Origin of the sequence: Mesorhizobium sp. WSM4310 (assembly GCF_007003935.1) — a bacterium.
Taxonomy (GTDB): Bacteria; Pseudomonadota; Alphaproteobacteria; order Rhizobiales; family Rhizobiaceae; genus Mesorhizobium.
The window spans coordinates 570,029-624,875 of record NZ_VFTA01000001.1; the positions used below are offsets into that span (position 1 = coordinate 570,029).

The following is a 54,847-nucleotide window of genomic DNA, read 5'->3' on the forward strand; positions in this document are numbered from 1 at the left end:
TGGCGGCGATCGTCGCCGATTCCATGTCGAGCGCGATGGCGCGCGACTGCGACAGGCGCTGCACCGGTCCACGCTGGTCACGCAGTTCCCAGTTGCGGTTGTCGATGGTGGCGACCGTGCCGGTGCGCATGATGCGCTTCAGATCGTAGCCGGACAGGCCGGTGACTTCGGCGACCGCTTCCTGCAGGGCAACCTGGATTTCCGCCAACGGCGGAATCGGCACCCAGACCGGAAGGTCGTCGTCCAGCACGTGATCTTCGCGCACATAGGCATGCGCCAGCACATAGTCGCCGAGCGCCTGGGTGTTGCGCAGCCCGGCGCAATGGCCAAGCATCACCCAGGCATGCGGCCGCAGCACGGCGATATGGTCGGTGATCGTCTTGGCATTGGAAGGGCCGACGCCGATGTTGACCATTGTGATGCCGCCATGGTTCGGCTTTTTCAGGTGATAGGCCGGCATTTGCGGCAGGCGCTGCGGCCCAACGCCTTCGCTGGGCGCGTTCTGCCCGGCTTTGGTCACGACATTGCCCGGCTCGACGAATTCCGCGTAACCGCCGCCGCCCTTCTCCATCAGGTCGCGGGCGCGGGCGACGAACTCGTCGATGTAGAACTGGTAGTTGGTGAACAGCACGAAGTTCTGGAAATGCTGCGGGCTGGTGGCCGTATAGTGGGTCATGCGGTGCAGCGAATAGTCGATGCGCTGCGCCGTGAACGGCGCCAGCGGCCTTGGTTCGCCGAAGGCCACTTCGAACGTGCCGTTGGCGATCTGGTCGTCGGTGCCGTCGAGATCCGGCACGTCGAACAGGTCGCGGATCGGCCGCTCGATGCGCTCCGCGGCGGCTCCGTCGACGTAAGTTCCCTCCAGGAAGGCGAAATGCAGCGGAATGGGCGTGGTCGATTCCGAGACCGTGACCGAGACACCGTGGTTGCGCATGATCAGGCGCAGCTGTTCGACCAGATAGCTCTCGAACAGGTGCGGCTGCGTGATCGTGGTGGCGAAATGGCCGGGTGTCGGCATATGGCCGTAGGCTTGGCGCGAGTCGACCTGGGTAAAGGAACTCGTGGTGACGCCGATCTCGGGATAGAAGGCGCGGTAGCGCTTGCTGCTGTCGCCGCCGGCGGCCGCCAGGGCCGCGAAGGCGTCGCGCAGGAACTTGGTGTTGCGGTCGTAAAGCAGCTGCAGTGCGGCAACTGCTTTTTCGGCGCTGTCGAAGCTTTGCCGGCCAAAAGGCTCCGGCATGACGACAGATTCGATGGCTTGGGGGTAGATTCGCTTTTCCATGGCTCAATATAGAGACTTGGACGAGCGGTTGGGAGGGGTGTCGCTGCCGAAGGCGCTCAAAGCGGAATTTTTCTTTATCCCCGCTGCAGGCTGACCAGCAGAACGAAACCCACGCCGGACTTCCTCAGGGCCGGCGCCTCGATCGTCGAGCCGGTGCCGCTACGCATCATCGGCACCGCCAGGACCGGCGCGGCCAGGAGCACCAGGATAAGCGCCGCCCGCGGCAGGAGCCGAAGGGTCTTGAGAGTGTTGGCGGCGATGCGGGTCATGATGTCTGAGCTTTCGAGGTCCGGGTTTCTTTGTTTCAGTGGCGAAGGTTGGTCGGGCAGGCGAGGCGGCATAGTCTGGTGGCTTCATCCCAGGAGCGGGGCGAACGGCCCGCTTCGGCGACGAGGATGGCGAAGAACATTCCAAACAGGCTCATCAGCAGGCAGACGATGGCGAAGCGGCGAGCAAGCATTGGGTCGTGTCTCCTTCAACGCGCTGGAGAATGCCCCAATGCCTCTGAACCGGCTCTGATGCCGGTGTTCATCTGCGGTTCAAATTGATTGACGGGATCTGGGCGGGTCGCCGGCGTGCGCGGCTACCGGCAGCGGGGGGCAAGAGCCCCAGGGCTTGACGTGCCGATGAAACGAAAACGGGGCCCGTCGGGCCCCGTCAGGATGTCACAAGGATAGGCTGATCAGAGCCTGTGCCAGGTCTGGCTCTTGCAGATCAGTCCGCCAAGCACGCAGCCGCTCATCTTGAGCGCGGTGCCCGACAATGTCGCCTTGCCCGAATAGGTCTTGTCGTTTGCAGGATCGGTGATGCTGCCGGCATATTTGTTGTCGCCCGCCGCCTTGAGCGAGCCGATCGTCTTGCCGGCATATTTGCCCGATTTGAGCGTGATGGAAAACGAGTCGCTGCCTGAAATGGCAGCGGTATCCCCGGCTTGCGTTTTCCAATTGCCCTCGATCGGATCGGCCGACGCCGCACCCGCCATGATCAATGTGGCTGCAAGAGCCAGGCTCACTTTTCGAAACATATCTTGCTCCCTTTGGATAGCCGGCCGAATTCTCCGCCTCGCCGGTCTGCCGCTTACGCAAACGTAAGCTAATCCAGCTCCTGGCAAAACAAAAGCGGTGCCGCTGCGGAAGATCTTGGCATTTCAAAGCCCCCTGAATTGACGCCGTCGGCGAGGAAATGAAAACGACCGGCGCGTCCTGTTTGTTTCCCGTGGTTAGCGGAGTGTTGATCGAGGCTCGGAAAATTTTCGTCGAATTTGACGAAAATCGGCTGAATTGCTGGCTTCGTATCCTTAACGAATTTCCACGTTTACCTATTGTTTTAGCTTTGTTTTCCTCAAATTAAGCACGCCATTTAACGGCGGATTCAAGCCTGATCGGCATTCTCGAAAGCATCGAAAGAGCGGCCCGGACAAGACGAACGGAGGCAGCTCTCGGGAGCCAGACAGGGGACTAAAATGGCACGTTTTGAAATGCTTGAAGCAGGTTTCGGCGCCATGGGAGCAACTGCCCAGGCCGACATTCTTTTCGAACTGGGCATGATGTATGCGACCGGTCGCGATTGCGAAACCGACGTCGTTGCCGCCCACAAATGGTTCAACATCGCCGCCATCAAGGGCTCGGCCCGTGCCGCGGAACTGCGCTCGGAACTGTCGGCCGCCATGTCGAAGGTCGAGATCGCCAAGGCGCTGCGCGAAGCCCGCGAATGGATGACCATGCACTAGATTTCCGGCAGGCGGGGACGCTCCGGCCAAGACCGCTCCAAGACGGTCGGGCCAAAACAGGGACAAGGCTGCGCAGACAGCCAGGCCACAGGCCATGAACGACAAGAATGCGGCAGCCGGACAGGCCCAAGCCGTGCGACGGACCATGATCCCGAAAAGAATCCGTTTCTTCGGATCATGGCAGGGACGACAGGGAAGGCCACGTTGGGGTTCGCGGCGCGGGGGCGCTGGGGAAACAGCCCGATAGGCAAACAGCCACGACCAGCCGGAACAAGGCTGGCGTGGCTTTTTGCGTCGATGAGGGTCCGCAGGCCCAATCGAGTGGCGCCAATGCGCCTAGACAGGCCCAATGAAGGATGAAATTGTCCCGCCTCTCTGGAAGAAGCGCGGCCGGGGCGGCCGCGCGTGAGTGGAGGAGTTCTATTGCCATGAAAAAAATGAGTATTTTGAGCGCGGCCATTTTCGGCCTGATGATGAGTGCGCCGGTGGCATTCGCCGACGACATCACCGTTTCGGTGGTCGGCCCGATGACCGGACAGCTCGCCACCATCGGCGACCAGTTCAAGCAGGGCGCACAGGCCGCCGCCGACGCCATCAACGCCGCCGGCGGCGTCAACGGCTCGATGATCAAGCTCGACATCGAGGACGACCAGTGCGATCCCAAGCAGGCCGTGTCGGTCGCCAACCGCATCGTCGCCAACGGCGTCAAGTTCATCGACGGCCATGCCTGCTCGGGCTCGAGCATTCCCGCTTCGGCCGTCTATGCCGAGGCCGGTGCGCTGATGATGAGCCCGGCTTCCTCGAACCCGGTGCTGACCGACGCGGCCGCCAAGGCCGGCTGGCCGACCATCATGCGCCTCTATACGCGTGACGATGCACAGGGCGCCTTCATCGGCCCGTGGATCGCCAAGAAATATGCCGGCAAGAATGTCGTCATCCTGCACGACAAGAGCGCTTACGGTCAGGGCGTGGCCGATGCCGTCAGGGCGACCATGAACACTGGCGGCCTCAAGGAAGTCTATTATGACGCCATCAATCCCGGCGAGAAGGACTATTCGGCGCTCGTCACCAAGCTGAAGGATCTCAAGGCCGACGTCGTCTATTTCGGCGGCTACCATCCTGAAGCCGGCCTGATCCTGCGTCAGTCGGCCGAACAAAACCTGAAGTTCCAGCTGATCATGCCGGACTCCATCGCCTCGCCGGAATTCTGGCAGGTTGCCGGCCCGGCTGGCGAAGGCACCATGTTCGTCTTCCCGTCGGACCCGCAGGCAAAGCCGGAAGCCAAGGCCGCTGTCGAAAAGATCAAGGCCGGCGGCTTCGTGCCGGAAGGCTTCACGCTGTTCTCCTACGCCGTGGTCCAGGCTTTCGCCGAAGGCATCAAGCGCGCCGGCAGCGACGATCCGGCCAAGGTTGCCGAAGCGTTGAAGAACGGCACGCCGATCAGCACCGTTGTCGGCGACGTCACCTTCGACGAGAAGGGCGACCTCAAGAACGCCAGCTACGACATCAACCAGTGGCATGACGGCAAGTACGCGCCGATCGCGCAGTAATCTCGGGTAGTGATGTAATTCAAGGAAATGGCCGGGATTTCACCCCGGCCATTTTGTTTGCCGTTCGCGAAGCGTTCCGCTCATCGGCCCGCGGCAGCGGTCTGGGCGCTCTGTTCCTCTACGAACCGCACCAGCACAGTCCCGTCGGTGACCTGCGCCCCTTCCGCGGCGATCTCGGCAACCACCGCGTCATGCGGGGCGGCAATGGTGTGCTCCATCTTCATCGCCTCGAGGATCAGCAACGGTTGCCCCTTGATCACCGCGTCGCCCTTAGCCACGCGCACCAGCTTGACCAGCCCGGGCATCGGCGCGCGCAGGCTGCCGGAAGCGGCGGCCGCGTCATCGCTCCGTGCCAACGGGTCCGTCACCGCGAATGTGTAGCCGACGGCGCCTTCGAACACCGTGATGTGGCCAGGCCAGCGGGCAAGGCGCGGAGCGGCGCGAAAATCATGCGAATTGGTGCTGTCATAGGGCGCATCGAGCGCCACCTGGAAGCGCCCGTCCGGCCGCACTGAAACCTTTGCCAGTATATCGGCCTCGCCGAACTTCAGCCGCGTGCGCCGCGCCACGCCGTGGAAATGCGCGTAGCCGGAAAGCGACGACCATGGGTCGTTCGATGGCGGCAAGGCTGCTGCGCCGGAGGCGGCAAGGGCTGCTGCCGAGACGATTTCGCCGGTCGGCGGCGCGACGCCGGTCAGTGCGGCCTGATGTCTGCCGATCAGGCCGGTGTCGACGTCACCAGCACAAAAGTCGGGATCGGCGGCAAGGGCGGCAAGGAAGCCGGTGTTGACGGTGGAACCGGCGATTTCGGTCCGCGACAGCGCCGCGCCGAGCGCTTCCAACGCTGCTTGCCTGTCCTTTGCATGAACCACCAGCTTGGCGATCATCGGATCGTAATAGGGGGAGATGGCATCGCCGGCCCGCACGCCGGTTTCGACGCGCATCGTGGCGCCCTCGCAGGCCGCCTCAGGGAACTTCAGATGATGCAGCGTGCCCGTTGCGGGCAGGAACCCCTTTGCCGCATCCTCGGCATAGATGCGCGCCTCCAGGGCATGGCCGGTCAGCGCGATCTCGCTCTGCGTCTTCGGCAGCTTTTCGCCGCTGGCAACCCGCAGCTGCCACTCGACCAGATCGGTGCCGGTGACCATTTCGGTGACGGGATGCTCGACCTGCAGGCGGGTGTTCATCTCCATGAACCAGAAGCGGTCGGGCTTGAGGCCTTGCGAGGCATCGACGATGAACTCGATGGTGCCGGCGCCTGAGTAGCCGATCGCCTTGGCGGCCTTCACGGCGGCTTCCGTCATCGCCTTGCGCAGCGCCGGCGTCATGCCGGGGGCAGGGGCTTCCTCGATCACCTTCTGATGGCGGCGCTGCGCCGAGCAGTCGCGTTCGTAGAGATGCACCGCGTTGCCGAAATTGTCGCCGAACACCTGGACTTCTATGTGCCGTGGCTTGTCGACATATTTTTCGACAAGCACGCGGTCGTCGCCGAAAGCAGCCTTTGCCTCGCGCCGGGCGCTGGACAGCGCCTCGGAGAAATCATCGGGATGTTCGACGCGCCGCATGCCCTTGCCGCCGCCGCCGGCGCGCGCCTTGATCAGCACGGGATAGCCGATCTCGCGTGCCTTGGAGGCGAGCAGCACGATCTCCTGCGCTTCGCCATGATAGCCTGGAACGACGGGAACGCCGGCTTTCTCCATCAGCCGCTTGGCGGCGTCCTTCAGCCCCATGGCGCGGATCGAGGCCGACGATGGGCCGATGAAGGTGAGCCCCGCCGCCACCACCTGGTCGACGAAATCAGGATTTTCCGACAGGAAGCCGTAACCGGGATGGATGGCTTGCGTCCCCGTCGAAAGCGCCGCCGCGACAATCCGGTCCCCCCGCAAGTAACTCTCACCGACCGGCGAGGGGCCGATGTGAACGGCCTCGTCGGCCATCTCGACATGCAGGGATTTCGCGTCGGCGTCAGAATAGACGGCGACGGTGTGCACGCCCATCTTGCGGGCCGTGCGGATGACACGGCAGGCGATCTCGCCCCGATTGGCGATCAGGATCTTGCTGAACATGGAGCCTCCGTAGCCAGGCCTTGCTGAAAGCGACGCAGGCGTTCCTTCGCGCCCCCTCTGGGTCGCAAACCTATATGGATAGGCTTTCCGTTTGCCGGATGCTGCCTTGCAGTTCGGCACTTGATATAGAGCGCCCCCTTACCAAGGGAGCGCTCTACGAGCGAAGCGCATGTGCCTATTTCGATGCCGAGATCGCGCAGCCGCCACTTGCGGTCTTTAGCTTCCAACGCGTCAATCCAGCCTGGCAGTTGCGCAGCGCCATCTCCTCCGCGGCCTTCTGGGAAGGTGCGTTGAGCTTCGTCCCGCAGATGATGTAGAGGTCGACGACTCGCGAATAAAAGGTCGTGGCGTAGGCCGAATGACCGCTCGCCGCAACGTAGCCCTTGTAGGCAACGTTGCATTCGCCCGAGCCCACGGTCGGCGGAAAATGCACGTCTCCCTTGCTTCCTGCGAGTGATCCGGCCTGGCCGGCGCCAGCTGTGGTGAATATTAGTATGGATGCAAGTATCGAGGCAGCCATCCCCCGGCAATATTTCAGTTCCATTCCCACCCTGTCCCCATTGCATTGCACGGGACAAGCAGTAGCGAATATTTTGTCTCGACGCCAGTTCGCCAGCGGAGATTCGACGCTGCCTATGCTGATGAATCGATTGGTCCATACAGTTCAACCCTTCCGGAGCGCAGCAACGGTTCGCCGGTATAGTTCCGCCGTATGCTCGTCGAAGCAGCAGAAGATGACGGTTTCGGGCATGGGTTTCTCTTCAATGATCATGCTGACAGTGCCGACGGCGATTTCGGTCGCCTCAGCCCTGGGGTAGCGGTAAACACCGGTCGAGATCGCGGGAAACGCCACCGAACGGCAATCATTGGCAGTCGCGAGTTCCAGCGACCTGCGATAGCAAGAGGCCAGCAGTTCGGCTTCGCCCTTGCCGCCGCCCTGCCAGATCGGCCCGACAGTGTGGATGATATGTCGAGCCGGCAGCTTGTAACCCTTGGTGATCTTGGCGTCGCCGACCCTGCATCCGTTCAACATCCGGCATTCGACCTCGAGCTCACGACCCGCCGCGCGGTGGATGGCGCCATCGACTCCACCGCCGCCGAGAAGCGAGGTGTTGGCGGCATTGACGATGGCGTCGACATCCAGCTTCGTGATGTCCCCGGTGTGAATGCGGATCCTGTTCAACGCCTTGCTCATCTCACATCCTGAACACGCCGAAACGCGTGTCCTCGATCTCGGCGTTGAGCGACGCGGAAAGGCTGAGCGCCAGCACGTCGCGCGTCTTCGCCGGATCGATGATGCCGTCGTCCCAGAGGCGGGCCGACGAGTAGAGCGGATGGCCCTCATGCTCGTATTTCATCAGGATCGGCTTCTTGAATTTCGCTTCCTCCTCGGCGCTCCACTCGCCGCCCTTGCGCTCGATGCCTTCGCGCTTGACCATGGCGAGCACGGTTGCCGCCTGTTCGCCGCCCATCACCGAGATGCGCGCATTCGGCCACATCCACAGGAAGCGCGGCGAGTAAGCGCGGCCGCACATGCCGTAATTGCCGGCGCCGAACGAGCCGCCGATGATCACGGTCACCTTCGGCACCCTGGCGGTGGCAACCGCCATCACCAGCTTGGCGCCATCCTTGGCAATGCCGCCGGCCTCGTATTTCCGGCCGACCATGAAGCCGGTGATGTTCTGCAGAAAGACCAGCGGGATCCCGCGCTGGCAGCACAGCTCGATGAAATGCGCGCCCTTCAGCGCGCTTTCGGAAAACAGCACGCCATTGTTGGCGATGATGCCGACCGGCATGCCGTGGAGATGGGCAAAACCGGTGATCAGCGTCGTGCCGTAATTCTGCTTGAACTCGTCGAACTCGGACCCGTCGACGAGGCGCGCGATCACCTCGCGCACGTCATAGGGCTGGCGCAAATCGGTCGGCACGACGCCGTAGAGTTCATCCGCCGGATGAAGCGGCGGAATCGATCTCTGTAAGTTTAGGCTTACGGTCTTGTTCCGATTCAGGTTTTTGACTATGCGCCGGCAGATGGCGAGCGCATGTTCGTCGTCCATCGCATAGTGGTCGGCAACGCCAGAGAGCCGCGTATGCACATCCGCGCCCCCCAGATCCTCGGCGCTGACGTCCTCGCCGGTGGCCGCCTTCACCAGTGGTGGGCCGCCGAGAAAAATGGTTGCCTGGTTGCGCACCATGATCGTCTCGTCCGACATCGCCGGCACATAGGCGCCTCCGGCCGTGCAGGACCCCATGACACAGGCGATCTGCGGTATGCCGGCAGCCGACATGTTGGCCTGGTTGTAGAAGATGCGGCCGAAATGCTCGCGGTCGGGAAACACCTCGTCCTGGTTGGGCAGATTGGCGCCGCCGCTGTCGACCAGATAGATGCAGGGCAGATTGTTCTGCAGCGCGATTTCCTGCGCGCGCAGATGCTTTTTCACCGTCAATGGATAGTAGGTGCCGCCCTTCACCGTGGCATCGTTGACGACGACCATCACCTCGGTGCCCTCGACCCGGCCGACGCCGGCGATCATGCCGGCCGAGGAAATCTCCTCGCCATACATCGACCACGCCGCGAACTGGCCGATCTCGAGGAAGGGCGAACCAGTGTCGAGCAATTGTGCCAGGCGTTCGCGCGGCAGCAGCTTTCCACGCGAAATATGGCGCTCGCGCGCCTCCTCCGAGCCGCCGCGCTCGACGGTCGCGGCCTTTTCGGCGATGTCGGCGACCAGCGCGCGCATGCGATCGGCATTGGCGCGGAAGATGTCGGAGGAGGGGGAGATCTGAGTCTGCAGGACGGCCATGCTCACACCCCCTCCGCCATGATCTCGCGGCCGATGAGCCAGCGCCGGATTTCGCTGGTGCCGGCGCCGATCTCGTAAAGCTTGGCGTCGCGCAGCAGCCGGCCGGTCGGATAATCGTTGATGTAGCCGTTGCCGCCCAGCAGCTGGATGGCGTCCAACGCCATCTGCGTCGCCTTTTCGGCGGCGAACAAAACACAGCCGGCGGCGTCCTTGCGGGTGGTCTGGCCGCGGTCGCAGGCGGCCGCGACGGCGTAGACGTAGGCGCGCGCGGCGTTCATCACCGTGTACATGTCGGCAAGCTTGCCTTGCACCAGCTGAAACTCGCCGATCGGCTGGCCGAACTGCTTGCGTTCGTGCACATAGGGAATCACCACGTCGAGGCAGGCTGCCATCAGGCCGATCGGGCCGCCGGCGAGCACCGTGCGCTCATAGTCTAGGCCCGACATCAGCACCTCGACGCCGCGTCCTTCCTCATGCAGCAAATTGTCGAACGGTACCTCGACATTTTCAAACACCAGTTCGCCGGTGCTGGAGCCGCGCATGCCGAGTTTGTCGAGTTTCTGCGCCACGGAGAATCCCGTCATGGCCTTCTCGACGATGAAGGCGGTGATGCCGCGCGATTTCCGCTCCGGGTCGGTCTTGGCATAGACGACAAGCGTATCGGCGTCCGGGCCGTTGGTGATCCACATCTTGGTGCCGTTGAGCACATAGCGGTCATTGCGCTTTTCGGCGCGCAGCTTGAGCGAGACGACGTCCGAGCCGGCGCCGGATTCAGACATCGCCAGCGCGCCGACACGCTCGCCCGAACACAGCGGCGGCAGGAACTTTTCCTTCTGCGCCGGCGTCGCCCAGCGGTTGATCTGGTTGACGCAGAGGTTGGAGTGGGCGCCGTAGGAAAGACCGACCGAAGCCGACGCGCGGGAGATTTCCTCCACCGCAATCACATGGGCGAGATAACCCATGCCGCTGCCGCCGAACTCGGGATCGGCGGTGATGCCGAGCAGGCCGAGTTCGCCGAGCTCGCGCCACAGATGCGCCGGAAATTCGTTCTGGCGGTCGATATCGCCGGCGATCGGGGCGATCCTGTCCTGGGCGAAGCGCCGCACCATATCGCGCAGCGCCTCGATGTCCTCGTCATACCCGAAGCTGAGCGTGTTGGTGTACATGGCGTTCCTCCCGCCGCATGACCCCGAAAATCGACTTCGATTTTCGGAAAGGATCATGCGCAAAATTCAAGTGCTACAGCGTCCTTTGCACGTCCGAGGGACGTGCGGCGCTGCAGGTATCCATCCTCGCGCCAACCAGGCGCATTGTCATCGAAAGATATGTCGCCGTCACTTCAGAGACCGACAGCCGCTCGCCCGGGCGAAACCAGACGATGACGCCGGTCATCATCTGGATCAGCGCCATGGCCGTCAGACCGGTGTCCTCGATGCTGAAGTCGCCGGCCTCGGCGCCTTCGCGCAAGATGCTGCGCAGTTCCTTTTCGTAGGCTGTGCGCATGCGCAGGATCTGTGTCAGCCTGTCGGGCGACAGGCTGCGCAGTTCCATGTTCGACACATGCGTGGCATGCCGGCGCTCGATGTGGAAAGCGATGTGGTTGCGCACATAGGCCGCAAGCTGCTCCGCCGGATCTGCATCGGTTGGCCTCGCGTGTTCCCAGGCCTGGCGAAGCCCCTCCATGTGCTCGCGCATCAGCGTGAACAGCAGGTCTTCCTTGGTCGGGAAATAGCGGTAGAGCGCGGCCGCCTGCACGCCGACCTCGGCCGCCAGCCGCCGCATCGACATCGCCTCGTAGCCATGGCGTGCGATCAGGTTGACCGCCGCTTCGCGGACTGCCGCCTCGGTTCGCTCGCCGTCGGATCCCGTGGTGCGCGCCATGATCGCCTCATCAAGCTGGCAATAATAAAACGAACGTTCAATTAATTCAAGAGTGTCGGACTAGTCAAGTAATGCGCATGCGCCTATGCGACGATTTTGAAATCTCCAGGCGCGGTCCAGGTCTCGATCTCCTCGACATCGACCCGCGAGACTGAAGCGCCCGCCGGGCCCTGCCAAAGCCGTTCGATCATGGACGAAACCGCCGTTTCGGCGCCAGCGAGCCATGCCGTTACCGTGCCGTCTCTTTCGTTGCGCACCCAGCCCACTAGCCCAAGCCCTGCCGCTTCGCCTCTCGCCCAGATCCTGTAGCCGACGCCTTGCACCCTGCCGTGTACGCGGGCCTGCACGGCCCTTTTCCGATCGTTCATCGTGCGCTCCCTTGCATAGAGTCTGGCGCAGGATCGAGCGAAGGCAACTGGCTTGAGGGGGACTATCGAACAGAAGCCGAGGCTTGCTCGTAAGATGGATGACTTGATCCAATAAAAAGTTGACTTGATCAACTTTTACGCAATGATCCACCGATGTGGAATCTCAGGGAAGGCGCATGACATGCCAGCCGATCGGAGTGCCTTGGTCCGCGATCTCAGATGCTTCAACCGGTTCTATACCGGCCTGGTCGGGCTGCTCGACGAAACCTTGACGCACAGCGCCTTTACGCTGACCGAGGCGCGGGTGCTGTTCGAACTGGGCCGTCGACCTGGCCGTATTGCTGCCGCCCCTGGCGGCACGGCAGGCTTTCTGGCACGGGCGTTTCAAACCGATTTCGGGCCAGCAGCGTCCGGCATTGCCAGGGAACTCCAACTGGATCCGGCCTATGTCACGAGAATCCTTAGAAAACTCTTTGCCGCGGGCTTGACCGAAATGCGCACCGTCCCTGGGGCTCTGCGCGGTCGCGTCCTCTCGCTCACCGTTCGCGGCCAGGCCGCGCTTGCCACACTCCAGGCAGCCGCGGATCGCGATCTCACCCGCCTGACCGTGGACCTGGGCGACGAGGAAGCGGCCGAGTTGTCGGATATATTGGCACGCGTCAGGCACCTGCTAAGCGCAGCGCCAGCATCCGAACGCAGCTGAATTGCCTAGTTCCCCCGCGCCGCCGCCAGCGCGCCCGGCAATTCCTCGGCAAAGATATCCAGTTCGTGGTCGAGGCCGACGCTGACGCGAATGCAGCGGTCGAGTCCTGGCGCCATCGGCTTGCGGATGAACACATCACGTGACAGCAGACCTTGCAGCACTTTCAGCGCGAAGGGGCCGTCATGGCCGCAGTCGATGGTGACGAAATTGGTCGCCGAGGCCAGCGGCTTCAACCCGTTCTGCTCGGCGATATCAGCGATGCGCCGGCGCCCGGCAGCCACCCGCGCCACCACCGTCTCGAGATAGGGCTGGTCGGCGAGTGCCTCGACGCCGGCGATCTGCGCCATGCGGCTGACGCCGTAATGGTTGCGGATCTTCTCGAAGTCGCGGATCACCTGCGCCTCCGCAATCGCATAGCCGCAGCGTATCCCGGCAAGCCCATAAGCCTTTGAAAAGGTTCGCATGCGGATGACATTTGGTCGCGAGATGTCGATCGGCGGCAGGGCCGAGGCCGGCCCCAATTCGCCGTAGGCCTCGTCGAGCACCAGCATGGTGGTCTCAGGCAATGCCTCGATGAAGCGGATCACCTCGTCCGCTTCCCACCAACTGCCCATCGGATTGTCCGGGTTGGACAGATAGACCAGCGGGGCCTTCTCCTTGACGGCCGCCTTAAGCAAACCATCCAGGCTTTCGCGGTCGTTCTCGTAAGGGACTGTCACCAGCCGCCCGCCGACGCCGGCAATATGGAAGTTGAAGGTTGGATAAGCGCCGAGCGAGGTGACCACGGCATCGCCAGCCGCCACATACATGCGCGCCACCAGGCTGAGCAGCCCGTCGATGCCTTCGCCGACAACGACGTTCTCGATCGCCACGTCAAGATGCGCGGCAGCCGCGACCTTCAGCTCGTAATTGTCGGGATCGCAATACATCCACTGGTCGCGCGCCACGCGCTCCATGCGGGCGATGACCCGTGGCGATGGGCCAAAACTGCTCTCATTGGCGCCGATGCGGGCACGAAAAGCCCGCCCGCGTTCACGCTCCTGCGCTTCCGGGCCGACAAAAGGCACGGTCGAGGGAAGTGCTGCGATAAGCGGCGAAAGGGCAGGGCGCAGACGCATGGGGGAAGCTCGCTTGGAAAGGGCCTCCTTGCTAGCGTGACCAGCCTGGCCGTGCAAGCACCCTGCGATCTGCAGCCGTAACGCCGGATTCCGTCGCCTCTTTTTGCTAGCGAAGGACCATGAACAATCGTCTGCCGCCTGCCTGGTCGAAGCATCAGAAAATTTCGTCCGGACCGAAATCACCCATCCGAAAGCAAGCCCACTACCCCGTGCACAGGCTGATGATGCATTGCTCAGGCAGGCTGTCGAATTGCATCGGGCAAATCGGTTGCTGGATGCGGAGGCACTTTGTCAGCGCGTATTGGCTCATAAACTGGACATCCTTTGCGCTCGGCCTAGACCAGATGGCCATTCGGTTTGTTGAGCGAGTGGTAAAAGAGGTCCCTCAAAATCTGCACTACCATTTGACACTGGGTGAGACCTATTTGAAGGTCTGCGAGCATGTGCATGCGATGAGGCATTTTGAACGTGCTTGCGAGCTGAATGCCGACTGGGTTGAGGCGCTTTGCGCGCTGGTCGCGCCTACGCCGAATTCGGCAAGGCCGACATCGTGGCGCCGCCTTATGAGAAAGCGCTCAAGATCGACGGCGGCCGTCCCGCTATCCGGATGGGGCTGGCCAATGCGCTTGTGAGTCTCGGCCGGATGGTTGAGGCGACATGGCCTGATTGATCTGATTCGAAGTCTGCAGGGCATAGGGTGGCGGAGAGGATGGGATTCGAACCCACGAGAAGCTTTTGACCTCTACTCCCTTAGCAGGGGAGCGCCTTCGACCACTCGGCCACCTCTCCGTTGCGCCGCTGGATAAAGAAAAGCGCCGGCACAATCAACAAGCCCCGGCCATTATCTCTGAAAAAGAAGTCATTCTGTCGAAAAATAATCGCATGCCGCGCCGTGGCTTTCCCAGCGGCGGCGGTTCTGCGGCGAATCCCTGGCACGTGATTCGTCGCCTCGCCTTGATTCCGTCAGCCGGTTGCCGGATGTGCCCGTGAATATGGGGGTTAGGGCGGCCCTGATGGTTAACGAGTGCTTTGAGTTGGGCCAAATCGCGTCATTTGTGCAACAACGCTGGGGGATAGCAGCCGAACAGCCCTTTCGTCCGTAGGCCAGGCTGTTCGCCGCCATCAGGAGCCGCAGCGAGGATGCCTACAGGCTTTCAGTCTTCCTGGTCGACAGCGGCTGCCGTCTCGGCGGGGCGCTCGGACTGATCTTGAACGACATCCAGGAACATCGCGTTTCCTTCTGGATCACCAAATCCGGCCTCAGCCGCGCCATTCCGATGACCGAACGGGGTCAGGCGGGCGCGGCGAAGCCAGCGAAAGCGTCAGGGAAAAGCTCAAAGGCAAAATAGTTCCAAAGGCCTGTATATACTGTCATGGTGACCTCAGGGCCAGATCTGGTCTTAGGGTTTACTTTGTTTGGTGTCTGCGCTCAGCCCGATCGAGGAAGGTCGCTATATCGCCGGGCAAGCTGCCAGTTTCGAGGAAAGGGGCGTGGCCCTGGCCCTCGACCGCGATCGCTTCCATCATCGGATGGCGCTGGCGCATCTGCTCCAGAGTTTCAGGCGACAACAGCCTGGAATTGGCGCCACGGATAGCGAGCAGGGGAATGGCTGCCAACGCCTCGAACTGCGGCCACAGCGCCGGCAATGGCTGTGACAGGTCAAGATTGGCGACCATATCGACCAGTTTCGGATCAAAATCCGGCAACAGCCCTTGATCCGTCTCACGGTAGAGCGCTCCCACCATCCGCGTCCAGTCGGCGTCGGTGAGCTTGGAAAAATCCTTGCCGTGAACGCTGCGCTGGGCATCCATCGCCTCGGTGAAGGTTTTCGGCTTCGACGTGCGTTCGAGATAGGACTGGATGTGGGCGAGGCCGGCCGGCTCGATCACCGGCCCGATGTCGTTGAAAACAATGGCTTTCAGCACGGCCGGGCGCAGCGCGCCAAGCACATGGATGATCAGCCCGCCGCGTGAGGTGCCGATGAAGGCCGCCCCCTCAATGCCAAGCGCGGCCAGCCCGGCAAGGATGTCGCTGGCCTCGACGCCGACATTGTAGTGGCTGACATCGGGATCGTAGGCCGACTGTCCGCGTCCGCGATAGTCGAAGGCAACCACTTGGCGCGGTACCGGCGATCGCGTCGAAAGATAAAGTGCCAGCTCATGAAAATCCCGCGCGTTGCGGGTCAGGCCGGGCAGGCAGATGACCGGCCAATGTCCGGGCTTCGCTTCGCCATAGAGGCGGGCATGAAGTCTCAGCCCGTCTGGCGCTACGTAGAAGAAGTCGGGAAAACCTCCGGTGCTCGACATCTGAAAGGACTCCCTGTCTGGATCGTCTGCGACTGCTACAGACGAGGGCAGGGATGGTCAAATAGAAGGAGCGACGCTCGGTCGCCTCTCAAGCCGTCAGCGTCCTCAGTTGCGCCCGTTCACGAGGTCGCCGACAATGTCGTATTTGCCGGAAATACGCATCTTGTAGACCTCGTAATTCTCCATCACGCGCTGCACGTAACTTCTTGTTTCCGTGTAGGGAATCCGCTCGATCCAGTCCACCACCGCATCGATGTCCTTGCCGCGCGGGTCGCCGTATTTCGCCACCCACTGGCTGGCCCGGTTGGGGCCGGCATTGTAGCCGGCGAAGGTCAGCACGTAGGAGCCGTTGAAGCGATCGAGCTGCTCGCCGAGGAAGGCCGAGCCGAGTGTGGCGTTGTAGCCGGCGTCGGTGGTCAGCCGTGCCTGCGAAAACTGCAACCCGGCCTTCTTCGCCAGTTGCTTGGCGGTTCCCGGCATCAGCTGCAGCAGCCCGCGCGCGCCGGCGCTGGATACGGCACCGATGTTGAATTCGCTCTCCTGGCGGGCAATCGCATAGGCAAGCGCCTTGCCCGAGCCGGAAATATTGGCCGAATCAGGAATGACGCCGAGCGGATGCGACAGCGCGCCGACATCGATGCTGCGCGCGCCGGCGATCTTGCCGACCTTCAGCGCCATGAAATGGTTGCCCTGCTTCTCGGCAAGGACAGCAAGCAGCGCCAGTTCGCCTGGGCTGGTCAACTGGCCGGCGAGGTCGCGATAGAGCGTTTCGGCATAGCGATCATAGCCTGCCTCCTGCAGCCGCTTGATCGCGCTGACCGCCTCGCGGCCGGCAAAATTCTGCCGGTCGGCGGCACTGGGCATGGGATAGACGATGTTGAGCGCCTGCCGGCCGACACGTTCGGCGGCAAGCTGCCCGTAAAAGGTCGTACCATAATTGGCGGCGCGCCCAAAATAGTCCTTGGCGCTGCCGGGACCGCCGACTTCCGCGGCACGGCCGAGCCAGTAATAGGCGCGCGACAGGGTCATCGGCCCTTGGGCAAGGTCGGCGATGCGCGAAAAATGCGTCGCGGCAAGCTTGGGGTCGTTGAGGCCACGCAGCGCATACCAGCCGGCATGGAACTCGGCCTCGGCCGCATTGGCTGCACTTTCGGCGGCATGCGTGGCGACAATCGTGTACGCCGTCTTCATGTCGCCTTGGTCAACCAGTTCGCGCGACAGCACCCGGCGCTCGACCCACCAGGCGTCCGGGTCGACCAGAGCCTCGCGGTCCGTCGGCGCCTTCATCACCACGGCGGCGGCGCCGGCAAAATCCTCCAGCTTGCGCAGATACTCGGCCTGCGCGAAGAAATAGCCGGCAGAACGCTGGGATGCCGGGACCGCCTTCAACAGCTTCAACGCATTCCTGTCGCCTCTGTCGGCCGCGGCCCAGGCCTCGGCAAACTGCTGGGCGCCGGCAAGACCGGCAATGCGCAGCGCGGAATTCACCCGGTCGGCATAAAACATACGGTCCATGCGAAAACGGTGGTCGGCGGCAGGGATAAGACCGCCGAATTCCTTGATCAGCGACGTCTCGTCCTTGGCTTCCAGGATCGTGGTGCGCCAAAACGGCGACAGCACCGAGCGTGCCGCCTTGACATTGCCCGTCGCCACATAGGCGCGGGCGAGAACCATGACGCCTTCGAATGTCTGCGGCTGGCTGCCATCGAACGCCGCAATGACGATGTCGGAAGCGGGGTTTTCTCGATAGAGCGCCCGCTCGCTGTTCTTGCGCAAGGCAATGGTGCCCGGCCAGTTGGGCAGCATCTTCGCGGCGGCGGCGATGTCGCCGCTCGGAACCTTGTCGCCGCCGTATAGTGCGATCGCCCAGGCCAGTATGTGGTGGTCGAGCGATTGAGCGGGAAGCGCATCGCGAACACCGCGAGCGCCGGGAATATCACCGGCCGCCAGCGCGTCCAGCCCGCTCTTCAGCAGCAAGACGCTGGGCGAGGGGGCCTGCTGCGCGCTGTCCTGCGGGCTCGGCATCGGGATCGCCGCGGTGGCCCGCGCATCCACGCTGCCGCTGATCGCCACACCGGGCATCAGCGCGGCGATGGCGCCAAGCAGCGCGAAGAGGTGAGGCCGACGGGTCGGCATGGTCTCGTGTCTTCCTTGGTTCAGCATTCTACCAGCAGGCGAAGATACCTCGAAGCCTAGACTTAGGTCGTGAAGGGCTCGTAAACAAAGAGTTATCAAGGCTGTTCGAATTGCGCTTGCTGGCACCATGGCAATGCTTGCCGCGCAACCATGTCGAGACTATGGTGCGCCGCTTCGCTTTCGGTTAGAAGGCGCGCACGACAAACTGATCGACAAACACCGATGCATGTCGCCCAAAAGTGGATACCGGTTTTGGGACAGCGACATGCATAAACAAACAAGTCCCAAGGAGTTGGACGACATGCTGAGAGGCTCGCTTACTGCGCTCGTGACACCGTTCGAAAAGAGCGGACGTTTCGACGAGAAAGCCTTTCGCGCCTTTGTCGAATGGCAGCTCGCGGAAGGCACGACGGGTCTGGTTCCCGTTGGCACCACTGGCGAGTCGCCGACACTGTCGCACGATGAGCATCGCCATGTCGTCAAGGTCTGCATCGAGGTGGCCAAGGGCCGTGCTCCGGTCGTCGCCGGCGCCGGTTCCAACAACACGGCGGAAGCCGTCGGCCTCGTGCAGTATGCCGAAAAGGTTGGCGCCGATGCCGCCCTGGTCGTCACGCCCTATTACAACAAGCCGACGCAGCGCGGCCTCTACGAGCATTTCGCCGCCGTCGCCAGGGCGACCAAGCTGCCGATCATCATCTACAACATCCCGCCGCGTTCGGTGATCGACATGATGCCGGAGACGATGGGGCGGCTGGCTCACGACTTCAAGAACATCGTCGGCGTCAAGGACGCGACCGGCAAGGTCGAGCGTGTGTCCGAGCAGCGCATGACCTGCGGCAAGGATTTCATCCAGCTTTCCGGCGAGGACGCCTCGGCGCTCGGCTTCAACGCCCATGGCGGTGTCGGCTGCATTTCGGTGACTTCGAACGTCGCGCCGCGGCTGTGCGCCGAATTCCAGGAGGCGACGCTTTCCGGCGACAGCGCCAAGGCGCTGGAATTGCAGGATCGTCTCTTGCCCCTGCACAAGGCGATCTTCCTGGAGCCCGGCGTGTCCGGCGCCAAATACGCGCTGTCGAAGCTGGGCAAGGTCGAGAATGTGCTGCGGTCGCCGCTGGTCACGGTCGAGGAATCGACCGCGGCGAAGATCGATGCGGCCATGAAGCACGCCGGCTTGATTAATTAGCGAGCCCGTTTGGAAACTCTACTCCTGCGGCCAACTGAAGGCGCCACCTGCGCTTCCGGTGCTCACGTACTATATGTACGCTCCGCTCCGGTTCTCGGTGGCACCATCATCTGACTCGCAGGAGCGAGTTTCGAAACGGACTCTAGACGTTATGAATCAAGTCAGAAAAGCCGATCCCAACAACAAGACCGTTGCGGAAAACCGCAAGGCGCGGTTTTCCTATGAGGTGCTCGACACGATCGAGGCCGGCTTGGTGCTGACCGGCACCGAGGTCAAGTCGCTGCGCCAGGGCCAGGCCAACATCCAGGACAGCTACGCCTCGGTCGAAGGCGGCGAGATCTGGCTGATCAATTCCTATCTGCCCGAATATCTGCAGGCCAACCGCTTCAACCACGAGCCCAGGCGGCGGCGCAAACTCCTGCTCAACAAGCGCGAGATGGCCAAGCTGTCGCAGAGCGTCGACCGCGAAGGCATGACGCTGGTGCCGCTGAAAATCTATTTCAACGACCAGGGCCGCGCCAAGCTGCTGCTCGCCGTCGGCCGCGGCAAGAAATTACACGACAAGCGCGAGACCGAGAAACAGCGCGACTGGTCGCGTGAGAAGGGCCGGCTCTTGAAGGAGCGTGGGTGAGAGACATCAGGCGGTAGCCCTCGAAAAGCCAGTTTGGCTTCCAAATTTCGGGCAAGCGCAATCGGCAGATACCAGAGGGGATCGCTTTGAAGAACCGGATCATCCTCTGGGGATTGATGAGCCTGGCGTTTGCAGCGATGGCGGTGGCCGGCGGCTTCTTCTACTTCCACACCTATTCTCCCGACCGTAGCAAATATCCGGTCAGAGGCATCGACGTCTCGCATCATCAAGGCCAGATCGACTGGCGGCGCGTTGCCGCCGACGATGTCGCCTTCGCCGTCATCAAGGCGACCGAGGGCGGCGATCATGTCGATCGTGCTTTTGCCACCAATCTACGTGAGGCCCGCGCGGCCGGCCTTGCCGTAGGCGCCTATCATTTCTTCACCTTCTGCCGGCCCGGCGCCGACCAGGCGAAGAATTTCATCTCGGTGGTACCGCACGATCAGCCCTTGCTGCCGCCGGTCGTCGATGTCGAGTTCGGCGGCAACTGTCCGCAGCGCCCGTCGCCCGAGCAACTGAATGCTGAACTCCAGGCTTTCCTCGGACCTGTCGAGCAGGCATTCGGCAAGACGGCGATCGTCTATCTGACCGATGAGGCCGAGGCTGCCTATGCCGGGCAGATCGCCGCTCGCCCGCTCTGGCTTCGCTCGCTGCTGGTGGAACCTGACCGCCACGACTGGATCTACTGGCAGTACCACAATCGCGGGCGCATAGACGGTATCGAGGGTGACGTCGACCTGAACGTTCTGCAGGGCGGGCCGGAGAAATTGGCGGTGCTGCTTGCGCCGGCGCATTGAGGAGTGAATCTATATCTTCAGGAACGCCGCGATCTCGCTGAAAACGCTGACGAACATCGCCTCGGTCAGCACGCCCGTATTGGTGTTGTAGCGTGAGCAGTGATAGCTGGAAAACAGCGTGATGCCACCGGCCGGCAACTGCCCGCCATGCCTGAATGGATAGGCGGCGACGCGCTCGCCGAGCGCCCGCACGGTCGACTGGTGCGCGATCGATCCGAGCGCCAGCACCGCGCGTAGCTTGGGAAAGCGTGCAATCGTCGGCACCAGGAAGCTGCGGCAGGTCGAGATTTCGGCGCCGACAGGCTTGTTCTCCGGCGGCACGCAGCGCACGGCATTGGTGATCGCCGTGCCGACAAGCTCCAGCCCGTCATCGGGCCGCGCCTTGAACTCACCGCGCGCAAAGCCGTGCGCGATCAGCGTCGAGTAGAGCAGGTCGCCGGCATAGTCGCCGGTGAAGGGGCGGCCGGTGCGGTTGGCGCCGCGCAGACCGGGCGCCAGCCCGACGATCAGAAGTTGGACGGTGTCCTCACCCTGCGGCGGCAGGAAGGTCGGCACCGGCGCGTTGAACCATGACGGCTCGCGTTGCCGCCACTCGGCGATGAAGTCATGCAGCCGCGGGCAGAGGGGGCAGTCGCGGCTGGGTTCGGAAGCGAGGAGGGCGGTCAAGGTGCCCGGCCTCAGTAGTCGTCCTCGTCGACTTCAGCCGGCTCGGGCCGGCGCACGGGCCGCTCGGAAGGATCGCGGCCGACTTCGTTCTTCAGCGTCGTCAGGTCGATGAAATGGTCGGCTTGGCGGCGCAGATCATCCGAGATCATCGGCGGTTGCGAGGCCATGGTCGAGACGATCGACACCTTGCGGCCGCGCCGCTGCAGCGCCTCGACCAGCGTGCGGAAGTCGCCGTCGCCGGAGAAAATGACATAGTGGTCGACGACATCGGCGAGCTCCAGCGCATCGACCGTCAGTTCGATGTCCATATTGCCCTTGATCTTGCGGCGGCCGGTCGAGTCGGTGAACTCCTTGGCCGGCTTGGTCACCACCTTGAAGCCGTTATAATCGAGCCAGTCGATCAGCGGGCGGATCGAGGAGTATTCCTGATCCTCGACCAGCGCCGTGTAATAATAGGCGCGCAAGAGATAGCCGCGCTTCTGGAAACTCGACAACAGCTTGCGATAGTCGATGTCGAAGCCGAGCGCCCGCGACGTAGCGTAGAGATTGGCACCGTCGATGAACAAGGCGATTTTTTCACGTGGGTCGAACATGGAAAATATTCCTTTTCGAAAAATGCGGCCGTCTAAACGAAATGCGGTAGCGACTATCGGTCGGGCTCATAATAAACCGGCTGACCTTGTCCATCCGAGATAACGCCAGTTTGGTGGCAATCCAAGGCGTGATGGGGCAATGCAAGCAATTGTGATCGCGGCGTCGAGCGAACGACGCGGGCGGTTTGCCAAATCCAGTGTTTAGGCAGGGATTGGGCGCCAACAGTCCCGCCAATGCCATGATGCTTGTATTTTGGCGGCGTTCGGGTTATGGACCGCGCCTGTTTTCCATCAAATCCAGGCATGAAAGGGGCAGTCCATGGCCCGCGTAACCGTTGAAGATTGCATCGACAAGGTCGACAACCGCTTCGAGCTGGTGCTTTTGGCCGGCCATCGTGCTCGCCAGATCAGCCAGGGCGCGCAGATCACCGTTCCTCGCGACAACGACAAGAACCCGGTCATTGCCTTGCGCGAGATCGCCGACGAGACACTGTCGCCCGACGACCTCAAGGAAGATCTGATCCATTCGCTGCAGAAGCATGTCGAGGTCGACGAGCCCGAGGCCGATGGCGAGGTGATCGCCGACCAGACCGGCGGCGTTGTCGCGGCCACCGAAACCGACGAAGCCGAGGACAACATCACCTTCGATCGCATGACCGAGGAAGACCTGCTGGCCGGCATCGAAGGTCTGGTACCGCCGGAAAAGAGCGACGACTACTAAGAGAGTTTTCTGGACCTGCCCGGAACACGTTTCCGGCACTTCCGTCCCGGCAGTTTCGTGGCTATCTATGACATGCGCCCTACAGCAGTGCGGCGCATGATTCATTTCATCGCTGAGAGATTCCGCCCATGATGCGTCAGTATGAGCTTGTCGAGCGCGTCCAGCGCTACAAGCCTGACGTCAACGAAGCGTTGCTCAACAAGGCCTATGTCTATGCCATGCAGAAGCATGGCCACCAGAAGCGCGCTTCCGGCGATCCCTATTTCTCGCATCCGCTCGAAGTCGCCGCCATCCTCACCGAAATGCACATGGACGAGGCGACGATCGCCGTCGCTTTGCTGCACGACACGATCGAGGACACCACGGCGACGCGGGCCGAGATCGACGATCTGTTCGGCCCCGAAATGGGCAAGCTGGTCGAGGGCCTGACCAAGCTGAAGAAGCTTGATCTCGTTTCCAAGAAGGCAGAGCAGGCTGAGAACCTGCGCAAGCTGCTGCTGGCGATCTCGGAAGACGTCCGCGTGCTGCTGGTCAAGCTCGCCGACCGGCTGCACAACATGCGCACCCTCGACCACATGCCGGAAGCCAAGCGCCTGCGCATCGCCGAGGAGACGATGGACATCTATGCGCCGCTGGCCGGGCGCATGGGCATGCAAGGCATGCGCGAGGAACTGGAGGAGATCGCCTTCCGCTACATCAATCCGGAAGCCTACCGTGCCGTGACCGCGCGGCTCGCCGAGATCTTCGAGCGCAACAAGGGCGTGCTGACCGATATTGAAAAGGCGCTGTCGGCGCTGTTTGAAAAGCATGCCATCAATGCCGGCGTGAAGAGCCGCCAGAAGAAGCCCTGGTCGGTGTTCCGCAAGATGGAAGCCAAGGCGCTGTCCTTCGAGCAGCTGTCCGACATTTTCGGCTTCCGCGTCGTCGTCGATACGGTCGAGGACTGCTACCGCGCGCTCGGTGCCATCCATACCACATGGTCGATGGTGCCCGGCCGCTTCAAGGACTACATCTCGACGCCGAAGCAGAACGACTACCGCTCGATCCACACCACCATCGTCGGCCCCTCGCGCCAGCGTGTCGAGCTGCAGATCCGCACCCGCGAAATGAACAAGATCGCCGAATACGGCGTCGCGGCGCACTCGATCTACAAGGACACCGGCGGCAAGACGAACGGCGCCGGCCATGCGATCTCGAAGGAGACCAATGCCTATGCCTGGCTGCGGCGCACCATCGAGCAGCTTGCGGAAGGTGACAATCCCGAGGACTTCCTCGAAAACACCAAGCTGGAACTGTTCCAGGACCAGGTGTTCTGCTTCACGCCCAAAGGCATGCTGATTGCCTTGCCGCGCGGCGCCACGCCCATCGATTTCGCCTATGCGGTGCACACCGATGTCGGCGACACCTGCGTCGGCGCCAAGGTCAATGGCCGCATCATGCCGCTGATGACGGAACTGAAGAATGGCGACGAGGTCGAGATCATCCGCTCCAAGGCGCAGGTGCCGCCGGCGGCGTGGGAATCGGTCGTCGTCACCGGCAAGGCGCGCGCCGCCATCCGCCGGGCCACCAAGAACGCCATCCGCAAGCAGTATTCCGGTCTCGGCGTGCGCATTCTCGAACGCGCCTTCGAACGGGCCGGCAAGAATTTCACCAAGGAAAGCCTGAAGCCGGTCCTGCACCGGCTGGCACGCAAGGACATCGAGGACGTGCTGGCGTCCGTCGGCCGTGGCGAACTGGCTTCCACCGACGTCATGAAGGCGGTCTTCCCCGACTACAAGGACGAGCGTGTCACGCCGGCAGCGCCCAAGCAGCGCGAGGAGGGCTGGTCGAAGATCCGCAACGCCGCCGGCATGCTGTTCCAGATTCCGGGCCGGGCCGCGCGCAAGGACAAGGACCAGCCGCGCGACGGCGCCGTGCCGATCCGCGGCGTGCGCGGCGACCTGCCAGTGCGCTTCGCGCCGGAAGGCGCGGTGCCGGGCGATCGCATCGTTGGCATCGTCCAGCCGGGCACCGGCATCACCATCTATCCGATCCAGTCGCCGGCGCTGCAGGCTTTCGATGACCAGCCCGAGCGCTGGATCGACGTGCGCTGGGACATTGACGAGCGCACCAAGGAGCGCTTCCCCGCGCGTGTCTCGGTCACCGCCATCAATGCGCCGGGCTCGCTCGCCGATATCGCCCAGGTCGTTGCGTCCAACGACGCCAACATCCATACGCTGTCGATGGTGCGCACCGCGCCCGACTTCACCGAAATGCTGATCGATCTCGAAGTCTGGGATCTGAAGCATCTCAACCGGCTGCTGTCGCAGCTCAAGGACAATTCGAGCGTCAGCGACGCACGGCGTGTGAATGGCTGACATGGCTGATCTATCTGGGGGCAGGCGCAGATGAAGACCGATGAAGTGCTGGGCATTTTCCGCGAGGCGGGTGCTGTTCTGGAGGGGCATTTCATCCTGACGTCGGGCCTGCGCAGTCCAGTCTTCCTGCAGAAGGCGCGGGTGTTCATGCATGCCGACAAGACCGAGCGGCTTTGCAAGGCGCTGGCCGAAAAGATCCGGACAGCGGTGCCAGGCAAGATCGACTATGTCGTCGGCCCGGCGATCGGCGGCCTGATCCCGGCCTACGAAACCTCGCGCCATCTCGGCGTGCCGGCGATCTGGGTCGAGCGGGAAGGGGGCGAGTTCCGCCTGCGCCGCTTCGAGATCGCCAGGGGCGCGCGCGTCGTCATCGTCGAGGACATCGTCACCACCGGCCTGTCGATCCGCGAAACCATCGAGTGCCTGCGCGAGCTTGGCGCCGAGGTGGTGGCTGCCGCCTGCATCATCGACCGTTCAGCTGGCAAGACCCATGTCGGCGTGCCGTTGATCGCGCTCGCCGAATACGAGGTTCCGGCCTATCCGCCCGACCGGCTGCCGCCGGAGCTTGCGGCGATACCGGCGGTCAAGCCCGGCAGCCGCAATATCTGACGATGCCTGTCGCCCAAAAGTGCGCCGCGGTTTTGGGAGTGACGACATGCGTGAAGGCAAATTCGAAATGATCGTCGGGATCGATCATTTGGTGCTGACGGTCGCGTCGCTCGAAGCGACCTGCGCCTTTTACCAGCGCGTGCTGGGTTTCGAGCGCATCGACACGCCGGGCCGGCCGACGGCGCTGGCTTTTGGCGGCCAGAAGATCAATGTCCACGAGATCAGCCGCACCTTCGAGCCCAAGGCGAAGGCGCCGACGCCAGGGTCAGGCGATTTCTGCCTGATCACCGAACGACCGCTCGACGAAATCCGCGCCCGTCTCGAAGCCAATGGCGTTGTGCTCGAACTGGGGCCGGTCGAACGCATCGGGGCGCGCGGTCCGATGATGTCTGTCTATTTCCGCGATCCGGACGGCAATCTTGTCGAAGTCAGCCGGTACTTGCGGTGATGTCTCAGGCATCCGGCTGCGGCCATAGGCCGAAGCCATTCTCAAATTCGCCGCGATTGTCAGGTGTTGAAGACGTGGACCTTACCAAAGATCATGGCGGCGCGGCCGCTGTACAGGTACCGTTCGGTTGTTGTCGGGCTTGCGGATCGCTATATCAAAGTCGCGATTGCCTTCGGGTGACCGTAAAGCGCAAGATGTGGCGGTTGAAGCCCGGCTGAAGATGGCCGGCACGCAAGCTGTAAAGTATCGGGAATAGGAAGAGAGTGCTTTTTCGTCGCCGCAAGCCTGATGGTCTTTTGGAGCGGGTGCGCACCTATCTGTGGCCGCGCCGGTCGTTCACGCGCTCGCTGCAGTATTTCTCCAAGCGCATCCTGCGGCTGAAGGCCACGCCGCACGCGGTGGCAGCCGGTGTGGCGGCTGGTGTCTTCGCTTCGTTCTTTCCCGTGGGCTTCCATTTCATCATTGCCGCCGTTCTGTGTTGGGTGATCGCCGGCAATCTGGTGGCGGCGGCACTCGGCGCTGTTTTCTTCGGCAATCCGCTGACTTTTCCCATTCTGTGGGGCGCATCCTGGGAAACCGGCAAGCTCATCCTGCACGATCGCCTGCCGGCGCATGGTCCGCCGGCGCATCTGGGCGAGATGCTGCACACGCTTTCCTTCGCGAAACTATGGCATCCCGTGCTGGAACCCATGCTGATCGGCGCGGTGCCGCTCGGGCTGGTGTTTGGCCTCCTGTTCTACGGCGTCACGCGCTGGGGCATGAATGTCTTTCGCGAGCAGAGGCGCAAGCGGCTGGCCGAGCGCGCAAGCCGCCGCGAGCAACCGCCTCATCCCGGAGCAAGCATCGGTTCCGCTACGCGATGATCATCGGCATCGGCAGCGATCTGATCGATATCAGGCGCATTGAGAAATCGCTGGAGCGTCACGGTCGGCGTTTCATCGAGAGAATCTACACCGAGGTCGAACAGGCGCGTTCGGAGAACCGCCGTGCCCGCGCCGCTTCCTACGCCAAGCGCTTCGCCGCCAAGGAGGCCTGCGCCAAGGCCCTCGGCACGGGTCTGGCGCAAGGTGTGTTCTGGCGCGACATGGGCGTCGTCAACCTGCCCAGCGGCGCGCCGACCATGGCACTGACCGGCGGGGCGCTGGCACGGCTCGAAAAAATCCTGCCGCCGGCGCACAAGGCGGCGATCCACCTCACCATCACCGATGATTTCCCGCTCGCTCAAGCCTTTGTGATCATCGAGGCGCTGCCCGTCGAACAAGCGCCACATTGATTGCATCTGACGGACCGGCATTGACGTTGCCCAGCGCGCGCCGAGACTCTATACATCCAACGCACAATCGAGGACGACATGAGCGTGGCTGAAAAATCCCAGAAGAAATCCGGCGGGCTTGGCGAAACCGTCAGCGTCATCGTCCAGGCGCTTTTGCTCGCGCTGGTCATCCGCACGCTGCTGTTTCAGCCCTTTTCGATCCCGTCGGGATCGATGCGGCCGACACTCCTGGAAGGCGACTATCTGTTCGTCACCAAATGGTCCTACGGCTATTCGCGCTATTCGCTGCCGTTCGGGCCCGATCTCTTCTCGGGCCGCATCTGGGGCTCCGAGCCCAAGCGCGGCGACGTTGTGGTGTTCAAGTTCCCGCCGGATCCGTCCGTCGACTACATCAAGCGCGTGGTCGGCCTGCCCGGCGACAAGATCCAGATGAAGAATGGCCAGCTGTTCATCAACGGCGTCGGCGTGCCGCGCGTGAAGACCGGCCAGATCGACAATCCCGATATCACTGAAATGCCTCAGCCGATCGACGTCTACCGGGAAACCCTGCCCAACGGCGTCAGCTACGACACGCTCGACCTCAATCCGAATTCGATCGGCGACAACACGCGCGAATTCGACGTGCCGCCCGGTCACTATTTCATGATGGGCGACAACAGGGACAATTCCGCCGACAGCCGGTTCACCGTCGGCTACGTTCCGGCCGAAAACCTGGTTGGCCGCGCCAACCTTGTCTTCTTCTCGATCGCCGGCAAGGCCAGCCCTCTCGAAATCTGGAAATGGCCGTCGCTGATGCGCGTTTCGCGCCTGTTCCATTTCGTCAACTAGGGTCATGGTGGCAACAAAACGTTTGACCGCCGATGCGCTCGCGCAAGCGCTGGTGGAACGCACGGGCCATGCTTTTGCCGACCGCCAACGCTTGCAGCGCGCGCTGACCCACGCCAGCGCCCGCGGCGCCAATGCCGGCACCGATTACGAGCGTTTCGAATTTCTCGGCGACCGGGTTCTCGGCCTGGTCGTTGCCGATATGCTGCTGGCGGCGTTTCCCGACGCGGCGGAAGGCGAATTGTCGCTGCGGCTCAATGCGCTGGTCAATGCCGAGGCGCTTTCCGAGATCGCCGAACATATCGGGCTGCCGGATCTGATCCGCGCCGGATCGGATGTGCGCGGGCTCGAGGGGCGCAAGCGCGTCAATCTGCGCGCCGATGCCTTGGAATCGCTGATCGCCGTGCTCTACCTCGACGGAGGGCTGGAGGCGGCACGCGCCTTCATTCACAAATACTGGCAGCCGCGTTCGCAGGCTTCCGGTGCGGCGCGCCGCGACGCCAAGACCGAATTGCAGGAATGGGCGCATCAGGCGGCAAGTGCGGTTCCCGCCTACCAGATCGACAGCCGCGAGGGGCCGGACCACGATCCATTGTTCACCGTCAGCGTCAGGGTCGGTGCATTTCAACCGGCGACCGGCAGTGGCCGTTCCAAACGTGAAGCGGAGCAGGCAGCCGCGGCTGCCCTTCTGCTGCGCGAAGGTGTATGGAACGCGGCATGACCGATATTGAAACTGCCGAAACCCCCACCACGCATTCCGGCTTCGTCGCGCTGATCGGCGCGCCGAATGCCGGCAAGTCGACCCTGGTCAACCAGTTGGTCGGCGCCAAGGTGTCGATCGTCACCCACAAGGTGCAGACGACGCGTGCCATCGTGCGTGGCATCGCCACCCATGACAATGCGCAGATCGTCTTCGTCGACACGCCCGGCATCTTCAAACCCAAGCGGCGCCTCGACACCGCGATGGTGACCACCGCCTGGGGCGGCGCCAAGGATGCCGATATCGTGCTTTTGCTGATCGATGCCGAGCGCGGCATCCGGGGCGACGCCGATGCCATCCTCGAACGGCTGAAGGATGTGCGCCAACCGATGGCGCTGATCCTCAACAAGGTCGACCGGGTCAAGCATGAGACGCTTCTGGCTCTGTCCGCGGCGGCGAACGAGAAAGTGCCGTTCAAGCGCACCTTCATGGTCTCGGCGCTGACCGGCTCCGGCTGCAAGGACCTGCTCGATTATCTGGCGCAGGCGCTGCCGGCCGGCCCCTGGTACTATCCGGAGGACCAGATTTCCGACCTGCCGATGCGGCAACTGGCGGCCGAGATCACCCGCGAAAAACTCTATCTCAGGCTGCATCAGGAACTGCCCTATTCCTCGCATATCGAGACCGAGAAATGGGAAGAGAAGCCGGACGGCTCGGTGCGCATCGACCAGACCATCTATGTCGAGCGCGACAGCCAGAAGAAGATCGTGCTCGGCCATAAGGGCGAGACCATCCGCGCCATCGGCCAGGCGGCGCGCATGGAGATAGCGGGCATCCTCGAGCAGAAGGTGCACCTCTTCCTTTTCGTCAAGGTGCGCGAGAACTGGGGCGATGACCCCGAACGCTACCGCGAGATGGGGCTCGAATTCCCGCACTAGCGGCCTGGCGTGTCATCGACCCGGCCCTGGCCGACCGCAGGCGCTGGACATGACGTGATTCCTCGACCGTCTTTGTTCTCGTTCGCGCACCCGTCGCACTGGGCTCCCTAAAGCCTGTCCGGTGGCACGCACCGGCATGTGATTGTCATGCAGCGAGAGCGCTACCGCCACAAATCGGGAAAGCGACAGCGCGCGCCGGTGCGTTTCGATTGCTTTGGCAGATATGGCCAACCCAGCGACCAGCATGGCTATCCGTCGCAACCTCGGAGTGGATTGGATCCCAGTCCACGATAGATGGAACGAAAAATAACCACCGAGTGTTGTCGGAAATAGTCCAAAAATTCCCATTTAACGGGGTCTTTGTGGAATAGTAGCCTGCTTAAAACATAGTTAGTCGAGAAATTATCGGGATATATATTGATTTTATGACGTTGTACCGATTGTGCCATTTGCTATACGGCGAGTGTTATTTGTGCAACACAGCATAAAACTGTTCTTTGAATCGCTGTTATTTCAAAAACCGTCATTGAAGGCGGAAGTTTGATGGGTATGTTCGCCGCGAAAAGGGGACGCGGTGCGCGCCTTTTTCGTTGTGGGGGTGAGGCGGGAAAACATATCCGCCAGCCACAAATCCGAAGCCATTTTAAACTTGACTGGAGAGGTCATAAAATGAACATCAAGAGCCTCCTTCTCGGCTCAGCCGCGGCACTGATCGCGGTCAGCGGCGCACGCGCCGCCGACGCTGTCGTCGTCGCCGAACCGGAACCAGCCGAATACGTCAAGATCTGCGACGTCTACGGCGCCGGCTACTTCTACATCCCGGGCACCGAAACCTGCCTGCGCATCGGTGGCTATGTCCGTTATGACATCGGCGTCGGTGACTCCGGCTCGTTGGATGGTGTCAACCATGTCCCGGACCATCAGGACGGCGACACTCATTCGACCTACTACAAGAACACCCGCTTCACGCTGAAGACCTGGACCGGTCAGGAGACCGAACTCGGCACCCTGAAGACCTACACCGAGACCCGCTTCAATTTCGGCAACAGCAGCGGCGACTATACTTCGGGCTCCACTGACTGGCAGGGCCGCAACAAGTCTACGTCGCTGCGGTTCGCCTACATCCAGCTCGGCGGCCTGCGTGTCGGCAAAGACGATACGGCTTTCGATACGTTCATCGGCTATGCCGGCGCCGTCATCCAGGATACGCTGGTTCCGTATGGTGGGCAGGAGAGCAACGTCGTTCAATACTACTTCGACGCGGGCAACGGCATCACCGCGGTGGTCTCGCTCGAAGAAGGCGCCGGCGCCAACACGATCGACAGCTACGTTCCGCATGTCGTCGGCGGCTTGAAGTACAAGGCCGACTGGGGTGCGCTCACCGGTGTTGTCGCCTATGACAGCAACTACGAGGAAGTGGCCGGCAAGGTTCGTTTGGACGTCAACGTCACCAAGGAACTGTCATTGTTCGTCATGGGTGGCTACGGCACCGATGACAACCTGACCGACCCGACCAACGCTGTCAACGCGAAGGGCCGTGGCTTCTACAAGCAGTGGGGCGGCAACTGGGCAGTCTGGGGCGGCGGCACCTACAAGTTCAACGACAAGACTTCGTTCAACGCCCAGGTCTCCTATGACGACTGGAAGAACCTCGGCATCGCCGCCAACGTTGCCTATACAGTTGTGCCCGGCATGACGGTCACGGCCGAAGTCGACTACCTGAATGCTGGAAAGTTCGACGACGCCGACTTCAGCAACTGGACCAAGGCCAACAAGAAGAGCAGCGTCGGCGGCATTCTCCGCTTCCAGCGCTCGTTCTAAAGCATCGACTGACCCTACCAGACCGCCCGCAGCGTATCGCTGCGGGCGTTTTTTTGCTCGCCGTCCCAGTGCCCGGTCTGTCAGGTACCCAAACCCCATACCTTGATTTCGCTGTCCAACGGGTGAAAAGCTCTAGGCATGGAATGGCGCGACGAGGGAATCATTCTCGGCACCCGCAAGCATGGCGAAACCAGCGCCATCCTCGAGGTGATGACCCGCGCGCATGGCCGCCATCTCGGTCTCGTGCGCGGCGGCCGCTCGCGCAAGCAGCAACCCGTTCTCCAGCCCGGCAATCGCGTCGACCTCTTGTGGCGGGCCCGCCTTGACGAGCATCTCGGCACATTCCAGGCCGAGGCGATCGAGATGAACGCTGCCAGGCTGATGGACAGCGCCGTTGCCGTCTACGGCCTGCAGACCATGGCCGCGCATCTGCGCCTCTTGCCCGAGCGTGACGCTCATGGCGGCCTTTACGAGGCGCTTTCCGTGATGATCGTCCATCTCGATGATGCCGACGCCGCCGGCGAACTGGTGGCGCGCTTCGAGCTTCTGATCCTTGATGAACTCGGTTTCGGCCTCGACCTCAGCCAATGCGCCGCCACCGGAACGAAGCAGGATCTGGCCTATGTCTCGCCGAAGTCGGGTCGTGCGGTGTCGCGCGAAGCCGGCGCGCCATGGCGCGACAAGATGCTGGCGCTGCCGGCCTTTCTGCAACGCGGCTCCGGCCTGCGCGGAGATCCTGCGGCGGTCGAGGACGCCTTCCGGCTGACCGGGTTTTTCTTCACGCGCCACGTCTATGAGCCGCGTGCCATCGAACAGCCCGATGCCCGCGCCGGCTTTCTCGCCGCCTTGCGCAAGCATCATGCGACGCGCAAGGCCATTGCCGGAGACAATGCCGCATGATGGAGGTCGACCTTTATCCAGACCGGTTCGTCGCTCGGCGGCAAGTCCTTGGTTTTCGGTACCGAGACATGTTCCAGCCGCCGATCTGGCGGCGCGTTGAGTTTTTCAGCCGTGTAGCCGCCGTATTTGGATGTCAGTGAGATGAAACGTCAGTGAAAACTGGCCTGGTTTGGGGGAACCGCCATGTTTGAAAGTCTGATCGGCCTTGTCGCCATCATCGCCTTGTTCGTTATCATTTCGCGCCAGCAGAGCCGCATCGGTCTGATCGAACGCGAGCTTGGCGCGCTGCGCAGTCTCGTCCTTTCAGGTGCCGTGCCGCCGGTGGCCAAACCGGCAGAACAGATAGCTGCCGAGGGCAAGGCTGACGCGGCGCCGATGGCTGCGGCAGCGGCCGATATCGCCTCGCCGGCGGTGAGTGAACCGATCGTACAGGCGCCGGCTACAGAAAAGGAAGCTCCGGCTGGCGAGGCTGTGTCCGGCCCCTGGTCCGCGGGCGAGGCCCCGAAGGCAGCAGAACCTGTCGAGCCGGTTGCAGCCCCCAAGGCCCCCGGCAAGCCGGATATCGAGACGGCACTCGGCACGCGCTGGGCGGTCTGGGTCGGCGGCATCGCGCTGGCGCTGGGCGGCCTGTTCCTGATCCGCTACACAATCGAGGCCGGTATTTTCGGCCCCGGCGTGCGGCTCACCATGGCAGCGGTGCTCGGGCTGGTGCTGGTTGCCGGCGGCGAGTTCATCCGCCGCACCGGCTTCAAGGTGCCGGTGCAAGGCGTTGCCGGCGCCTATATTCCGGCGATCCTGACGGCGGCCGGTGCCTTCATCCTGTTCGGCACCGTCTATGCCGCCCACGGCATTTACGGCTTCATCGGCCCGGCGCTTGCCTTCACGCTGCTTGGTGCCATCGGTGTGGCGACGATCGCGGCGGCCCTGGTCCATGGCCAGGCGCTGGCCGGCATCGGTCTTGTCGGCGCCATGGTGACGCCGGTGCTGATCGCCTCGCAGGCGCCCAATCCCTGGGCATTATTCGGCTACCTGGCCATCGTGCTTGCCACCACCGCTGTCATCTCCCGCATGCGTGACTGGACAGCGCTGATGGCCGCCGCCTTTTTCGGCACCGGCATCTGGACCATTCTTTACATGACCGACGCACCGGGCGCGAACCTCTCCGCCATCCTGTTCATCGACGCCGTCACCCTGGCCGTGCTCGCTTTTGTCTGGCTCGGCCGCCATCGCGACGAAACCGCCAGGGCCTTCAACTGGCCGTCCATCGTGCCTGGCCTGTTCGTTGCCTTCTCGGCGCTGGGCCTGTCGATCGACCCGGCCTTCGCCGCAGCCGGCTACGCCTTGCCAGGCGCCGTGATCCTCGCGGCGATGGTGGCCGTCGCGCTTTATCGCCCGCTGGCGCTGCCGCTGCTTTACGCCGCCGGACTGGCAACGGTCATGATCTATCTTGGCATCATCCCGCCAACCTCGATCGCATCCGACTTTTCGGCCGGCGCTCTCGGTGTCGATGGTTTGCCCGTGGCGACGTCCAATGCACTGACTTTGCGCATCGGCATTGCGCTGGGCCTGGTCTTCATCGGCTCGGGCATGTGGGCCGCCCGCAAATTCACGGCATCCGCCTCGTTTCGATCCGCCTCATGGGCGGCATCGGGTGTCATCGTGCCGTTGGTCATCCTGCTGGCACTCTGGTTCACCTTCGGCAATCTGGACCGCGATTTTGTCTACGCCGCCGTCGCCGCACTGCTGGTCGTGGTTTTCGCCGGAGGCGGCGAATGGATCGCGCGCGCCGAAGAGCCTTCGCTCAAGGGCGGGTTGGCCGTGTCGTTTGCTCTGGTCGGTGCGGCGCTCGCCAGCCTCTTGATGCTGCACATGGCTTTCAATTCCGGCTGGACCACTATTCTGCTTGGTGCAGCAGCCATCGTGCCGGCGCTGGCTACGCGTTGGCGCTCCTACCCGGTGCTCGGCTGGATTCCGGTTGGCGCCGTGATCGCCGTACTTGGCCGTGTCGCCTTCGATCCGACCATCGTCGGCGCCGAGTTCCTGTCGACGACACCGGTGTTCAACTGGCTGCTGCCGGGCTATGGCGTCCCGGCGCTCGCCTTCGGCTTCGCCGCCTGGCAACTCGCCCGCACCACCAATGGCCGGCCGCGCCTCGCCATGGAAGCGGCGGCGGCGCTGTTCGCGCTGCTTGCCGTTGCCATGCTGGTGCGTCACGCCATGCATGGCGGCGTCATCGACACAGGTCCGATGACGCTCGCCGAACAGGCGATCTACACGCTGATTGCCATCGGCGCCGGCGCCATCCTGGTCGCTATCGACATGCGCTCGCCAAGTTCGGTGCTGCGCTATGGCTCTATGGCGGCGGGCGTGGTTTCTGTCGCCCTGATCGTCATCCGGCACTTCGTGGTGCTCAATCCGCTGTTTACGGACGAATCGACCGGCCGGATTCCGGTCTTCAACCTGTTGTTCCTCGCCTATCTCCTGCCGGCCGTCGCCGCCGGCGGACTGGCGCTCTATGTCAGGGACAAGCGGCCGAAATGGTATGCGCAGATGTTGGCTGTGGTGGCGGCCATGCTTGCGCTGGCTTATGCCACCCTGTCGGTCAGACGGCTGTTCAAGGGTGAGTTCATCGGCCTGTGGAGCGGGCTCGGCCAGCTGGAAACCTACACCTATTCGGCGCTCTGGCTGGCGATCGGCGTGGCGCTGCTCACCGCCGGCGTCTGGCTGAAGTCGCAGGTGCTGCGCATTGCTTCGGCCGCGTTGATCGCGATCGCCGTGCTGAAGGTCTTCCTCTTCGACATGTCGGAGCTGGAGGGCGTACTCAGGGCGCTTTCCTTCATCGGCCTCGGCGCCGTGCTGATCGGCATCGGCCTGTTCTACCAGCGACTTTTGACGCAGGCGGCGAGGGAGAAGATACCGGTCGTCGAACAATGACGGCAGGCGTTCAATCGAGCCGGGAATAAACCGGCTCCCGCCAGCGTTATCTCATTGCTTGGGTGACCGGGGCGGCGGACCGCTTCGCGCTGGCCGCTTGCGTCGCGCCGGGAAGGCGCGTTGAATCGGGATCAACAAGGGCGATTTCAGAACCAGCGGTCATGGACGAAAAGAAGGCAGCAATCCTTGGCGAAATACCGCGCCTGCGCCGCTACGCACGCTCGCTATTGCGCGACCGGGATTCTGCCGACGACCTCGTCCAGGATTGCCTCGAGCGCGCACTCGTGCGGCTCGACAACTGGCAGACGGGAGAAAGCCCCAGGAGGTGGCTGTTTACGATCATGCATCATTTGTTCATCGACCAGATGCGCAAGGTGAACCGTCGCGGTGAAGCGGCGATGCTGCCCCTGGAAGCGGGCGAGGCGGTTGCCCAGCCGGCCGAGCAGTTGGACGGCATAGCCTCACGCGAGATCATCGACGCGCTGCAGGCGATCAGCCCCGATCGCCGCGCGGCCCTTGTGATGGTCGCCATCGAGGGTTTTTCCTATGCCGAGGCCGCCAACATGCTGGGCGTGCCCGCCGGCACGCTGATGTCGCGCATTGCGCGCGGGCGTGAGGAACTGCGCGGTTTGCTGGATGACACGGCGCGTCGCCGCGCGATAAGGATCGTCGAGAAATGATCCGCCGCGATTTTTCAGAACGTGACATCCATATGGCGCTCGACGGCGAACTGCCGGCCGACGAGCGCGCCGCCTATGATGCCTGGCTCGACGCCAATCCCGAGATGAAGGCCAGGAGCGCCCGCTTCACAGCCGACCGGGAGGCACTGCGCTCGGCCTTTGCCGGCGTGCTGGATGAACCTGTTCCCGCGCGCTTGCGCAAGGTGGTGCTCGGCGAAGCGCCGGTTAAGGCTGCGATGCCGCGCTCGCGCTGGTGGCTTGCGGCTGCCGCCGCGGTGCTTTTGGCCACGGGTGGATTTGGCGGCTACTTTGCCGGCATGGACGCCATCCGACAGGAGGATCCGGCGGAAGATCGGCTCGCCGAACAGGCGATTGCCGCCCATGTCATATACGCCGCCGAGAAGCGGCATGCCGTGGAAGTGCCGGCCAGCGACAAGGATCATTTGCAGACCTGGCTGTCCAACCGGGTCGGGCTGAAGCTGGTGGCGCCGGACCTGACCGCGAACGGCTTCCAACTGGTTGGCGGCCGCTTGCTGCCGGCCGGCGACAGCAAGGCCGCGATGCTGCTCTACGAGGACGACAAGGGCGAACGCATATCCCTCTTCGTCACCGCGGAATCGGTGGAGAATGCCAAGGGCACCTATGCTTCGGCGCAGGACGGCCCGCAGGCCGTCTACTGGCTGGACAAGGGCTATGGCTGCGCCGTCGTCGGCTCGCTGCCGCGCGAGCAATTGGCGGTCGTGGCCAAGAATGCCTATGGCCAGCTTCTGGCAGGCCTCGCAAGCTGAGTTGGCCGCAATTGTTCGCAGCCGGTGGCCTATCAAAACAGCGATCCTGTTCAAAGCCCGCGAGCTTCCTTGCCTCGGCGGAAACTGTCACAATTCGGCCCTAATCAAGGAGCGATAGCGCTTGATGAATACCGGCGCTTCGGCTGGTGTTTGCGACGCTTTTGACCGGGGCCGTTTCCGCAACGCAATCGAGGTTTTCGCGAGTCGCATGCCTGCCGAGATCCGCACGGCCCGCGCGTCTGACGTCGATGATCTCGCCGCCATCGAGAAAGCCGTTTTTTCGAGCGATCGCATTTCCCGTCGCTCCTTTCGCCTGTTCATAGAGCGCGAGACCGCCGAGACGCTGGTCGCCGAGCTCGACGGCCGCGTCGCGGGCTACGCGATCGTGCTGTTTCGCAAGGGCAGTGGGGTGGCGCGGCTCTATTCCATAGCCGTCGGCCCATTTTTCGGCGCGCTCGGCATCGGGCGCCAGCTTTTGACCGCGGCGGAGGAGGCGGCCTTCGGGCACGACCGCATGATGCTGCGTCTCGAAGTGCGCGAGGACAACGGCCGCGCCATCGGCATCTACGAGCAGGCCGGCTTCCGCAAGATTGGCCGCGAGCCTGGCTATTACGAGGACGGCGCGACCGCGCTTCGTTATGAGAAAACCCTGCGCGGCGACCTTCCGGTCGCCACAAGGGTGCCGTTCTACCAGCAGACCTGCGAGTTCACCTGCGGCCCATGCTGCCTGATGATGGCGATGGCCAATTTCGATCGCGGCTTCGTGCCCGATCCGGTGATGGAAATCCGCCTCTGGCGCGAAGCCACGACCGTCTTCATGATGTCGGGGCCGGGCGGCTGCGAACCATTCGGCCTGGCTGTCTCGGGTTATGAAAGCGGACTCGCGGCGGAGATCTTCGTTTCCTTCTACGGCGCGCTGTTCCTGCAATCGGTGCGCAGCGAGGACAAGCGCCGCGTGATGGAACTGGCCCAGGTCGACTTTCGCCGCCGCGCGGAACTTTACGGCATCCCGGTGAATTACCGCCCGTTCACCCTAGATGACATCAGAACCGCGATCGCCGCGGGAAAACTGGTGCTGGTGCTGATCAGCGGCTTCCTTATGTTCGGCAAGAAGGTGCCGCACTGGGTGCTGGCCATCGGCGACGACGGCGATCATATTCTGATCCACGACCCCTGGGTCGAGGACGAAAGGCAGGAAACCATCCTTGATGCCGCCAACATTCCCGTGCCCTACGGCATCTTCATGAACATGGCGCAGTTCGGCCGCGACGGACTGCGTGCCGCCATCACCTTGGGGAAGCGCGACACACAATGACCTGGGTCATCCTTACCGGCCGGCAGAGCGATCTCGACCAGGTGGCGACACCGCACAAGATCATCACCAATCGCGACTATCTCGCGCATCCGTCGCTGTTCCGCGGCCAGCGGCCGAAGGTCATCAACCTGTCGAACAATTACGGCTACCAGAGCCGCGGCTACTATGCCTCGCTGCTGGCGAGTTCACGCGGCCACAAGGTCATTCCGACCGTCGAGACGATGATCGACCTGTCCGAACGCAAGCTCTACGAACATGCGCTGCCGGAACTGGAACTGGCGCTCAACAAATGCCGCAAGGACCTCGGCGGCGCCTTTCCGGCCAAGGTGTGCATCTTCTTCGGTATCGGCCCGTCGAAAGTCTGGGACCGCTTCTCCAAGCTCCTTTTCGACTGGTTCCGGGCGCCGGCACTCGAGGTCCACATCAAGGACAGCGCCGAATGGGCCTCGATCCGCAAGATCGGCTTCCATCCGCTGGCGCGCATGACCGAGGATGAGGAAAAAAGCTTCATCCAGTGCCTGGAGACCTACACCAACCGCGAATGGCGCGACACCAAGGGGCGCACGCCGGCGCGCTACACCTTCGCCACGCTGGTCGATCCGCACGAGGAACTGCCGCCGTCGGAAATCTCGTCGCTGCGCTACTGGGCCAAGATCGCCGAAAAGATGGGCGTCGAAATCGAGCCCATCACCAGGAAGGACCTTGCCAAGCTCGCGAACTATGATGCACTGTTCATCCGCGAGACCACCTCGATCTCCAACCACACCTATCGTTTCGCCCGCCGCGCCCAGCAGGAAGGCATGCCCGTCATCGACGATCCGCTGTCGATGATCCGCTGCACCAACAAGGTCTATCTCAACGAGCTGATGGCCTACAACAAGGTGCCGGTGCCGCCGACCGTGATGATCGCCGGCACCTCCGACTTCGAACTGGCCGCACAGACGCTGGGCTTCCCGCTGGTGCTGAAGATCCCGGATTCGTCCTTCTCGCGCGGCGTCAAGAAATGCGAGAATCTCGAGGAACTGACACGGCTTGCGACCGAGTGGCTGGAGGATTCCGACCTTCTCATCGCGCAGAAATTCATTCCGACCGAATATGACTGGCGCGTCGGCGTGCTCGGCGGCCAGCCGCTGTTTGCCGTGCACTATCTGATGGCCAAGAAGCACTGGCAGATCGTCAATCACAAGGCCAATGGCAAGCCCGACCAGGGCGGCATCAAGACCTTCACGCTGAAAGAGACGCCGCCCCATGTCGTCGAGACGGCGGTCAAGGCGGCGCGCTGCATCGGCGACGGCCTCTACGGCGTCGACCTCAAGGAGACCAAGGACGGCGTCTTCGTCATTGAGGTCAACGACAACCCAAATCTCGACCATGGCTGGGAGGATTCCGGCGAGAAGGACGAGGTTTGGGTGCGGCTGACGCAGTGGTTCCTGGAGCGCCTCGACCGGCCGGGGCGGTAACGGTCAACCAAGGGGAAGACATGCAGTTCATCGTGATCGAGGATTTCACCGGCTGCGACCGCAAGGATATCTACCGCCGCTTCCGCGATCGGGGCCGCCTGAAGCCGGAGGAGCTTGTCGTGCACCACAGCTGGATCGCCGCGGATATGAGCCGCTGCTTCCTGCTGGTGGAGACGGACGACGTCACGCTGCTGCAGCGCTGGGTCATCGAATGGGCTGATCTGGTCGAGTTCGAGATTGTTCCGGTGGCGACGAACAAGGATCTAGTGGCGGCCTTGGGCGGGCACCTCTGACTAAAGGACGGGTCAGCGGAGCGCCGGCGAGCCCACAGCGCGCCGACATTCCTCTATCAGCCAATCGCGGAACGCCGCCACGACATCGCGCCTGGCGCTGCGCTCCGGAATGGTCAGGCAATAGGGCTGGCGCAGCGCGATCGCCCTGGCGGCGGGTCGGACCAGCCTGCCGTCCTCCACCGCTTCGGCACAATAGACCCCTTGCGCCAGTGCCACGCCCAGCCCCGAAATGGCGAGGTCGAGGGCGGCGCGCGACGAGTTGGCCGACAGGCCCCGCTGCGCCGCCCGTCCGGGCTGGGCACCTTCAGCCTCGAACCAGTTGCGCCAGGACGGAAACGAGGCGCCGGTCGGTCCCCAGTCGGTGTGGATCAGCGGCAACCCGGCGAGTGCCTCCGCCTTGATCGCGCTGGCAAGCCCCGGTGCGCAGACCGGATAGACGGCGTCCCGGGTGATGTCCTCGGTCGGGTGCTCGCGATAGTGCAGACCGTAGGAGAGCCTGATGTCGATCAGTTCACGGTCGAACGGCACCGGGTCGTCGTCGCCACGCAGCGAGATGTCGGCGGCACCGTGGCTGGCGACGAAGCCCGCCAGACGCTGGGAAAGCCAACCCATGGCCATCGAAGGCGGCACCGATACCACCAGGCGCGGGCGGAAGGCATCGCCGCCCAATTCGCGCGAGACACTGCCGATTTCCTGGAAGGCCATGGTCAACCGTGGCAGCATTTCCACGCCGGCCTCGGTGAGCACAACCTTGCGGTTGACCCGATGAAACAGCTTGCGCCCCATCTGTTCCTCGACGGTGCGGATAAGCTGGCTGACGGCGGCGGCCGAGACCGAAAGCTCGTCCGCTGCCGCTGCGAAGCTGCCCGTGCGCGCCGCGGCCTCGAAAGCCTGAAGTCCTTTGAGCGATGGAGATGTGACCATGATCGCCAGATAGATAAGATGAGCTTATCCAAATCGCAGGAATCGTCGTTTTTGGAAAGCTTTTTCACCGCCTAGAGTGGGCTTTGTCAAATCGCCAGCCTGGATCGAAACCGATGGACCATCGCGACATCATCGCGTCACTTACCCCGGAAGAGCGCGGTCGTCTGACCGCCAAGTCCAACGCTGCGGGTCTCGTTCAGCTCGGCGCCCATTGGGGGGCGATTGTGATCATTGGATCGCTGATCGCCGCGAAAGTACCATTCTGGCCACTGCTGATGCTGCCGCAAGGCATACTGATCGTCTTCCTGTTCGCGCTGCTGCATGAGACGGTTCATCGCACGGCCTTCGACACGCAGTGGCTGAACGATCTCGTGGCGCGGGTGTGCAGCCTGGCGCTGGCGCTGCCGGCCGACTGGTTCCGCTATTTCCATTTCGCCCATCACCGCTTCACCCAGGACCCCGAAAACGATCCGGAACTGGCCTTTCCCAAGCCGGAAACGCTAAGACAGTATCTCGCGCATGTTTCCGGCATCCCGCTGTGGTGGGGCCATCTCAAGACGCTCTACGCCAATGCCGTTGGCGGCAGCCAGGAAAGCTATGTGCCGCCGAAAGGCCGGCCCAAGGTGCGGGCCGAAGCGCGCGCCATGATTGCTTTCTACGCGGTCGTCCTTCTGCTTGCCGTCTATTTCCGGCTCTCCGTGCTTTTCTATGTCTGGATCATTCCCGCTCTGCTGGGGCAGCCGTTTCTGCGCCTCTATCTGCTGGCCGAGCACGGCCGCTGTCCGTTCGTGGCCAACATGCTGGAGAATACGAGAACCACGCTGACCAACTGGCTGGTGCGCAAGCTCGCCTGGAACATGCCGTTCCATGCCGAGCATCACGCCTATCCCGGCGTGCCGTTTCACCAATTGCCGCAGTTTCACGCGCTGATCGAGCGGCATCTGAAGGTGGTCGAGCCGGGCTATGTCAGCTTCCACGAGAAATATATCGAAATGCTGAATTGACCGATGCCATCAGCCGGTCTGGCTGTGTAGCGCACGCGCCTTCAACAGACGCTGGATGTCCGCTGCCTTCGACGGCACGCCGATCAGATAGCCTTGCGCCTCTTCACAGCCATTGTCGCGCAGCATGTCGAGTTGTACCTCGGTCTCGACGCCCTCGGCGGTGACGACAATACCAAGCTCGTTGCCGAGGCCGATAATGGTGCGGACGATCGCCGCCGTGTCGCGATTGCCCATATCGCGGATGAAGGAGCGGTCGATCTTGATCTTGTCGACCGGGAAACGCCTGAGATAGCCGAGCGAGGAATAGCCGGTGCCGAAATCATCCAGCGCGATGCGGATGCCGAGATCGCGCAACTGCCGCAGCGTCTTCAGCACGGCCTTGCTCTCGTCCATCAGCACGGTTTCGGTGATTTCCAGCTCCAGCTGTCCGGCCGGCACCCCGGAAAAGGCCAGGGCCGAGATGACGCTGCGGGCAAACCCGCCGCTTTTGAGCTGCACGGCCGAGACATTGACCGCGATGCGCAGGCCGGGAGGCCAGCTGGCCGCCGCTGCGCAGGCCTTCCTCAGCGCCCACTCGCCGAGCGGCACGATCAGTCCGGTCTCTTCGGCGACGGGAATGAACGCGTCTGGCGCGACCGTGCCGCGCGTCGGGGAATGCCAGCGCATCAAGGCCTCCGCGCCGATGATCTCGCCGGAGGCGATGTTCATGATGGGCTGGAAATCGAGATCGAACTCCTGGCGCGGCAGCGCCGCGTCGAGGTCGACCTCGAGCGCCCGCCGGGCCTGCACGATGGCATCCATCGCGGGCTCGAAGAAGCGATAGAGGTTTCTCCCTTCGCTCTTGGCCCGATAGAGCGCCGTATCGGCGTTTTTCAGCAGCGTATCGGCGTCCTTGCCATCTTCAGGGAAAACGGCGATGCCGAGGCTGATGCCGATATGCATATCCCGGCTCTTGTCGCGAAACGGTTTTGCGATGGCCTCGACGATGCGCTTCGCCAGTTTTTCAGCATCGGCGATGCCCCTCGAGTTGAACTGCATGACGACGAACTCGTCGCCGCCGAAGCGGGCGACCACGTCTGTTTCATTGCGCAGGCAACGCTGCAGCCTCTCGGCGACGCTTTTCAGGAGCCAGTCGCCGGCGGGATGTCCCCAGGTGTCGTTGATCGCCTTGAAGCGGTCGAGATCGAGCGAGAAGATCGCCAACGGCGGTGCCGCCGCATCCTCCAGCGCCACGTCGAGCCGTTCGCGGAACATCGAGCGATTGGGCAGTCCGGTCAGCGTGTCGTGATGCGCAAGATGGATCATGCGCTCTTCGGTGCGTCGACGTTCGGTGACGTCGTCGAAGGTCACCACCCAGCCGCCGCCACTCATCGGCTGACGCGTGACCAGGATCGTCCTGCCGTCGGTTAGATAACGATAGGCCTCGTGCATTTTTGCCGCTTTCAGGCAGGCTTCGGTTTTGGCGACTTCGCTGTCGACGTCGATCTTCTGGTAGATGCCGAGCTCCAGCAGTTTTTCGAGCGCGTCGCGATGCGTCGTCCCAAGCGGAAAGTCCGCCGCGGTGGCGTTGTAGAGCTCTAGAAAACGCCGGTTGCGTACGATCATCTTGCCGTCGGCGTCGTACATCAGCAGGCCTTGCGACATGTTGGCGAGTGCCGCGTCGAAACGGCGATGCTGCTCCTTGAGATCCTGCTCGGCGCGCCGCTGTTCGGTGATGTCCTCGTAGATCGAGACCCAACCGCCGAGGGCCAGCGGGCGGTGCGAGATGTTGATGATGCGACCGTCCGACAGCGTTTCTTCGTAGGTCGAGGGTTTCGCCTGGTCGATATAGGGTTTGCGGATGGCATAGAGCTCGTCGGCGCTTTGCGAGGCGATGCCGATGTCGACACTGTGCCGCAGGATGTCGATGAAGCGGATGCCCGGTCGTACCAGCTTGGCGTCGAGGCAGAAGATGTCGATGTAGTTGCCGTTGCAGATGATCATGCGTTCGTCGGCATCGAACATGCACAAACCGTGCGACATGTTCTCGACAGCGGCGGAAAAGCGCTCGTTCTGTTCGCGCAACTCGTCTTCCATGTGGCGAGAGCGCTCCACGCCTTCGGCTGCCCGCTCCGGGACGATCGAACCATCCTTGACATCCACGACGGGCATGAGGCGCGCCTGCGGTGCGTGATCGAACACCACACTGTTGCCGTTTCCGGTTAATTTAGCGTTCTCTACCCTACCGCCGATGTCGCAACTGGATGCCGCGACTTTTCAAGCGCCGAAAACCGCTTCAGGAAGGCATCCTGCGCCCAGGTCACCGAGCGTGGTGTGAAATCGAAGCGCTCGGCGGAGAAACCGCGCGGACGGCCGAAGAATTCGGTCGCTTCGGCGGTCGAGAAGCCCGCAAGCAGCGTTGCCTCGAAATAGGCGGCGATCTGGTCGGCGCGCTTGATGTCCCTGCGCACCGCCGCGGCCGGTTCGGGAGGCAGCGAGAAGCGCTGATGGATGGCGCGCTGCAGGCGCAATTCGCAGTCCTTGTAGCTGCCGCCCATCACCGACTTGAACGGCGAGATCATGTCACCGATGACATATTCAGGTGCGTCGTGCAGCAGCGCGGCGAGCCGGTCGGTGGCAGAAGCCTGAGGCACCAGATTATTGAACAGGGCTTCGACCAGCAGCGAGTGCTGGGCGACCGAAAACGCATGCTCGCCGCTGGTCTGGCCGTTCCAGCGGGCGACGCGGGCGAGCCCATGGGCAATGTCGGAAATCTCGATGTCGAGCGGCGAGGGGTCGAGCAGGTCGAGCCGGCGGCCGGACAGCATGCGCTGCCAGGCGCGTGGCGGCGCCCCGGTGCGGTCCGCCGCCATCAGGCTTCCTCCGCGCTGACGGTTTCCTGCGGAAAACTGAATTTGGCCCAGGTGGGAATGGCCATCGTCACCGGCACATCGCCAGCCAGGATCGGCTGGCCGGCGTCGAGCGCCGCCTTGACCCTGTCGATGCGGGCAATGGCAAGCCCGATGTCGCCGGCGCTCGAGCCGAGCGTGCCGACCGGCCGGCCCTCGACGGTGAGTTCCGTGCCGGAGGCGGGCAGGGCAAGCCCAGCTTGCACGATCAGCACACGTCGCCTGGCGGTGCCGCGATGCTGCATGCGCGAGACCACTTCCTGGCCGACATAGCAGCCTTTCTTGAAGCCGACGCCGCCGGTCTGGTCGAGCAGCACGTCATGCGGGAAGGCGTCGCCCAACGCATAATCGGCACCGCTCTCCGCGATGCCATGGGCGATGCGGAAGGCCTGCCATGCAGCGATGTCGCCGGCGTCCGCAATGCCGGCATAGGTGCGTGTGACGCTTTCCTTGGCAAAGCGCTTGTCGGCAAACGCGGTTGAATCATTTTCTGAGGCGATTGACTCCTTTCCCCACGCAACTGCGACAAGGGACTGTTCCGACTTGGCAATCTCGACCTTGGCGCGAAGCTTGTAGAGCATCAGCCGGCGAATGAAATCGTCTAAAATGTCGGCCCGGCATTCCAACCGGAAGGCGTTTTCGCCGGCACGCGAGATCAGGAAGTCGAACAGGATCTTGCCTTGCGGCGTCAACAGCGCGCCCGGCTTGGCTTCGCCGGCGCCGAGCGTATCGAGATCGGTGGTCAGGATGTTTTGCAGAAAGTGCTCGGCATCCGGGCCGGAGACTGAGATGAGCGCGCGGTCTTTCAGCAGGGCAAAGGGCATGGGGAGGATAAAAGCCTGATCTTGCAAAACGGTTGGCCATTACGTAAGCCGCAGACACTCCCCCCGCAAGAGAGCATGGCCATGACCTACGACCTCATCCTGACAGGCGGCACAGTGGTCAACCATGATGGCGAGGGGGCACGTGATATCGGCGTGAAGAATGGACGCATCGCCACAATAGGCGATCTCCGCCAGGCCTCGGCCGGCGAGACGATCGACTGTGGCGGCCTGCATATCCTGCCGGGCGTCATCGACAGCCAGGTGCATTTTCGCGAGCCTGGACTGGAGCACAAGGAAGATCTGGAAACCGGCTCGCGGGCGGCGGTGCTTGGCGGCGTCACCGCGGTGTTCGAGATGCCCAACACCAACCCGTTGACCACCAGCGAGGCAACGCTGGCCGACAAGGTGCGGCGTGGCAGCAGGCGCATGCATTGCGACTTCGCGTTCTGGGTCGGCGGTACCCGCGACAACGCCAGGGATGTCGGCGAGCTCGAGCGGCTGCCGGGCGCCGCGGGCATAAAGGTTTTCATGGGTTCGTCCACCGGCGACCTGCTGGTCGAGGATGACGAAGGCGTCGCCTCGATCCTGCGGAACACCCGCCGCCGTGCCGCCTTTCATTCGGAGGATGAGTTCCGCCTGCGCGAGCGCCTTGGCGAACGCATCGAGGGTGAGCCGTCATCGCATCCGGTCTGGCGCGACGAGATCGCCGCCTTGCGCTGCACCGAACGGCTGGTGCGCATCGCGCGCGACGTTCGTGCCCGCATCCATGTCCTGCACATCTCGACCGCCGAGGAGATCTCATTCCTCGAACGGCACAAGGACGTCGCGACCTGCGAAGCGACGCCACACCATCTGACGCTGAGCGCCGACGACTATCTCAGGCTCGGCACGCTGATCCAGATGAACCCGCCGGTGCGTGCCTCCCGCCACCGCGACGGCGTCTGGCACGGCATCGCGCAAGGCATCGTCGACGTGCTCGGCTCCGATCACGCACCGCACACGCTGGCCGAAAAGGCAAAACCCTATCCGGCCTCGCCCTCGGGCATGACCGGTGTGCAGACGCTGGTGCCGATCATGCTCGACCACGTCAACGCAGGCCGGCTGACCTTGCAGCGCTTCGTCGATCTCTCCAGCCACGGCCCGCAGCGCATTTTCGGCATGGCCAGAAAAGGCCGCATAGCGGCCGGCTACGACGCCGACTTCACGGTTGTCGATATGAAGCGGCGCGAGACCATCACCAATGCGCAGGCCGGTTCGAAGGCGGGCTGGACGCCTTATGACGGCAAGGAAGTCACCGGCTGGCCGGTCGGCACCGTCATTCGCGGCCGCCGCGTCATGTGGGAAGGCGAAATCGTGACGCCCGGGCAGGGCACGGCGGTGGAGTTTTCCGAGGCCCTTGTCGTCTGAGCTTCCTTTCCCCTTTGATCAGGGGCAAGCCCTTAGTCTCCGGCGACGAAAAATGTCCACTGGCCCGCAGGCGTGATGCCGACGCGATAGAAAATATAGGCGCCGAACTGCTTCATATCGTCGAAATCGCCGGCGGTGACGATCTTGAACAGTTCGACCCGCTGCTTGGCGTCGAGCTTGTCCAGCGGCAGCGCGAAGAAATACGGCCAGACATAGAGTTCCTGCGCTGTTCCGGCGTCGACATGGACATAGCCGGCGCTGAGCACTTCCTCCAGTATGGCCAGGATCTCCTGGCCGTCAGGGTCGCCGGACAGGCCCTTGAGGAAGGCGATGGCGTCGCCGTCGATGTCAGCCAGCGACAGCTGGGTCATACTGTCGCCCTTGCCGATCAGGGGCCGCAGCTTTTCAATGTCGCCGCTCTTGCAGGCCTCGATGATCAGATCATGCATGCGCCGCACGGGCTCGGGCAGCTTGCTAAGGTCGTAGACGACCTCGGGCAAGGGTGCTTCGGGATCGACACGCGGCCTGTTGGTGCCGCCATCCGCTGGACTGTCGGGCTCCGCCGCGTCCGGAGCGGCCGGCTGCTGGCCGGTCGAAGGCGGCGTTCCCACCGGGTCGGGCATGGGAATCGCGCCGCCGGGCGACGAAACGTCGTCATCCGCTGACGGTGTGACAGGCGAGGGAAGTTCTTCGCGTTGGATCTCGCTCAGCGCATGGGCCGGGCTGCTTGCCAGGCACGTCACAAAGGCAATCGCGGCACAGCACGCGGCGAGACGGATGTAGAGGACCAAGCCCTTAGGCCGGCCTGACATCGGAAAATTCACTGCCCGTATCTCCTTGGCCCCGGGCATGATGCCCAAACGGCACTCGATCGTCAAAGAACCGGATGTCGGTTCAGTGCCGCAGCCGCTCGGGTTCGAAGGCGCCAGCAATCACCTTTTCACGCATGCGGTCGAGCAGGGCAAGGGCCGATGTCTCGCCGTTGGCGCGCAGCATTTCACCAAACGCGGTCTCAAGCGCCGCCTCGGCAATGATCTCGGGCTCGATGCCGGCCGAAAGGCCCTCGGCCCAGGCTTCGCTGTGGCTTTCCACCGCCGTCAGGCGCTTTTCTTCCCTGACCAGCGCGTCGATGTCGTTGACACCATGTTCCATAAGCGATGTCCACCCTTTCAAGCTGCGATCCCTCAGTGCGGATCAGGCTTGATCTGTTCCGTTTACACGCAGCCTTAAGTAAGTATCTGTAAATACGACATTTTTTTGATCGTCTTTTACAGCAGACGGCTGTGTTTGGCGAAGCTGCGTTTCAACCCGGATCAAACTTAGCCGATTAGGCCGGCCTGCGGGGTGAAAACCTTCAGTTTGAGTTAATTTCGCATTCTTGCGGTAACGTTTGATTAACGTTGTTGCAGAAGTGCAACATCAGGATTGCACCAAGACACAGATCGCTACAAGCCGGATTTGTCTGATAGGACCAGCGACAGCGCGGATATCTGTTGATGGCCGCCTAATTGCCGTAGCGCGAGGCGATGTCGCGCGACAGCGTCTCGCCTTCCTTCATGTAACGGCTGATGGCTTCCGTGGCTGAAGCCGTGCACTGCGTATAGGTGCCGCCGAAGGAACGATAGCCGCGATTGAAGCTGGCGATGAAGCGGGCGCGACGCTCCGGATCCGGATTTTCCGATTCGAGCAGTTTTTCCATTTGGCCACGCCACTGGTCGCCCTTCTCGCCGCACAGATTGCGCAGGAAATGCAGCGACCCCAGCACCTCCGCCAGCCGCATCAGTCCCGGCTCGAACGGTGACTCGGCGCTGAACGCCGGCCGCGCAGCCGCGGCCGTACTGACGGCAAGGCACAAAGCGACAAGGAAAGGAGCGCGGCTCATAAGTCTATGTGGCCAAACAATTTGTCGCCTGCAAGGCGTTTCCGGCGCGGCGGTTAGGGAATTCAGCGGCTTTCGGGGGAACCAGCTGGTCGGCCAAGCAGATCCTCCGCCACCGCGAACACCGAGCCGGCAAGCGGCAGCGCCGCCATCTCGCGGAGCGTGTAGAAGGCTGCTGTCTCGGCATCGTCGCTGGCCACGGCCTCGCCGCCGGCATAGGCGGCACCAAAGACCGTGAGGCGGTAATCGACAGGGTGGGAATCGTCCCTGCCGTCGATATGGATTTCCCGAAGCGGGCGAAAACCGGTGGCACGCAAGCCGGTCTCTTCCAGCAGCTCGCGCCTGACAGCATCCTCCAGCGTCTCGCCGGCCTCGACCTTGCCGCCAGGAAAGGCGTAGAGACCCTGTGAAGGTTGCCGTGCCCGCTTGACCAACAGCACGGTGTCGCCGCGCACCACGGCTACCGAGACCGCCGGCAGTATCTTTCGTGTATCGTTCATGGCTCCCACCGTTCGGCCGCCGCAGCCCGCTGTGGACGGCCGCCGCCGGACAGCTTTAGCGGTTGCAGTGCGGCTGTTCCATTGTCACTTTCCGGCGGCGCCATTCGAAGGCAGGAGCAATCGATCATGTGCGGACGTTTCGCCTTGACCGCCACACCGGATCAGACCGCTGCCTTTCTCGGCCTGGCGGAGCTGGAGGATTTCCCGGCCCGCTACAACATCGCGCCGACGCAACCGGTGCTGATGGCGACCGCCGCTGCGCCGCGGGCACCGGGTTCCAATTTGCCCGATCGGCAACCGATGCTAGTGCGCTGGGGGCTCATTCCCACCTGGGTCAAGGACACAAGGGAGTTTCCGCTGCTGTTCAACGCGCGCTCGGAAGGCGCAATCGAAAAGGCCTCCTTCAAGGCCGCCATGCGCCATCGCCGCACGCTGGTGCCGGCGTCAGGCTTCTACGAATGGCGGCAGAGCGGGGGCAAGAAGGGGCAACCCTACTGGATCCGGCCCAGGCAAAGCGGCCTGGTCGCCTTTGCCGGCCTGATGGAGACCTATGCCGAGCCCGGCGGTTCGGAAATGGACACCGGCGCCATCCTGACGGTCAACGCCAATGCCGCCATCGCCCACATCCACGATCGAATGCCTGTGGTCATCGATCCGGGGGATTTCGCCCGCTGGCTGGATTGCCGCACGTTGGAGCCGCGCGATGTCGCCGACCTGCTGCGGCCGGCGCAACCGGATTTCTTCGAAGCTATCCCCGTCTCCGACCTCGTCAACAAGGTCGCCAACACCGGCCCGGAGATTCAGCAGAGGGGCGAGGTCGGGCCGGAGCCCGAGAAGACCAGGCGCCAGAAGCCCGACGCGGACGACAGTCAGATGACGTTGTTCTAGCTGAAGTTTCTGTCTGGAGGCTTATACGCCTCATGCCCGGCGCCTTTGGCGCCGGCCGCACTCTGCTTCAGGCAGCGCGGGGCGATATGATCTTCGGCGCCGGCTTCTTTTTCTTCGCGGTGTGAAGAAGGGCGGCGACGATCGCGGCCGGGCCGATGGCGCGATAGTGGCTGGCCAGCGCCGGTTGCTTGGCGCGGGTGGCTTCCTGCTTGCTTCGAGGCATGTTTCTCTTCCCAGGTAACGTTTTCGTGTTCGCGTCTGACCGTCGAATCCGACCAAATCGTGACGTTTGGTGATCTAGCCGGCCAATGTTTCATGACTGTGCCGACATGTTTAATAAAATGTTTCACTGCCTGATTCCGTGTGATCGAGCGACGCGTTTGCCAATCTTTACGGCGTTTTTCTTGGCAGCAGCGACTTGACGGCAACACTGACCAAGGCGATAAAGCCGCCCATGAAAACGTCCTTCGCCATTTGTGGCATTTGCATTATTGGCTAGCCTCGCGCTGGTCCGGACGTTTTCGCCTCATCTTTCCCCAGAGTGGACAAACGCCCCGGCCAGCAGGCTGGAGTCCGATTTGCGCCTCGGCGCGGGACCGGCTCCATCCAGATAAAAAGTTCTGAACCGGGAAGGCATGGAATGTCCGACGCATCGCAGGGCCTGCGCCTCTACAACACGCTGACGCGCACGAAAGAGAATTTCGTTCCGATCGATGCGCTCAATGTGCGCATGTATGTCTGCGGCCCGACCGTCTACGACTTCGCCCATATCGGCAATGCCAGGCCGGTTATCGTCTTCGACGTGCTGTTTCGGCTGCTGCGCCATCTCTATGGGCAGGCGCATGTCACCTATGTGCGCAACATCACCGACGTCGACGACAAGATCAACGCGCGTGCGCTGCGCGATTTCGGTGGCGAGATATCGGCCGGAAAGCTGTCGCTCAACGAAGCGATCCGGCGGGTGACCGAAAAGACCGCCGACCAGTTCCACAGGGATGTCGCCACACTCGGCTGCCTTGAGCCGACGGTCGAGCCGCGCGCTACCGAATTCGTCGAGCCCCGCGCCGACGGCAAGGCCGACATGATCACCTTGATTCAAAGCCTGATCCAACGCGGCCATGCCTATGTCGCGGCGGGCGAAGTTCTGTTCGACACCGCGTCGATGCCGGACTACGGCCAATTGTCGAAGCGCAATCTCGACGAACAGCAGGCCGGCGCCCGCGTCGCCGTCGATGCGCACAAGAAGAACCCTGGCGATTTCGTGCTGTGGAAGCTGTCATCGCCGGAAGAGCCGGGCTGGCAGAGCCCGTGGGGCAGGGGCCGGCCGGGCTGGCACATCGAATGCTCGGCGATGTCGGCAGCCTATCTCGGCGAGGTGTTCGACATCCATGGCGGCGGCCTCGACCTCATCTTCCCGCATCATGAGAACGAGATCGCCCAGTCGCGCTGCGCCCACGGCACATCAGTCATGGCCAATGTCTGGATGCACAACGGCTTCCTGCAGGTCGAAGGGCAGAAGATGTCGAAGAGCCTCGGCAATTTTTACTCGATCCACGAACTGCTGGAGACCGAGACCTTCGGCGGCCGCAACTGGCCGGGCGAGGTGCTGCGGCTGGCGATGCTGATGACGCACTACCGCGAGCCGATCGACTTTTCCGTGCGCAAGCTGGAGGAGGCGGAGAACACGCTGCGCAAGTGGAAACGCGCCGCCGATCTGGCGTCTGCGGCAGGGCGGTTGCCGGTGGAGGTCATCAATGCCTTGTCGGACGATCTCGCCACCTATGCTGCCTTCCAGGTCCTGACACAGTTGGCCGGCGAGGCCGCGGAAGGCAACGAAGCCGCCGCCGCGCTGAAGGCGTCACTGCTGTTCCTTGGCTTCGATGTTGCCTCGGCAAAGGTCGACCAAGACAAGATCGCCAAGGCAATCGCCAATCGCCTCGCTCTCATCGCCGCCAAGAACTGGGCCGAAGCCGACCGCATCCGCGACGAGCTTTTGGCGCAAGGCGTACAGTTGAAGGACGGCAAGGATCCCGCCACAGGCGAGCGCATCACCACTTGGGAGGTAAAGAGATGATCGACCATCTCGGCATCGACGTTGCAGATTTCGACGCTTCGAAGGCTTTCTATGACAAGGCGATGGCGCCGCTTGGTGCTTCCCTGCTCTATATGGTGCCGCTGGAATACACCGGCGGCGAAAAGATCGGAGGCTATGGCCGTGATCGGCCGGTGTTCTGGTTGCAGGAAGGCAAGCAGGGGCAAAAGGCCCATCAGCATGTCGCTTTCACCGCGCGCAGCCGCGCCGAGGTCGATGCCTTCCATGCCGCGGCCCTTGCCGCCGGCGGCAAGGACAATGGCGCGCCGGGCCTGCGCCCGAACTATCATCCGAACTATTATGGCGCGTTCGTCTTCGATCCCGACGGCAACAATGTCGAGGCCGTCTGCCATGATCCGGAGTGAGCCATGAGCCTTGACAACCGACCGGTCTACACAGGCGGCTGCCAATGCGGGGCGGTGCGCTTCCGCGTCGAAGGCGCGCTTGGCGATGCCTCGATCTGCCACTGCCGGATGTGCCAGAAGGCGAGCGGCAATTTCTACCTGCCGTTGGTCTCGGTGCGCGGCGCCAGGGTTGACTGGACACGCGGCGAGCCCAAGCGCTTCCGTTCCTCCAATGCCGCCCGGCGCGGCTTCTGCGCCGAATGCGGCACGCCGCTGACCTTCGAGGCGCCCGACGGCATGGCGCTGGCGATCGCCGCTTTCGACGATCCGGCTGGTATCGCACCGACCATCCAGTGGGGTACGGAGGCAAAACTGCCTTATGTCGACACTATTCCGCAACTGCCGGGCGAGGACACGATGGCGGACATGGGTTCGGCTCCCTATCTCGCCGAGCTTGTGTCCTACCAGCATCCCGACCACGACACCGACCAATGGCCGCCGGAGGAAAGACCATGATCGAAACTGTCCGAACCGGCGGTTGCCAGTGCGGCGCCGTGCGCTTCCGCATCAAGGGCGCGCTCGGGCGCTCGTCCATCTGCCATTGCCGCATGTGCCAGAAACAGTTCGGCTCGTTCTTCGGTGCGCTGGTGACGGCACCCAGGGACGGTGTCGAATGGACGCGTGAGGAACCAAGCTATTTCCAGTCTTCGGTCAACATCGATCGCGGTTTTTGCGCCCGCTGCGGCACACCGTTGACCTACCGCCAGCCCGGCGGGCTCGAGATCGCGATCGGCGCCTTCGACGATCGCTCGGATCTGGCGCCGCAAATTCAGGTCAACTATGCGGCGAGGCTGCCCTGGGTGGAAAAAATCTTCGAGGCGCCGGTCCATGACGATCCCGACTTTTATGCAAGGCAGGAGCAGATCATCTCCTTCCAGCACCCCGATCGCGAAACGGCCAACTGGCCGCAACAGGGCCTGAAACTATGAGCTTGCGTACCCTCTACCCGGAGATCGAACCGTTCGACAGCGGCATGCTCGATGTCGGCGATGGCCATCAGGTCTACTGGGAGCGTTCCGGCACCAAGGGCGCCAAACCGGCCGTGTTCCTGCATGGCGGGCCGGGCGGCACAATCTCGCCCAAACACCGGCGGCTGTTCGACCCAAAACTTTACGACGTCATCCTGTTCGATCAGCGCGGCTGCGGAAAATCGACGCCGAACGCCTCGCTGGAGGCCAACACGACCTGGCATCTCGTCGCCGACATCGAGCGCCTGCGCGAAATGGCCGGCTTCGACACATGGCTGGTGTTCGGCGGCTCCTGGGGCTCGACGCTGGCGCTCGCCTATGCCGAGACGCACCCCGATCGCGTCAGCGAGCTGGTTGTGCGCGGCATCTACACGCTGACCCGCGCCGAGCTCGAATGGTACTATCAGTTCGGCGTCTCCGAGATGTTTCCCGACAAGTGGGAGCGTTTCGTGGCGCCGATCCCCGAGGTCGAGCGCGGTGACATGATGGCCGCCTACCGCAAGCGGCTGGTCGGCTCGGACCGCAAGGCGCAGCTGGAAGCAGCCCGCGCGTGGAGCCTGTGGGAAGGCGAAACCATCACGCTGCTGCCGGAACCGGAAACCAGCGGCAAGTTTGGCGAGGACGACTATGCCGTCGCCTTCGCTCGCATCGAGAACCATTATTTCGTCCATGCCGGCTGGCTCGACGAGGGGCAGCTTCTGCGCGATGCCTGGAAGCTCATGGATATCCCCGGTACCATCGTCCATGGCCGCTACGACATGCCGTGTCCGGCACGCTATGCCTGGGCCCTGCACAAGGCCTGGCCGAAAGCCGATTTCCATCTGATCGAGGGCGCCGGCCATGCTTATTCGGAGCCCGGCATCCTCGACCGGCTGATCCGTGCGACGGACCAATTTGCAGGCAAATGACCATGACCCGCGAACGCCTCTATCTCTTCGACACCACATTGCGCGATGGCCAGCAGACGCCGGGCATCGACTTTTCCGTCGAGGACAAGATCGCGATTGCAAAACTGCTCGACGATTTCGGCATGGACTATGTCGAGGGCGGCTATCCCGGCGCCAATCCGACCGACACGGCGTTCTTCCAGCAGAAACGCACGGCACGCGCCAAATTCGTCGCCTTCGGCATGACCAAGCGGGCAGGGGTCTCGGCCTCGAATGATCCCGGCCTTGCGGCGCTTGTGCAGTCGA

Annotated in this window: 58 protein-coding genes, 1 tRNA gene and 1 pseudogene (2 of these 60 cut by a window edge); 34 read left to right on the plus strand and 26 right to left on the minus strand. The window is 62.9% G+C overall.

The window, feature by feature from the left end:
• The 4 genes from FJV80_RS02645 to FJV80_RS02655 form a co-directional block, all read right to left on the minus strand.
• A protein-coding gene (locus FJV80_RS02645) for an AMP nucleosidase (RefSeq protein WP_245318004.1) crosses the window boundary here: on the minus strand, window positions 1-1,240 show its 5' portion. 224 nt of this gene lie to the left of the window's left edge; the window shows 1,240 of its 1,464 coding nt (coding positions 1-1,240); its start codon is at window positions 1,238-1,240; its stop codon lies beyond the left edge, outside the window.
• A 116-nt stretch (window positions 1,241-1,356) separates the two neighbouring features.
• Window positions 1,357-1,551 (minus strand): hypothetical protein, encoded by a 195-nt coding sequence (locus FJV80_RS02650; RefSeq protein WP_095770747.1) that lies wholly within the window; start codon window positions 1,549-1,551, stop codon window positions 1,357-1,359.
• Window positions 1,552-1,586: 35 nt separating this feature from the next.
• Window positions 1,587-1,742 carry a hypothetical protein gene (locus FJV80_RS34410; RefSeq protein ID WP_179300980.1) on the minus strand — a complete coding sequence of 52 codons (156 nt, stop codon included), beginning with the start codon at window positions 1,740-1,742 and terminating at the stop codon, window positions 1,587-1,589.
• Between the two features lie 222 nt (window positions 1,743-1,964).
• Window positions 1,965-2,306 (minus strand): DUF2147 domain-containing protein, encoded by a 342-nt coding sequence (locus FJV80_RS02655; protein WP_095770746.1) that lies wholly within the window; start codon window positions 2,304-2,306, stop codon window positions 1,965-1,967.
• A gap of 438 nt (window positions 2,307-2,744) precedes the next feature.
• On the opposite strand from FJV80_RS02655, the gene FJV80_RS02660 reads away from it, so the two are divergent.
• Window positions 2,745-3,011 (plus strand): sel1 repeat family protein, encoded by a 267-nt coding sequence (locus FJV80_RS02660; protein ID WP_010915070.1) that lies wholly within the window; start codon window positions 2,745-2,747, stop codon window positions 3,009-3,011.
• A gap of 428 nt (window positions 3,012-3,439) precedes the next feature.
• Window positions 3,440-4,561, plus strand: a complete 1,122-nt coding sequence (locus FJV80_RS02665; protein WP_027046653.1) for a branched-chain amino acid ABC transporter substrate-binding protein — start codon at window positions 3,440-3,442, stop codon at window positions 4,559-4,561.
• Between the two features lie 80 nt (window positions 4,562-4,641).
• On the opposite strand, the gene FJV80_RS02670 is transcribed toward FJV80_RS02665, so the two are convergent.
• The 7 genes from FJV80_RS02670 to FJV80_RS02700 all read right to left on the minus strand — a co-directional run bounded on the left by FJV80_RS02670 (window position 4,642) and on the right by FJV80_RS02700 (window position 11,680).
• Window positions 4,642-6,627: an acetyl/propionyl/methylcrotonyl-CoA carboxylase subunit alpha gene (locus tag FJV80_RS02670; protein WP_142875471.1), complete on the minus strand. Its 1,986-nt coding sequence runs from the start codon at window positions 6,625-6,627 to the stop codon at window positions 4,642-4,644.
• Between the two features lie 175 nt (window positions 6,628-6,802).
• Window positions 6,803-7,171 carry a hypothetical protein gene (locus FJV80_RS02675; RefSeq protein ID WP_142875472.1) on the minus strand — a complete coding sequence of 123 codons (369 nt, stop codon included), beginning with the start codon at window positions 7,169-7,171 and terminating at the stop codon, window positions 6,803-6,805.
• Between the two features lie 120 nt (window positions 7,172-7,291).
• The gene (locus FJV80_RS02680; protein ID WP_095786502.1) at window positions 7,292-7,822 is read right to left on the minus strand and encodes an O-acetyl-ADP-ribose deacetylase; all 531 of its coding nucleotides are present in this window, start codon (window positions 7,820-7,822) and stop codon (window positions 7,292-7,294) included.
• A 1-nt stretch (window position 7,823) separates the two neighbouring features.
• Window positions 7,824-9,431 (minus strand): carboxyl transferase domain-containing protein, encoded by a 1,608-nt coding sequence (locus FJV80_RS02685; RefSeq protein ID WP_095786501.1) that lies wholly within the window; start codon window positions 9,429-9,431, stop codon window positions 7,824-7,826.
• Between the two features lie 2 nt (window positions 9,432-9,433).
• On the minus strand, window positions 9,434-10,597 hold the full coding sequence (locus tag FJV80_RS02690; RefSeq protein ID WP_095770740.1) for an isovaleryl-CoA dehydrogenase: 1,164 nt from the start codon (window positions 10,595-10,597) through the stop codon (window positions 9,434-9,436).
• Between the two features lie 73 nt (window positions 10,598-10,670).
• Window positions 10,671-11,312, minus strand: a complete 642-nt coding sequence (locus FJV80_RS02695; RefSeq protein WP_142875473.1) for a TetR/AcrR family transcriptional regulator — start codon at window positions 11,310-11,312, stop codon at window positions 10,671-10,673.
• A gap of 83 nt (window positions 11,313-11,395) precedes the next feature.
• Entirely contained in the window at window positions 11,396-11,680 is a 285-nt protein-coding gene (locus tag FJV80_RS02700; RefSeq protein ID WP_142875474.1) for an acylphosphatase, read from the minus strand.
• Window positions 11,681-11,861: 181 nt separating this feature from the next.
• Here FJV80_RS02700 and FJV80_RS02705 point away from each other — a divergent pair, with 181 nt between their 5' ends.
• Complete coding sequence (locus FJV80_RS02705) at window positions 11,862-12,383, plus strand: MarR family winged helix-turn-helix transcriptional regulator (protein WP_142875475.1); 522 nt, start codon at window positions 11,862-11,864, stop codon at window positions 12,381-12,383.
• A 5-nt stretch (window positions 12,384-12,388) separates the two neighbouring features.
• Here FJV80_RS02705 and FJV80_RS02710 read toward each other — a convergent pair whose 3' ends face one another.
• Window positions 12,389-13,501 carry a pyridoxal phosphate-dependent aminotransferase gene (locus FJV80_RS02710; protein ID WP_142875476.1) on the minus strand — a complete coding sequence of 371 codons (1,113 nt, stop codon included), beginning with the start codon at window positions 13,499-13,501 and terminating at the stop codon, window positions 12,389-12,391.
• Between the two features lie 505 nt (window positions 13,502-14,006).
• On the opposite strand from FJV80_RS02710, the gene FJV80_RS34905 reads away from it, so the two are divergent.
• Window positions 14,007-14,171, plus strand: a complete 165-nt coding sequence (locus FJV80_RS34905) for a hypothetical protein (RefSeq protein WP_245318002.1) — start codon at window positions 14,007-14,009, stop codon at window positions 14,169-14,171.
• Between the two features lie 28 nt (window positions 14,172-14,199).
• On the opposite strand, the gene FJV80_RS02720 is transcribed toward FJV80_RS34905, so the two are convergent.
• Window positions 14,200-14,290, minus strand: a tRNA-Ser gene (locus tag FJV80_RS02720).
• Between the two features lie 317 nt (window positions 14,291-14,607).
• Between FJV80_RS02720 and FJV80_RS34910 the strand changes: the two are divergent.
• Window positions 14,608-14,796: pseudogene (locus tag FJV80_RS34910) on the plus strand (site-specific integrase); the annotation flags it as partial.
• Window positions 14,797-14,908: 112 nt separating this feature from the next.
• Here the strand turns inward: FJV80_RS34910 and FJV80_RS02730 are convergent.
• Window positions 14,909-15,808, minus strand: coding sequence for an alpha/beta hydrolase (locus tag FJV80_RS02730; RefSeq protein ID WP_095770735.1), 900 nt, complete (start codon window positions 15,806-15,808; stop codon window positions 14,909-14,911).
• A 105-nt stretch (window positions 15,809-15,913) separates the two neighbouring features.
• On the minus strand, window positions 15,914-17,944 hold the full coding sequence (locus tag FJV80_RS02735; RefSeq protein ID WP_142875477.1) for a lytic transglycosylase domain-containing protein: 2,031 nt from the start codon (window positions 17,942-17,944) through the stop codon (window positions 15,914-15,916).
• A 301-nt stretch (window positions 17,945-18,245) separates the two neighbouring features.
• Between FJV80_RS02735 and dapA the strand changes: the two genes are divergently transcribed.
• The 3 genes from dapA (at window position 18,246) to FJV80_RS02750 (ending at window position 20,555) form a co-directional block, all read left to right on the plus strand.
• Window positions 18,246-19,127, plus strand: coding sequence for a 4-hydroxy-tetrahydrodipicolinate synthase (gene dapA / locus FJV80_RS02740; protein ID WP_095786869.1), 882 nt, complete (start codon window positions 18,246-18,248; stop codon window positions 19,125-19,127).
• A 151-nt stretch (window positions 19,128-19,278) separates the two neighbouring features.
• Window positions 19,279-19,758, plus strand: coding sequence for an SsrA-binding protein SmpB (gene smpB / locus FJV80_RS02745; RefSeq protein WP_006202221.1), 480 nt, complete (start codon window positions 19,279-19,281; stop codon window positions 19,756-19,758).
• Between the two features lie 86 nt (window positions 19,759-19,844).
• Window positions 19,845-20,555, plus strand: a complete 711-nt coding sequence (locus FJV80_RS02750) for a GH25 family lysozyme (protein ID WP_142875478.1) — start codon at window positions 19,845-19,847, stop codon at window positions 20,553-20,555.
• 9 nt (window positions 20,556-20,564) lie between these two features.
• Here FJV80_RS02750 and FJV80_RS02755 read toward each other — a convergent pair whose 3' ends face one another.
• Both FJV80_RS02755 and FJV80_RS02760 read right to left on the minus strand, forming a co-directional pair.
• A complete protein-coding gene (locus FJV80_RS02755; protein ID WP_142875479.1) occupies window positions 20,565-21,221 on the minus strand; it encodes a uracil-DNA glycosylase in 657 nt (218 codons plus the stop codon).
• 11 nt (window positions 21,222-21,232) lie between these two features.
• A complete protein-coding gene (locus FJV80_RS02760) occupies window positions 21,233-21,814 on the minus strand; it encodes an NYN domain-containing protein (protein ID WP_010915096.1) in 582 nt (193 codons plus the stop codon).
• A gap of 319 nt (window positions 21,815-22,133) precedes the next feature.
• Between FJV80_RS02760 and rpoZ the strand changes: the two genes are divergently transcribed.
• The 17 genes from rpoZ (at window position 22,134) to FJV80_RS02845 (ending at window position 39,876) form a co-directional block, all read left to right on the plus strand.
• Window positions 22,134-22,535, plus strand: a complete 402-nt coding sequence (rpoZ, locus tag FJV80_RS02765) for a DNA-directed RNA polymerase subunit omega (RefSeq protein WP_142875480.1) — start codon at window positions 22,134-22,136, stop codon at window positions 22,533-22,535.
• A 128-nt stretch (window positions 22,536-22,663) separates the two neighbouring features.
• Entirely contained in the window at window positions 22,664-24,892 is a 2,229-nt protein-coding gene (locus FJV80_RS02770; RefSeq protein ID WP_142875481.1) for a bifunctional (p)ppGpp synthetase/guanosine-3',5'-bis(diphosphate) 3'-pyrophosphohydrolase, read from the plus strand.
• A gap of 30 nt (window positions 24,893-24,922) precedes the next feature.
• Window positions 24,923-25,501 (plus strand): orotate phosphoribosyltransferase, encoded by a 579-nt coding sequence (pyrE, locus tag FJV80_RS02775; protein WP_095770731.1) that lies wholly within the window; start codon window positions 24,923-24,925, stop codon window positions 25,499-25,501.
• Window positions 25,502-25,547: 46 nt separating this feature from the next.
• The gene (locus tag FJV80_RS02780; RefSeq protein ID WP_142875482.1) at window positions 25,548-25,949 is read left to right on the plus strand and encodes a VOC family protein; all 402 of its coding nucleotides are present in this window, start codon (window positions 25,548-25,550) and stop codon (window positions 25,947-25,949) included.
• A 263-nt stretch (window positions 25,950-26,212) separates the two neighbouring features.
• Window positions 26,213-26,812 (plus strand): DUF2062 domain-containing protein, encoded by a 600-nt coding sequence (locus tag FJV80_RS02785; protein ID WP_095770729.1) that lies wholly within the window; start codon window positions 26,213-26,215, stop codon window positions 26,810-26,812.
• Entirely contained in the window at window positions 26,809-27,222 is a 414-nt protein-coding gene (gene acpS, locus FJV80_RS02790) for a holo-ACP synthase (protein WP_095770728.1), read from the plus strand. The genes FJV80_RS02785 and acpS overlap by 4 nt, the downstream gene beginning before the upstream one ends.
• A gap of 78 nt (window positions 27,223-27,300) precedes the next feature.
• A complete protein-coding gene (gene lepB / locus FJV80_RS02795) occupies window positions 27,301-28,050 on the plus strand; it encodes a signal peptidase I (RefSeq protein ID WP_010915103.1) in 750 nt (249 codons plus the stop codon).
• A gap of 4 nt (window positions 28,051-28,054) precedes the next feature.
• Window positions 28,055-28,768, plus strand: a complete 714-nt coding sequence (gene rnc / locus FJV80_RS02800) for a ribonuclease III (RefSeq protein WP_142875483.1) — start codon at window positions 28,055-28,057, stop codon at window positions 28,766-28,768.
• Window positions 28,753-29,685 (plus strand): GTPase Era, encoded by a 933-nt coding sequence (era, locus tag FJV80_RS02805; protein WP_095791409.1) that lies wholly within the window; start codon window positions 28,753-28,755, stop codon window positions 29,683-29,685. The genes rnc and era overlap by 16 nt, the downstream gene beginning before the upstream one ends.
• A gap of 669 nt (window positions 29,686-30,354) precedes the next feature.
• A complete protein-coding gene (locus tag FJV80_RS02810; protein WP_095770725.1) occupies window positions 30,355-31,506 on the plus strand; it encodes a porin in 1,152 nt (383 codons plus the stop codon).
• A gap of 138 nt (window positions 31,507-31,644) precedes the next feature.
• Window positions 31,645-32,406 (plus strand): DNA repair protein RecO, encoded by a 762-nt coding sequence (gene recO / locus FJV80_RS02815; protein WP_095786492.1) that lies wholly within the window; start codon window positions 31,645-31,647, stop codon window positions 32,404-32,406.
• Between the two features lie 183 nt (window positions 32,407-32,589).
• Window positions 32,590-35,340 (plus strand): DUF2339 domain-containing protein, encoded by a 2,751-nt coding sequence (locus tag FJV80_RS02820; protein ID WP_142875484.1) that lies wholly within the window; start codon window positions 32,590-32,592, stop codon window positions 35,338-35,340.
• 161 nt (window positions 35,341-35,501) lie between these two features.
• Window positions 35,502-36,020 carry an RNA polymerase sigma factor gene (locus FJV80_RS02825; protein ID WP_095770722.1) on the plus strand — a complete coding sequence of 173 codons (519 nt, stop codon included), beginning with the start codon at window positions 35,502-35,504 and terminating at the stop codon, window positions 36,018-36,020.
• Window positions 36,017-36,808, plus strand: a complete 792-nt coding sequence (locus tag FJV80_RS02830) for an anti-sigma factor (protein ID WP_142875485.1) — start codon at window positions 36,017-36,019, stop codon at window positions 36,806-36,808. Before FJV80_RS02825 ends, FJV80_RS02830 begins: the two co-directional genes overlap by 4 nt.
• Before the next feature lie 208 nt (window positions 36,809-37,016).
• The gene (locus FJV80_RS02835; protein ID WP_142875486.1) at window positions 37,017-38,123 is read left to right on the plus strand and encodes a peptidase C39 family protein; all 1,107 of its coding nucleotides are present in this window, start codon (window positions 37,017-37,019) and stop codon (window positions 38,121-38,123) included.
• On the plus strand, window positions 38,120-39,583 hold the full coding sequence (locus FJV80_RS02840) for a RimK family protein (protein ID WP_095770720.1): 1,464 nt from the start codon (window positions 38,120-38,122) through the stop codon (window positions 39,581-39,583). Before FJV80_RS02835 ends, FJV80_RS02840 begins: the two co-directional genes overlap by 4 nt.
• Window positions 39,584-39,603: 20 nt before the next feature.
• Window positions 39,604-39,876: a DUF3303 family protein gene (locus FJV80_RS02845; RefSeq protein WP_095791413.1), complete on the plus strand. Its 273-nt coding sequence runs from the start codon at window positions 39,604-39,606 to the stop codon at window positions 39,874-39,876.
• 12 nt (window positions 39,877-39,888) lie between these two features.
• Here FJV80_RS02845 and FJV80_RS02850 read toward each other — a convergent pair whose 3' ends face one another.
• Window positions 39,889-40,800 carry a LysR substrate-binding domain-containing protein gene (locus FJV80_RS02850; RefSeq protein ID WP_142875487.1) on the minus strand — a complete coding sequence of 304 codons (912 nt, stop codon included), beginning with the start codon at window positions 40,798-40,800 and terminating at the stop codon, window positions 39,889-39,891.
• A 113-nt stretch (window positions 40,801-40,913) separates the two neighbouring features.
• Between FJV80_RS02850 and FJV80_RS02855 the strand changes: the two genes are divergently transcribed.
• Window positions 40,914-41,804: a fatty acid desaturase family protein gene (locus FJV80_RS02855; protein WP_142875488.1), complete on the plus strand. Its 891-nt coding sequence runs from the start codon at window positions 40,914-40,916 to the stop codon at window positions 41,802-41,804.
• 9 nt (window positions 41,805-41,813) lie between these two features.
• On the opposite strand, the gene FJV80_RS02860 is transcribed toward FJV80_RS02855, so the two are convergent.
• The 3 genes from FJV80_RS02860 to FJV80_RS02870 all read right to left on the minus strand — a co-directional run bounded on the left by FJV80_RS02860 (window position 41,814) and on the right by FJV80_RS02870 (window position 45,516).
• Window positions 41,814-43,955, minus strand: a complete 2,142-nt coding sequence (locus FJV80_RS02860) for an EAL domain-containing protein (protein WP_095791458.1) — start codon at window positions 43,953-43,955, stop codon at window positions 41,814-41,816.
• A gap of 65 nt (window positions 43,956-44,020) precedes the next feature.
• Window positions 44,021-44,656, minus strand: coding sequence for an HD family hydrolase (locus FJV80_RS02865; protein ID WP_095770716.1), 636 nt, complete (start codon window positions 44,654-44,656; stop codon window positions 44,021-44,023).
• Entirely contained in the window at window positions 44,656-45,516 is an 861-nt protein-coding gene (locus tag FJV80_RS02870; RefSeq protein WP_142875489.1) for a folate-binding protein YgfZ, read from the minus strand. The genes FJV80_RS02865 and FJV80_RS02870 overlap by 1 nt, the downstream gene beginning before the upstream one ends.
• 75 nt (window positions 45,517-45,591) lie before the next feature.
• Here FJV80_RS02870 and FJV80_RS02875 point away from each other — a divergent pair, with 75 nt between their 5' ends.
• Entirely contained in the window at window positions 45,592-46,923 is a 1,332-nt protein-coding gene (locus FJV80_RS02875) for a dihydroorotase (RefSeq protein WP_179300981.1), read from the plus strand.
• 32 nt (window positions 46,924-46,955) lie between these two features.
• Here FJV80_RS02875 and FJV80_RS02880 read toward each other — a convergent pair whose 3' ends face one another.
• From FJV80_RS02880 to FJV80_RS02895, 4 genes are all read right to left on the minus strand, one after another.
• Window positions 46,956-47,747, minus strand: a complete 792-nt coding sequence (locus tag FJV80_RS02880; RefSeq protein WP_185973413.1) for a hypothetical protein — start codon at window positions 47,745-47,747, stop codon at window positions 46,956-46,958.
• Window positions 47,748-47,817: 70 nt separating this feature from the next.
• Window positions 47,818-48,075: a hypothetical protein gene (locus FJV80_RS02885; RefSeq protein ID WP_008874920.1), complete on the minus strand. Its 258-nt coding sequence runs from the start codon at window positions 48,073-48,075 to the stop codon at window positions 47,818-47,820.
• 352 nt (window positions 48,076-48,427) lie between these two features.
• Window positions 48,428-48,805: a TIGR02301 family protein gene (locus FJV80_RS02890; RefSeq protein WP_142875490.1), complete on the minus strand. Its 378-nt coding sequence runs from the start codon at window positions 48,803-48,805 to the stop codon at window positions 48,428-48,430.
• 62 nt (window positions 48,806-48,867) lie between these two features.
• Window positions 48,868-49,302: an NUDIX hydrolase gene (locus FJV80_RS02895; RefSeq protein ID WP_095791417.1), complete on the minus strand. Its 435-nt coding sequence runs from the start codon at window positions 49,300-49,302 to the stop codon at window positions 48,868-48,870.
• Window positions 49,303-49,428: 126 nt separating this feature from the next.
• Between FJV80_RS02895 and FJV80_RS02900 the strand changes: the two genes are divergently transcribed.
• Window positions 49,429-50,190, plus strand: coding sequence for an SOS response-associated peptidase (locus FJV80_RS02900; RefSeq protein ID WP_142875491.1), 762 nt, complete (start codon window positions 49,429-49,431; stop codon window positions 50,188-50,190).
• 67 nt (window positions 50,191-50,257) lie between these two features.
• Here FJV80_RS02900 and FJV80_RS02905 read toward each other — a convergent pair whose 3' ends face one another.
• Complete coding sequence (locus FJV80_RS02905) at window positions 50,258-50,413, minus strand: hypothetical protein (protein WP_095770711.1); 156 nt, start codon at window positions 50,411-50,413, stop codon at window positions 50,258-50,260.
• A 417-nt stretch (window positions 50,414-50,830) separates the two neighbouring features.
• Between FJV80_RS02905 and cysS the strand changes: the two genes are divergently transcribed.
• The 6 genes in view from cysS to cimA are tightly spaced (at most 3 nt apart) and all read left to right on the plus strand, a layout consistent with a single transcriptional unit that may run on beyond the window.
• On the plus strand, window positions 50,831-52,264 hold the full coding sequence (gene cysS, locus FJV80_RS02910) for a cysteine--tRNA ligase (RefSeq protein WP_142875492.1): 1,434 nt from the start codon (window positions 50,831-50,833) through the stop codon (window positions 52,262-52,264).
• On the plus strand, window positions 52,261-52,647 hold the full coding sequence (locus tag FJV80_RS02915) for a VOC family protein (protein WP_142875493.1): 387 nt from the start codon (window positions 52,261-52,263) through the stop codon (window positions 52,645-52,647). The genes cysS and FJV80_RS02915 overlap by 4 nt, the downstream gene beginning before the upstream one ends.
• 3 nt (window positions 52,648-52,650) lie before the next feature.
• Window positions 52,651-53,142, plus strand: coding sequence for a GFA family protein (locus tag FJV80_RS02920; protein ID WP_095770708.1), 492 nt, complete (start codon window positions 52,651-52,653; stop codon window positions 53,140-53,142).
• The gene (locus FJV80_RS02925) at window positions 53,139-53,615 is read left to right on the plus strand and encodes a GFA family protein (protein ID WP_142875494.1); all 477 of its coding nucleotides are present in this window, start codon (window positions 53,139-53,141) and stop codon (window positions 53,613-53,615) included. The genes FJV80_RS02920 and FJV80_RS02925 overlap by 4 nt, the downstream gene beginning before the upstream one ends.
• Window positions 53,612-54,562: a prolyl aminopeptidase gene (gene pip / locus FJV80_RS02930; protein ID WP_142875495.1), complete on the plus strand. Its 951-nt coding sequence runs from the start codon at window positions 53,612-53,614 to the stop codon at window positions 54,560-54,562. The genes FJV80_RS02925 and pip overlap by 4 nt, the downstream gene beginning before the upstream one ends.
• On the plus strand, window positions 54,559-54,847 hold the beginning of the coding sequence (gene cimA / locus FJV80_RS02935; RefSeq protein ID WP_179295752.1) for a citramalate synthase. 1,334 nt of this gene lie beyond the right edge of the window; only the first 289 of its 1,623 coding nucleotides appear in the window; the start codon lies at window positions 54,559-54,561; its stop codon lies off the right edge, out of view. The genes pip and cimA overlap by 4 nt, the downstream gene beginning before the upstream one ends.

Excerpts from the sequence above, each read along its gene's own strand:
- FJV80_RS02650 (WP_095770747.1), bottom strand. The coding sequence starts at position 1,551 with ATGACCCGCATCGCCGCCAACACTCTCAAGACCCTTCGGCTCCTGCCG.
- FJV80_RS34410 (WP_179300980.1), bottom strand. The coding sequence starts at position 1,742 with ATGCTTGCTCGCCGCTTCGCCATCGTCTGCCTGCTGATGAGCCTGTTT.
- FJV80_RS02655 (WP_095770746.1), bottom strand. The coding sequence starts at position 2,306 with ATGTTTCGAAAAGTGAGCCTGGCTCTTGCAGCCACATTGATCATGGCG.
- FJV80_RS02660 (WP_010915070.1), top strand. The coding sequence starts at position 2,745 with ATGGCACGTTTTGAAATGCTTGAAGCAGGTTTCGGCGCCATGGGAGCA.
- FJV80_RS02665 (WP_027046653.1), top strand. The coding sequence starts at position 3,440 with ATGAAAAAAATGAGTATTTTGAGCGCGGCCATTTTCGGCCTGATGATG.
- FJV80_RS02670 (WP_142875471.1), bottom strand. The coding sequence starts at position 6,627 with ATGTTCAGCAAGATCCTGATCGCCAATCGGGGCGAGATCGCCTGCCGT.
- FJV80_RS02675 (WP_142875472.1), bottom strand. The coding sequence starts at position 7,171 with ATGGAACTGAAATATTGCCGGGGGATGGCTGCCTCGATACTTGCATCC.
- FJV80_RS02680 (WP_095786502.1), bottom strand. The coding sequence starts at position 7,822 with ATGAGCAAGGCGTTGAACAGGATCCGCATTCACACCGGGGACATCACG.
- FJV80_RS02685 (WP_095786501.1), bottom strand. The coding sequence starts at position 9,431 with ATGGCCGTCCTGCAGACTCAGATCTCCCCCTCCTCCGACATCTTCCGC.
- FJV80_RS02690 (WP_095770740.1), bottom strand. The coding sequence starts at position 10,597 with ATGTACACCAACACGCTCAGCTTCGGGTATGACGAGGACATCGAGGCG.
- FJV80_RS02695 (WP_142875473.1), bottom strand. The coding sequence starts at position 11,312 with ATGGCGCGCACCACGGGATCCGACGGCGAGCGAACCGAGGCGGCAGTC.
- FJV80_RS02700 (WP_142875474.1), bottom strand. The coding sequence starts at position 11,680 with ATGAACGATCGGAAAAGGGCCGTGCAGGCCCGCGTACACGGCAGGGTG.
- FJV80_RS02705 (WP_142875475.1), top strand. The coding sequence starts at position 11,862 with ATGCCAGCCGATCGGAGTGCCTTGGTCCGCGATCTCAGATGCTTCAAC.
- FJV80_RS02710 (WP_142875476.1), bottom strand. The coding sequence starts at position 13,501 with ATGCGTCTGCGCCCTGCCCTTTCGCCGCTTATCGCAGCACTTCCCTCG.
- FJV80_RS02730 (WP_095770735.1), bottom strand. The coding sequence starts at position 15,808 with ATGTCGAGCACCGGAGGTTTTCCCGACTTCTTCTACGTAGCGCCAGAC.
- FJV80_RS02735 (WP_142875477.1), bottom strand. The coding sequence starts at position 17,944 with ATGCCGACCCGTCGGCCTCACCTCTTCGCGCTGCTTGGCGCCATCGCC.
- dapA (WP_095786869.1), top strand. The coding sequence starts at position 18,246 with ATGCTGAGAGGCTCGCTTACTGCGCTCGTGACACCGTTCGAAAAGAGC.
- smpB (WP_006202221.1), top strand. The coding sequence starts at position 19,279 with ATGAATCAAGTCAGAAAAGCCGATCCCAACAACAAGACCGTTGCGGAA.
- FJV80_RS02760 (WP_010915096.1), bottom strand. The coding sequence starts at position 21,814 with ATGTTCGACCCACGTGAAAAAATCGCCTTGTTCATCGACGGTGCCAAT.
- rpoZ (WP_142875480.1), top strand. The coding sequence starts at position 22,134 with ATGGCCCGCGTAACCGTTGAAGATTGCATCGACAAGGTCGACAACCGC.
- FJV80_RS02770 (WP_142875481.1), top strand. The coding sequence starts at position 22,664 with ATGATGCGTCAGTATGAGCTTGTCGAGCGCGTCCAGCGCTACAAGCCT.
- pyrE (WP_095770731.1), top strand. The coding sequence starts at position 24,923 with ATGAAGACCGATGAAGTGCTGGGCATTTTCCGCGAGGCGGGTGCTGTT.
- FJV80_RS02780 (WP_142875482.1), top strand. The coding sequence starts at position 25,548 with ATGCGTGAAGGCAAATTCGAAATGATCGTCGGGATCGATCATTTGGTG.
- acpS (WP_095770728.1), top strand. The coding sequence starts at position 26,809 with ATGATCATCGGCATCGGCAGCGATCTGATCGATATCAGGCGCATTGAG.
- lepB (WP_010915103.1), top strand. The coding sequence starts at position 27,301 with ATGAGCGTGGCTGAAAAATCCCAGAAGAAATCCGGCGGGCTTGGCGAA.
- rnc (WP_142875483.1), top strand. The coding sequence starts at position 28,055 with ATGGTGGCAACAAAACGTTTGACCGCCGATGCGCTCGCGCAAGCGCTG.
- era (WP_095791409.1), top strand. The coding sequence starts at position 28,753 with ATGGAACGCGGCATGACCGATATTGAAACTGCCGAAACCCCCACCACG.
- FJV80_RS02810 (WP_095770725.1), top strand. The coding sequence starts at position 30,355 with ATGAACATCAAGAGCCTCCTTCTCGGCTCAGCCGCGGCACTGATCGCG.
- recO (WP_095786492.1), top strand. The coding sequence starts at position 31,645 with ATGGAATGGCGCGACGAGGGAATCATTCTCGGCACCCGCAAGCATGGC.
- FJV80_RS02820 (WP_142875484.1), top strand. The coding sequence starts at position 32,590 with ATGTTTGAAAGTCTGATCGGCCTTGTCGCCATCATCGCCTTGTTCGTT.
- FJV80_RS02825 (WP_095770722.1), top strand. The coding sequence starts at position 35,502 with ATGGACGAAAAGAAGGCAGCAATCCTTGGCGAAATACCGCGCCTGCGC.
- FJV80_RS02830 (WP_142875485.1), top strand. The coding sequence starts at position 36,017 with ATGATCCGCCGCGATTTTTCAGAACGTGACATCCATATGGCGCTCGAC.
- FJV80_RS02835 (WP_142875486.1), top strand. The coding sequence starts at position 37,017 with ATGCCTGCCGAGATCCGCACGGCCCGCGCGTCTGACGTCGATGATCTC.
- FJV80_RS02840 (WP_095770720.1), top strand. The coding sequence starts at position 38,120 with ATGACCTGGGTCATCCTTACCGGCCGGCAGAGCGATCTCGACCAGGTG.
- FJV80_RS02845 (WP_095791413.1), top strand. The coding sequence starts at position 39,604 with ATGCAGTTCATCGTGATCGAGGATTTCACCGGCTGCGACCGCAAGGAT.
- FJV80_RS02850 (WP_142875487.1), bottom strand. The coding sequence starts at position 40,800 with ATGGTCACATCTCCATCGCTCAAAGGACTTCAGGCTTTCGAGGCCGCG.
- FJV80_RS02855 (WP_142875488.1), top strand. The coding sequence starts at position 40,914 with ATGGACCATCGCGACATCATCGCGTCACTTACCCCGGAAGAGCGCGGT.
- FJV80_RS02860 (WP_095791458.1), bottom strand. The coding sequence starts at position 43,955 with ATGCCCGTCGTGGATGTCAAGGATGGTTCGATCGTCCCGGAGCGGGCA.
- FJV80_RS02865 (WP_095770716.1), bottom strand. The coding sequence starts at position 44,656 with ATGGCGGCGGACCGCACCGGGGCGCCGCCACGCGCCTGGCAGCGCATG.
- FJV80_RS02870 (WP_142875489.1), bottom strand. The coding sequence starts at position 45,516 with ATGCCCTTTGCCCTGCTGAAAGACCGCGCGCTCATCTCAGTCTCCGGC.
- FJV80_RS02875 (WP_179300981.1), top strand. The coding sequence starts at position 45,592 with ATGGCCATGACCTACGACCTCATCCTGACAGGCGGCACAGTGGTCAAC.
- FJV80_RS02885 (WP_008874920.1), bottom strand. The coding sequence starts at position 48,075 with ATGGAACATGGTGTCAACGACATCGACGCGCTGGTCAGGGAAGAAAAG.
- FJV80_RS02890 (WP_142875490.1), bottom strand. The coding sequence starts at position 48,805 with ATGAGCCGCGCTCCTTTCCTTGTCGCTTTGTGCCTTGCCGTCAGTACG.
- FJV80_RS02895 (WP_095791417.1), bottom strand. The coding sequence starts at position 49,302 with ATGAACGATACACGAAAGATACTGCCGGCGGTCTCGGTAGCCGTGGTG.
- FJV80_RS02900 (WP_142875491.1), top strand. The coding sequence starts at position 49,429 with ATGTGCGGACGTTTCGCCTTGACCGCCACACCGGATCAGACCGCTGCC.
- FJV80_RS02905 (WP_095770711.1), bottom strand. The coding sequence starts at position 50,413 with ATGCCTCGAAGCAAGCAGGAAGCCACCCGCGCCAAGCAACCGGCGCTG.
- cysS (WP_142875492.1), top strand. The coding sequence starts at position 50,831 with ATGTCCGACGCATCGCAGGGCCTGCGCCTCTACAACACGCTGACGCGC.
- FJV80_RS02915 (WP_142875493.1), top strand. The coding sequence starts at position 52,261 with ATGATCGACCATCTCGGCATCGACGTTGCAGATTTCGACGCTTCGAAG.
- FJV80_RS02920 (WP_095770708.1), top strand. The coding sequence starts at position 52,651 with ATGAGCCTTGACAACCGACCGGTCTACACAGGCGGCTGCCAATGCGGG.
- FJV80_RS02925 (WP_142875494.1), top strand. The coding sequence starts at position 53,139 with ATGATCGAAACTGTCCGAACCGGCGGTTGCCAGTGCGGCGCCGTGCGC.
- pip (WP_142875495.1), top strand. The coding sequence starts at position 53,612 with ATGAGCTTGCGTACCCTCTACCCGGAGATCGAACCGTTCGACAGCGGC.